Origin of the sequence: Zhongshania aliphaticivorans, assembly GCF_902705875.1 — a bacterium.
Taxonomy (GTDB): Bacteria; Pseudomonadota; Gammaproteobacteria; order Pseudomonadales; family Spongiibacteraceae; genus Spongiibacter; species Spongiibacter aliphaticivorans_A.
Genome location: NZ_CACSIK010000004.1, coordinates 56191 through 113861 on the forward strand (window position 1 = coordinate 56191; position 57671 = coordinate 113861).

The 57671-nt window shown below is 47.0% G+C and carries 54 protein-coding genes (1 of these 54 running past the window's edge); 36 read left to right on the forward strand and 18 right to left on the reverse strand.

Annotated elements, in window-relative coordinates:
• The 8 genes from AELLOGFF_RS17150 to AELLOGFF_RS17185 all read left to right on the forward strand — a co-directional run.
• Positions 1-530, forward strand: partial view of a metallophosphoesterase gene (locus AELLOGFF_RS17150; protein WP_159270229.1) — the 3' portion only. The gene continues 277 nt to the left of window position 1, outside the view; only the last 530 of its 807 coding nucleotides appear in the window; its start codon lies beyond the left edge, outside the window; its stop codon occupies positions 528-530.
• Positions 527-1120, forward strand: coding sequence for a YqiA/YcfP family alpha/beta fold hydrolase (locus AELLOGFF_RS17155; protein WP_159270230.1), 594 nt, complete (start codon positions 527-529; stop codon positions 1118-1120). Before AELLOGFF_RS17150 ends, AELLOGFF_RS17155 begins: the two co-directional genes overlap by 4 nt.
• 97 nt (positions 1121-1217) lie before the next feature.
• A complete protein-coding gene (parE, locus tag AELLOGFF_RS17160) occupies positions 1218-3107 on the forward strand; it encodes a DNA topoisomerase IV subunit B (protein ID WP_159270231.1) in 1890 nt (629 codons plus the stop codon).
• Between the two features lie 141 nt (positions 3108-3248).
• Positions 3249-5123 (forward strand): hypothetical protein, encoded by a 1875-nt coding sequence (locus AELLOGFF_RS17165; RefSeq protein ID WP_159270232.1) that lies wholly within the window; start codon positions 3249-3251, stop codon positions 5121-5123.
• Between the two features lie 224 nt (positions 5124-5347).
• Positions 5348-5728: a VOC family protein gene (locus AELLOGFF_RS17170; protein ID WP_159270233.1), complete on the forward strand. Its 381-nt coding sequence runs from the start codon at positions 5348-5350 to the stop codon at positions 5726-5728.
• A 111-nt stretch (positions 5729-5839) separates the two neighbouring features.
• Positions 5840-6478 (forward strand): NAD(P)-dependent oxidoreductase, encoded by a 639-nt coding sequence (locus tag AELLOGFF_RS17175; RefSeq protein ID WP_159270234.1) that lies wholly within the window; start codon positions 5840-5842, stop codon positions 6476-6478.
• A 171-nt stretch (positions 6479-6649) separates the two neighbouring features.
• Complete coding sequence (locus AELLOGFF_RS17180) at positions 6650-7072, forward strand: c-type cytochrome (RefSeq protein WP_159270235.1); 423 nt, start codon at positions 6650-6652, stop codon at positions 7070-7072.
• 158 nt (positions 7073-7230) lie between these two features.
• Entirely contained in the window at positions 7231-8154 is a 924-nt protein-coding gene (locus AELLOGFF_RS17185) for a trypsin-like peptidase domain-containing protein (RefSeq protein WP_159270236.1), read from the forward strand.
• A gap of 13 nt (positions 8155-8167) precedes the next feature.
• Here the strand turns inward: AELLOGFF_RS17185 and rep are convergent, their stop codons facing one another.
• A complete protein-coding gene (gene rep / locus AELLOGFF_RS17190; protein WP_159270237.1) occupies positions 8168-10174 on the reverse strand; it encodes a DNA helicase Rep in 2007 nt (668 codons plus the stop codon).
• Positions 10175-10565: 391 nt separating this feature from the next.
• Between rep and AELLOGFF_RS17195 the strand changes: the two genes are divergently transcribed.
• On the forward strand, positions 10566-11843 hold the full coding sequence (locus AELLOGFF_RS17195) for a sulfotransferase family protein (RefSeq protein ID WP_159270238.1): 1278 nt from the start codon (positions 10566-10568) through the stop codon (positions 11841-11843).
• Positions 11843-12817, forward strand: coding sequence for a lysophospholipid acyltransferase family protein (locus AELLOGFF_RS17200; protein ID WP_159270239.1), 975 nt, complete (start codon positions 11843-11845; stop codon positions 12815-12817). Before AELLOGFF_RS17195 ends, AELLOGFF_RS17200 begins: the two co-directional genes overlap by 1 nt.
• A gap of 54 nt (positions 12818-12871) precedes the next feature.
• On the opposite strand, the gene AELLOGFF_RS17205 is transcribed toward AELLOGFF_RS17200, so the two are convergent.
• Complete coding sequence (locus AELLOGFF_RS17205) at positions 12872-14353, reverse strand: YifB family Mg chelatase-like AAA ATPase (protein ID WP_159270240.1); 1482 nt, start codon at positions 14351-14353, stop codon at positions 12872-12874.
• A gap of 49 nt (positions 14354-14402) precedes the next feature.
• Positions 14403-14666 (reverse strand): accessory factor UbiK family protein, encoded by a 264-nt coding sequence (locus tag AELLOGFF_RS17210; RefSeq protein ID WP_159270241.1) that lies wholly within the window; start codon positions 14664-14666, stop codon positions 14403-14405.
• A gap of 157 nt (positions 14667-14823) precedes the next feature.
• Between AELLOGFF_RS17210 and AELLOGFF_RS17215 the strand changes: the two genes are divergently transcribed.
• The 15 genes from AELLOGFF_RS17215 (at position 14824) to AELLOGFF_RS17285 (ending at position 26927) form a co-directional block, all read left to right on the forward strand.
• The gene (locus AELLOGFF_RS17215) at positions 14824-15897 is read left to right on the forward strand and encodes a hypothetical protein (RefSeq protein WP_159270242.1); all 1074 of its coding nucleotides are present in this window, start codon (positions 14824-14826) and stop codon (positions 15895-15897) included.
• A 260-nt stretch (positions 15898-16157) separates the two neighbouring features.
• Positions 16158-17060 (forward strand): urease accessory protein UreD, encoded by a 903-nt coding sequence (locus tag AELLOGFF_RS17220; RefSeq protein ID WP_159270243.1) that lies wholly within the window; start codon positions 16158-16160, stop codon positions 17058-17060.
• A 49-nt stretch (positions 17061-17109) separates the two neighbouring features.
• On the forward strand, positions 17110-17412 hold the full coding sequence (ureA, locus tag AELLOGFF_RS17225) for an urease subunit gamma (RefSeq protein WP_159270244.1): 303 nt from the start codon (positions 17110-17112) through the stop codon (positions 17410-17412).
• A 38-nt stretch (positions 17413-17450) separates the two neighbouring features.
• Positions 17451-17786 carry an urease subunit beta gene (locus tag AELLOGFF_RS17230; protein WP_159270245.1) on the forward strand — a complete coding sequence of 112 codons (336 nt, stop codon included), beginning with the start codon at positions 17451-17453 and terminating at the stop codon, positions 17784-17786.
• Positions 17783-19486 (forward strand): urease subunit alpha, encoded by a 1704-nt coding sequence (ureC, locus tag AELLOGFF_RS17235; RefSeq protein ID WP_159270246.1) that lies wholly within the window; start codon positions 17783-17785, stop codon positions 19484-19486. The genes AELLOGFF_RS17230 and ureC overlap by 4 nt, the downstream gene beginning before the upstream one ends.
• Positions 19487-19519: 33 nt before the next feature.
• The gene (gene ureE / locus AELLOGFF_RS17240) at positions 19520-19984 is read left to right on the forward strand and encodes an urease accessory protein UreE (RefSeq protein WP_159270247.1); all 465 of its coding nucleotides are present in this window, start codon (positions 19520-19522) and stop codon (positions 19982-19984) included.
• Positions 19977-20645 (forward strand): urease accessory protein UreF, encoded by a 669-nt coding sequence (locus AELLOGFF_RS17245; protein ID WP_159270348.1) that lies wholly within the window; start codon positions 19977-19979, stop codon positions 20643-20645. The genes ureE and AELLOGFF_RS17245 overlap by 8 nt, the downstream gene beginning before the upstream one ends.
• Before the next feature lie 45 nt (positions 20646-20690).
• The gene (gene ureG / locus AELLOGFF_RS17250; RefSeq protein ID WP_159270248.1) at positions 20691-21302 is read left to right on the forward strand and encodes an urease accessory protein UreG; all 612 of its coding nucleotides are present in this window, start codon (positions 20691-20693) and stop codon (positions 21300-21302) included.
• 29 nt (positions 21303-21331) lie between these two features.
• On the forward strand, positions 21332-21949 hold the full coding sequence (locus AELLOGFF_RS17255; protein WP_159270249.1) for a hypothetical protein: 618 nt from the start codon (positions 21332-21334) through the stop codon (positions 21947-21949).
• A gap of 174 nt (positions 21950-22123) precedes the next feature.
• Positions 22124-23029 (forward strand): hypothetical protein, encoded by a 906-nt coding sequence (locus AELLOGFF_RS17260; RefSeq protein WP_159270250.1) that lies wholly within the window; start codon positions 22124-22126, stop codon positions 23027-23029.
• Positions 23030-23512: 483 nt separating this feature from the next.
• Positions 23513-24163: a TorF family putative porin gene (locus AELLOGFF_RS17265; protein ID WP_159270251.1), complete on the forward strand. Its 651-nt coding sequence runs from the start codon at positions 23513-23515 to the stop codon at positions 24161-24163.
• A gap of 85 nt (positions 24164-24248) precedes the next feature.
• Complete coding sequence (gene glnK / locus AELLOGFF_RS17270) at positions 24249-24587, forward strand: P-II family nitrogen regulator (protein ID WP_159270252.1); 339 nt, start codon at positions 24249-24251, stop codon at positions 24585-24587.
• A gap of 70 nt (positions 24588-24657) precedes the next feature.
• Positions 24658-25902 (forward strand): ammonium transporter, encoded by a 1245-nt coding sequence (locus AELLOGFF_RS17275; protein ID WP_159270253.1) that lies wholly within the window; start codon positions 24658-24660, stop codon positions 25900-25902.
• Between the two features lie 284 nt (positions 25903-26186).
• The gene (glnK, locus tag AELLOGFF_RS17280; RefSeq protein WP_159270254.1) at positions 26187-26525 is read left to right on the forward strand and encodes a P-II family nitrogen regulator; all 339 of its coding nucleotides are present in this window, start codon (positions 26187-26189) and stop codon (positions 26523-26525) included.
• 198 nt (positions 26526-26723) lie between these two features.
• On the forward strand, positions 26724-26927 hold the full coding sequence (locus AELLOGFF_RS17285) for a hypothetical protein (protein WP_159270255.1): 204 nt from the start codon (positions 26724-26726) through the stop codon (positions 26925-26927).
• A 38-nt stretch (positions 26928-26965) separates the two neighbouring features.
• Here the strand turns inward: AELLOGFF_RS17285 and AELLOGFF_RS17290 are convergent, their stop codons facing one another.
• Complete coding sequence (locus AELLOGFF_RS17290) at positions 26966-27670, reverse strand: HAD family hydrolase (RefSeq protein WP_159270256.1); 705 nt, start codon at positions 27668-27670, stop codon at positions 26966-26968.
• Between the two features lie 239 nt (positions 27671-27909).
• Between AELLOGFF_RS17290 and AELLOGFF_RS17295 the strand changes: the two genes are divergently transcribed.
• The gene (locus AELLOGFF_RS17295; RefSeq protein WP_159270257.1) at positions 27910-29100 is read left to right on the forward strand and encodes an alpha/beta hydrolase family protein; all 1191 of its coding nucleotides are present in this window, start codon (positions 27910-27912) and stop codon (positions 29098-29100) included.
• A gap of 26 nt (positions 29101-29126) precedes the next feature.
• Here the strand turns inward: AELLOGFF_RS17295 and AELLOGFF_RS17300 are convergent, their stop codons facing one another.
• The 4 genes from AELLOGFF_RS17300 to lptM form a co-directional block, all read right to left on the reverse strand.
• On the reverse strand, positions 29127-29831 hold the full coding sequence (locus AELLOGFF_RS17300; RefSeq protein WP_159270258.1) for a DUF484 family protein: 705 nt from the start codon (positions 29829-29831) through the stop codon (positions 29127-29129).
• Between the two features lie 8 nt (positions 29832-29839).
• Entirely contained in the window at positions 29840-30670 is an 831-nt protein-coding gene (gene dapF / locus AELLOGFF_RS17305; protein WP_159270259.1) for a diaminopimelate epimerase, read from the reverse strand.
• Between the two features lie 96 nt (positions 30671-30766).
• Positions 30767-32014, reverse strand: coding sequence for a diaminopimelate decarboxylase (lysA, locus tag AELLOGFF_RS17310; protein WP_159270260.1), 1248 nt, complete (start codon positions 32012-32014; stop codon positions 30767-30769).
• Between the two features lie 5 nt (positions 32015-32019).
• On the reverse strand, positions 32020-32202 hold the full coding sequence (gene lptM / locus AELLOGFF_RS18250) for an LPS translocon maturation chaperone LptM (RefSeq protein ID WP_419183929.1): 183 nt from the start codon (positions 32200-32202) through the stop codon (positions 32020-32022).
• Between the two features lie 146 nt (positions 32203-32348).
• Between lptM and cyaY the strand changes: the two genes are divergently transcribed.
• A complete protein-coding gene (gene cyaY / locus AELLOGFF_RS17315) occupies positions 32349-32663 on the forward strand; it encodes an iron donor protein CyaY (protein WP_159270261.1) in 315 nt (104 codons plus the stop codon).
• A gap of 30 nt (positions 32664-32693) precedes the next feature.
• On the opposite strand, the gene AELLOGFF_RS17320 is transcribed toward cyaY, so the two are convergent.
• Positions 32694-35486, reverse strand: coding sequence for a class I adenylate cyclase (locus AELLOGFF_RS17320; RefSeq protein ID WP_159270262.1), 2793 nt, complete (start codon positions 35484-35486; stop codon positions 32694-32696).
• A 96-nt stretch (positions 35487-35582) separates the two neighbouring features.
• A complete protein-coding gene (locus AELLOGFF_RS17325; RefSeq protein WP_159270263.1) occupies positions 35583-37595 on the reverse strand; it encodes a hydantoinase/oxoprolinase family protein in 2013 nt (670 codons plus the stop codon).
• Between the two features lie 331 nt (positions 37596-37926).
• Between AELLOGFF_RS17325 and mutM the strand changes: the two genes are divergently transcribed.
• Positions 37927-38745, forward strand: a complete 819-nt coding sequence (gene mutM, locus AELLOGFF_RS17330; RefSeq protein WP_159270264.1) for a bifunctional DNA-formamidopyrimidine glycosylase/DNA-(apurinic or apyrimidinic site) lyase — start codon at positions 37927-37929, stop codon at positions 38743-38745.
• Between the two features lie 77 nt (positions 38746-38822).
• Here mutM and ggt read toward each other — a convergent pair whose 3' ends face one another.
• From ggt to AELLOGFF_RS17350, 4 genes are all read right to left on the reverse strand, one after another.
• Positions 38823-40577 carry a gamma-glutamyltransferase gene (gene ggt / locus AELLOGFF_RS17335; protein ID WP_159270265.1) on the reverse strand — a complete coding sequence of 585 codons (1755 nt, stop codon included), beginning with the start codon at positions 40575-40577 and terminating at the stop codon, positions 38823-38825.
• Between the two features lie 166 nt (positions 40578-40743).
• Complete coding sequence (gene yaaA / locus AELLOGFF_RS17340; protein WP_159270266.1) at positions 40744-41520, reverse strand: peroxide stress protein YaaA; 777 nt, start codon at positions 41518-41520, stop codon at positions 40744-40746.
• Positions 41521-41570: 50 nt separating this feature from the next.
• Positions 41571-42074, reverse strand: a complete 504-nt coding sequence (locus AELLOGFF_RS17345) for a DUF4265 domain-containing protein (protein WP_159270267.1) — start codon at positions 42072-42074, stop codon at positions 41571-41573.
• A 94-nt stretch (positions 42075-42168) separates the two neighbouring features.
• Positions 42169-42795: a hypothetical protein gene (locus AELLOGFF_RS17350; RefSeq protein ID WP_159270268.1), complete on the reverse strand. Its 627-nt coding sequence runs from the start codon at positions 42793-42795 to the stop codon at positions 42169-42171.
• Positions 42796-42866: 71 nt separating this feature from the next.
• On the opposite strand from AELLOGFF_RS17350, the gene AELLOGFF_RS17355 reads away from it, so the two are divergent.
• The 4 genes from AELLOGFF_RS17355 to AELLOGFF_RS17370 all read left to right on the forward strand — a co-directional run bounded on the left by AELLOGFF_RS17355 (position 42867) and on the right by AELLOGFF_RS17370 (position 46151).
• Positions 42867-43385, forward strand: a complete 519-nt coding sequence (locus tag AELLOGFF_RS17355) for a TRAP transporter small permease subunit (protein WP_159270269.1) — start codon at positions 42867-42869, stop codon at positions 43383-43385.
• Positions 43386-43401: 16 nt separating this feature from the next.
• On the forward strand, positions 43402-44748 hold the full coding sequence (locus AELLOGFF_RS17360) for a TRAP transporter large permease (RefSeq protein WP_159270349.1): 1347 nt from the start codon (positions 43402-43404) through the stop codon (positions 44746-44748).
• Positions 44749-44828: 80 nt separating this feature from the next.
• A complete protein-coding gene (locus AELLOGFF_RS17365; protein ID WP_159270270.1) occupies positions 44829-45218 on the forward strand; it encodes an acyl-CoA thioesterase in 390 nt (129 codons plus the stop codon).
• Positions 45219-45296: 78 nt separating this feature from the next.
• A complete protein-coding gene (locus AELLOGFF_RS17370; RefSeq protein ID WP_159270271.1) occupies positions 45297-46151 on the forward strand; it encodes an SDR family oxidoreductase in 855 nt (284 codons plus the stop codon).
• Positions 46152-46170: 19 nt separating this feature from the next.
• On the opposite strand, the gene AELLOGFF_RS17375 is transcribed toward AELLOGFF_RS17370, so the two are convergent.
• The 3 genes from AELLOGFF_RS17375 to AELLOGFF_RS17385 form a co-directional block, all read right to left on the reverse strand.
• Positions 46171-47307: a TRAP transporter substrate-binding protein gene (locus AELLOGFF_RS17375; protein ID WP_159270272.1), complete on the reverse strand. Its 1137-nt coding sequence runs from the start codon at positions 47305-47307 to the stop codon at positions 46171-46173.
• A 16-nt stretch (positions 47308-47323) separates the two neighbouring features.
• Entirely contained in the window at positions 47324-49495 is a 2172-nt protein-coding gene (gene uvrD, locus AELLOGFF_RS17380; RefSeq protein ID WP_159270273.1) for a DNA helicase II, read from the reverse strand.
• Positions 49496-49767: 272 nt separating this feature from the next.
• Positions 49768-51393 (reverse strand): hypothetical protein, encoded by a 1626-nt coding sequence (locus AELLOGFF_RS17385; protein ID WP_159270274.1) that lies wholly within the window; start codon positions 51391-51393, stop codon positions 49768-49770.
• Positions 51394-51552: 159 nt separating this feature from the next.
• On the opposite strand from AELLOGFF_RS17385, the gene AELLOGFF_RS17390 reads away from it, so the two are divergent.
• The 4 genes from AELLOGFF_RS17390 (at position 51553) to AELLOGFF_RS17405 (ending at position 54979) form a co-directional block, all read left to right on the forward strand.
• The gene (locus tag AELLOGFF_RS17390; protein ID WP_327785494.1) at positions 51553-52464 is read left to right on the forward strand and encodes an SIS domain-containing protein; all 912 of its coding nucleotides are present in this window, start codon (positions 51553-51555) and stop codon (positions 52462-52464) included.
• 451 nt (positions 52465-52915) lie between these two features.
• Entirely contained in the window at positions 52916-53833 is a 918-nt protein-coding gene (locus tag AELLOGFF_RS17395) for a response regulator receiver protein (RefSeq protein ID WP_159270275.1), read from the forward strand.
• Positions 53834-54076: 243 nt separating this feature from the next.
• Entirely contained in the window at positions 54077-54337 is a 261-nt protein-coding gene (locus tag AELLOGFF_RS17400) for a hypothetical protein (RefSeq protein WP_159270276.1), read from the forward strand.
• Between the two features lie 102 nt (positions 54338-54439).
• Positions 54440-54979, forward strand: coding sequence for a hypothetical protein (locus AELLOGFF_RS17405; protein WP_159270277.1), 540 nt, complete (start codon positions 54440-54442; stop codon positions 54977-54979).
• Positions 54980-55227: 248 nt separating this feature from the next.
• Here the strand turns inward: AELLOGFF_RS17405 and AELLOGFF_RS17410 are convergent, their stop codons facing one another.
• Positions 55228-57396, reverse strand: coding sequence for a molybdopterin-containing oxidoreductase family protein (locus AELLOGFF_RS17410; protein WP_159270278.1), 2169 nt, complete (start codon positions 57394-57396; stop codon positions 55228-55230).
• Positions 57397-57671 lie beyond the last annotated feature (275 nt).

The following is a 57671-nucleotide window of genomic DNA, read 5'->3' on the forward strand; positions in this document are numbered from 1 at the left end:
ACGATGCCGATCTCATGCTTAGCGTTGCTGGCGAAAAGCTAATGCCGTCAGAATTAGAGCTGGGTGGCTGGCGCTTGGGTTTTTTAAATTCTGCGGTGAAAAATGAAGTGGGTGGCTTGCTGGCGGCCGATCAACTTGAGGTGCTCAAGGGCATTGTGGCGTGCGAGCAACCAAGTTTAGTATTTTTGCATCATCATTTGCGGGCTCTTGGGTGTGCGTGGCTGGATGAGCAGCGAGTTGCCAATGCTGACGATGTGTTTGCTATTGCTGATGCAGGTCCGCAGCTGAAGGCCTTTGTTTCTGGGCATGTTCATCAACACTCTGAAATGGTATTTCAAAATAAAGGCTTGTTAACAACGCCGTCTACGTGCATTCAATTCGCTCCAGATAGTGATTCTTTTGCGCTTGATGACAGTAATCCCGGCTATCGAATATTTTGGTTGGCGGAAAATGGTCAATTTCAAACAAGAGTGTCGAGGGTAAAAGGTGTAACATTCACGGTCGACAATCTGGCAAGTGGTTACGAATGACAGCAGGGCTTATATATATTCACGGGTTTATCTCATCGCCTCAGTCTGTAAAAGCACAGCAGTTGGGGCAATATATTGCAGAGCAGTATCCTAGTATTCACTATATGGTGCCGTCCTTGTCGAATACGCCGGCAGCTGCGTTTCAGCAATTAGATCAATTAGTACAAGATTTTTTGCAGAATAATACCGGCCCCTTAGGGTTAGTTGGCAGCTCTATGGGGGGCTTTTTTGCCACGGCGTTGGCTGAGCGATATCGTCTCCCTGCGGTACTCATCAATCCAGCAGTGCAACCTCATACATTTGGTGAGCATTTTATTGGTGATCATCACAATCCGTATACGGGGGTGGATTTTAGTTTGGGGCTGCAAGATATTGCCGACCTAGAATCGCTACTGGTAAAACCCGATACTGGGCGTTATTGGCTGATGGTCCAAGAGCAGGATGAAACATTGGATTATCGCGATGCCGTAAAATTTTACAGTCGTAGCCAAATGACGGTGGAGCCCGGAGGTGATCATAGCTTCCAGCATTTTGAACGCCACTTGGCGGCTATAGTCACTTTTTTGCAGTTACATCCTACGGCTGGGTAGTTTGGTCAACAACACATATTATTGTTTCCATTCTTTGCTAAGCGTGGAAACGTAGATTAATTCGTCGATGCGGCAAAGCCGCTAACAATGGTTTTAGATGTCACAATATAATTCACAATCTATAGAAGTCCTGACCGGTTTAGAGCCGGTGCGCAAGCGTCCTGGTATGTATACCGATACCACTAGGCCTAATCATTTAGCTCAGGAAGTGATCGATAATAGTGTTGATGAAGCGCTGGCAGGTCACGCGAGCGAAATCGTTGTAACCTTGTTTGCCGATGGTTCGCTGGCCTGTTCTGATAATGGTCGCGGTATGCCGGTGGATATTCATCCTGAGCAAGGGCTGCCCGGCGTCGAAGTTATTTTGTCGACACTGCATGCCGGCGGTAAATTCTCTAATGATAACTACCAGTTTTCAGGTGGTTTGCATGGCGTTGGGGTGTCGGTAGTAAATGCGCTATCTAGCTCATTGGAAATTATCATTAAGCGAGACGGACAGGTTCATCAGATGTTTTTTGCTGATGGCGAGAAAAGCACTGAACTTGCAGTCATTGATAGTTGCGGCAAGCGTAATACCGGTACCTTTATACGGTTTACACCAAACCCTAAGTACTTTGATACGGCGAAATTCTCCGTTCGGCGTTTAAAACATGTATTGCGCGCCAAGGCGGTATTGTGCCCAGGATTGCGAGTAAGTTTTGTTGATGAAACGGGCACAGAAAGTGAAGAGTGGTATTACGAAGATGGCTTACGTGATTATTTAGCTACCCATACTCGTGAATACGACACCCTACCGGCAGAGCCCTTTATCGGCCATTTTAGTGGTCGTACTGAGGCCGTTGATTGGGCTGTGCAATGGTTGCCAGAAGGTGGTGAACCACTTGCTGAATCCTATGTGAATTTAATTCCTACCGCGCAAGGTGGTACCCACGTAAACGGTTTACGCAGCGGTTTGTTGGATGCAATGCGAGAATTTTGTGAATTTCGTAGCTTGATACCCCGTGGTGTAAAATTGGCGCCAGACGATATTTGGGATCGCTGCAGCTATGTATTGTCATCCAAATTGGCAGACCCGCAATTTTCAGGGCAAACTAAAGAGCGTCTCAGCTCTCGTGAAGCCTCAGCCTTTGTCGCCGGTGTTGCCAAAGATGCCTTTAGTCTTTGGTTAAATCAGCACACCGAAGATGCCGAAAAGCTGGCTGAGCTATGTATTAATAATGCTCAAACTCGGTTGCGTAAAGCTAAGAAAGTAGTGCGTAAAAAAGTATCAGCAGGGCCAGCATTGCCGGGAAAATTGGCGGATTGCTCAGGTGTCGATACCGAGCGAGCAGAATTGTTCTTAGTGGAAGGTGACTCGGCCGGCGGCTCTGCAAAACAAGCCCGCGACCGACAGTTTCAAGCTATCTTGCCACTGCGCGGTAAAATTCTGAATACTTGGGAAGTGGATGGCCAACAAATTTTGGCCTCGCAAGAGGTGCATGATATCTCTGTGGCAATGGGAATCGATCCAGAGTCCGATGATTTAAGTGGTCTGCGCTACGGCAAAATTTGTGTGCTAGCTGATGCAGACTCCGATGGTCTGCATATTGCCACTTTATTATGTGCGTTGTTTTTGCGTCATTTCCGCCCCCTAGTCGAGCAGGGTCACGTCTATATTGCCATGCCGCCACTATACCGTATAGATATTGGTAAAGACGTGCATTACGCCTTAGACAATGGTGAAAAACAGGGAATTCTTGATCGCTTAGAAGCCGAGAATAAACGCGGCAAAATATCGGTCACGCGCTTTAAGGGCTTGGGTGAAATGAATCCGCTGCAGCTGCGTGAAACGGTTATGGATCCTAATACACGGCGTTTGGTGCGTCTGGCCATAGAAGACGGTGATGAAACCGATGGTTTGATGGATATGCTCTTGTCAAAAAAACGCGCTTCAGATCGCAAAACATGGCTAGAGGCTAGTGGCGATGAGGCGGAAGTCTTATTATGATTGTAGCGTTAATTTTTGGTCTGTAAATTGCCAGATATCTTCAATTTGGCAATCATCGTTCTTAATACAGGGAAGTACAGTAAACCATATTGCTAATATTGAGGCAGGGGTTTGCCGTTGTGATTTACAAGGAGATTGGCAGTGGCTTTTGATTATGGCTCGATTGATCTAGGTCTAAAAAACCCCTTTAAATTGGAAGGCGCTGTGATTTTTGGGCGCAGTCTTTTACAAACCTTCATGGGCTTGTTTTTGCTGATTTCCGCCGCTGGCTTGGTTAATGACGATGCAATTGCTGGCTGGATATTGATGGTGTTTGGTGTTGGTGTTTTGGGTTGGGGTGTTGCGGGAATGGCGCGCGGCATTTATGCGGTACTGCGGTATTTTGTTGGTCGTAATCACCCTAGTTCGTTAGCTGTTAATCGGAGTAAATCAGAAGCTAGTACCGCTGCTGAAGAAGCGGCATTTGTGAATTACACCAGCGATGAGCTGGAAGAAATGCTTGTTGGTCGTAAAAATGGCACTTTTGTAGAGCCTAGGGGCTTTCTTGCTCGCAGCATTCATAGCATCTTGCCCAATCTTTTATTTATGCCCTACCCCATTCGAAATATGGCGCAGAATTTATTTGCCGCTTGGGTGAGTACTGTGATTTCTTTGCTGGCTTATGCGCTGGTTGCTTTTGTCACCTTGGCGGGGTTTGCGGGTGATGCTGGGCGACTTATTTTCCCCGTGTATTCTGCTTTGTTAATGTTTTTTGTTGTATACACCTGGTGGCAGGTTGGCCGACCCATTGTGCGCCGTGCAGAACGTAATATTGAGGCTCAAGGTGGTGGCGAGCTGGTAAAAGTGATTAGCTTATCCTTGATAGCACCAGTTATTTTTGGTGTTGCGATGTCGTGGCTAATTTCTTTGTTGGGTGTATCTAGTGCTGAAATTGATAGCTGGTTATCGGTAATACCTAGCTTACATGCTGTCTACTATTTAATAGCGGTACTGTTACTGGCTTTTGGTGTTAGCGCTTTGATCTTGTTGATGCTTCAAAAGCGACTTGATTTAGCTAACCCCGTAGTTGAAGTGTCGGAGCTACGTGAAAATTGGCAGGAATCTGTTCATCCTAATGAGATATTTATAAACCTCGATAATTTAGTCATGGCAAATCGTCGTTATAAGGAAGTGCCCAATCGTGTCTATCGAGAGCTGGATCCGGAATTGCGAGAGCACATAGATGGCAAAGGTGGCTTTAAGGGAGAAATGATCCAAGAAGTTCAGCCTAAGGTGAAGCCAATGGATTTGGGTCCGTTATTTGAGCAGCTACGTTTTGTGTCGCTTATTAGTGGTAATGCCTTGTTTGTTATTGCCACAATACTGACTTTGTTTTTAGCTTATCAATTGGTTGATATTTATGTCTTTGCTAAAGAGTTTGGTTTTACCGCGGCGCCGACGTCAACGGAAACTATTGCCTTATTAGATTTAGCCATGACTGGCATACATTTTTTGTTGGTGGGTATTGTGGTGAGGTCATTTGCACGTTTACTCACGAATAATGCGCATGTGTTTTTTGCTGAAATTCAGTTTGAATCTTTGCTGGTCTATTTTAAATGTGAAGGTACGTTTACTGAATCGAAAATATCAACAGGCACAGGGATTCACGACAGCACTCGATCAGAAAATACCTTGGTGCGTAGCAGCATTACACCTTGGGTCATTGTGTCGAAAATAGTATCCACGACGTTTGCCGCCACGGGCATGAAAAATTTAGAGCATCCTCGATATGTATTAGAAATGTACAAGGATGAGGATCAACTTCAAGATATTAAGCGCGATGTGGTGTCTTTTCTCAAAGACCGAGAGTCAATTGCTGCTATTACTAGTCAGCGGGATTTAGGTAATGCCTCTCAAATTTATCAGTTGAATCAACAAACTCGAGCTGCGCCGCCTGTGCATGGCGTTGAGAGTGATAGCGATGCAGCTGGCTATCTGAGAAAAGAAGATACGCTACAGAGTCCTGATAAGGATTGATATGGCGGAGGCAGCAATCATTTCTGTCTTGTGGTGTGTTTACGGTATCTAAATACAAAATGTAGAATGTTAATTGGGCGAGGCAAGGTATCACCGTGGTATTACAAAGCTGTACATTGCTTTAGCTAAATAGTGCTTAAGTAGATTGTGCCTTCGGGTACTGGTATTTCACAGCTAGGTGTAACACAGTTAGTGGAACTATAAATTCATAAGGAAAATAAAACATGTTTAGTCATATTATGGTCGGTGCAAATGATATTCAGGAATCAAAGAAATTCTATGATGCGATTTTAGGTGCATTGGGCTGTGAGCCGGGTGTTATTGATGAAAAAGGGCGTTGTTTCTATTTCACCGCCACAGGTATTTTTGCAATTACCAAGCCGATTGATGGCAATCCTGCAAGTAATGGCAATGGCAGTACGGTGGGGTTTGCGGCAAAAGATCCTGCAGAGGCCGATGCCTGGCATGCGGCAGGTTTAGCTAACGGCGGCGTAAGCTGTGAGGATGCACCGGGTATTCGTGAGAGTGGTCTTGGTAAATTGTATCTCGCGTATTTACGGGACCCGTCTGGCAATAAAGTTTGTGCTTTACACCGAGTTGAGTAGTATGAATTAATCACAAAAAAGGGCGAGGTGTTGTGATTCCACCCTCGCCCTTTTTATTTTGTGCATCGCGGTTTTTGTATCTATCACAATGTCATACAAGGATGGGTTGATATGAAAATAACTTTGTTTGGGGCTACTGGGGCAGTGGGTGGCGAATGCCTACGTCAATCCTTGGCGGCGGGACATGAAGTGACCGTTCTGGTCAGATCAGCAGCAAAACTACCGGAAGAGTTCCGTAACCGTATTACCGTTGTTGAAGGGGATGCGTTGAACGCCGATGATGTGTGGCGAGTTATTTTGGCTGATACAGAGGCAGTTTTGTTTGCTATTGGAGTAGATAAGCAGTCTTTGCCAAATCTTTGTACTGATGTGAGCCGGCATATTCTTGACGCATTGAGAACGGAAGAGGGTGTGCGTTTCATTTGGTGCGGAGGTGGTAGTACCTTTGTTGATGAGGATCAGATTACCATTGGCGCTCGTTTTGTACGGAAGTTTGCAGAAGTATTTATGAGTCTGCGACATCAAGATAAAGAACGACAATATCAATTGTTAAAACAGTATCCAGATGTGGAGTGGTATGGTGTGCGGCCGCTGCAAATGCGAAAAACCTCGATGCGAGGGCAATATCGCATGGGTTTTGATCCTTTTAATAGCTTTTCGGTAATCAGTTTTGCCGACTGTGCACACGCCATGTTGAGTATGTTGGAAGGTACTCGTTGGCGGCATAAAGCCCCCATTATCCAGTATTGATAGAAACGGCCTGTTATCCAGAGGCTATATTGGCTATTTTTAGTTGCTTAGCTGATATGCGGTCAAGGCTATTGGAGTAATAGCGCGCATGCCGTTATAATGCGCGCCAGATTATAATGCGGGGCTGCTAGGTCTTGTAAGTAAATGAGGACGTTATCGGTGAATAGTGTAATGTTTAAAAGATTGGTTGCCGCCTTTGGTTTGGTGATGGTGTGTGTATCCGCTTGGGCGTTGACAGATAAGCAAATTGCCGAAGTAGAAAGTCGTATTCAGCCAGCAGGTAAAGTGTGCTTGCAAGGCGATAATACCTGTGGCGCTGCGGTTGCTTCAGCCGGCGGTGCCGCGAAGTCAGGCGAAGAAGTGTACAAAAGTAGCTGCCAAGGTTGTCACGCAACTGGCGCAGGTGGCGCGCCTAAGCTGGGAGATGTGGCAGATTGGGGCAAACGTGCTGAAAAAGGTGTTGATACCCTGCACAAGCACGCGATTGAAGGTTTCAGTGATATTGGCATGATGCCCGCTAAAGGTTTATGTATGAGCTGTTCTGACGAAGAAGTTATGGCGGCGGTTGATTACATACTTGAGAATAGTAAGTAATCAGCACATACCTTAGAAAAAGCCGCGCACTGCGCGGTTTTTTTTCGTCTGAGGTTTTCAAATCCGTTAATGCTCCACTTTTTACCGGTTTAAGTGCTTGGGCTGCGCTGGAAACACCGCTACTCTGAAATCTACAAACTGTCAGTGGACGAGTTTTTATGAATCAGTGGTTGATTGTTGCGCTAGTGGTACTGCTTATTAGTGCTTGTGGTGGTTCGTCCAATGCAAACTCTGTCGATACTGATAGCAGTGGTATGAGTAATGATGAGCAACCAGCCACAGGATCCCCTAATAACGGTGAGTCTCAAGTGCCGGCGGTTTATGGGACACCGCTAGCGAGTCAAATACGCCCTGGGGTAGAGATTACTGCCGACGGCAGTGCCTGCACGGGTAATTTCATTTTTTCGCCAAATAACGAGACCTTTTATATTGGCGTGGCGGCACATTGCTTTAGTGCAGATACCAACGACGGTACCGACTCCTGTGAAACCAATAATTTACCGATTGGCTACAATCAAGTCATGATAGAAAATGCGACCCAGCCGGGCGAGATTGTCTATTCCAGTTGGCGAGCAATGCAAGAGGCAGGTGAAACTCCGGGCTCAGATGCCTGTGTTTACAATGATTTTGCCTTGGTGAAAATACACCAAGATGATATTGCCAACGTCCACCCTGCGGCTATCGCCTTCGGTGGACCGATATCTTTACATAGTGATTTGGCATCCGTAGGTGATAATGTTTACGCTTATGGGCGCTCCCCTTACCATATTGGCTTACGCGCGCTAGAGGCAAAAAGTGGTTCTATTTCAGCGATATTGGGCAGTGGTTGGGCCTATGAAATTAACACCGATAACGCGAGTATTCCCGGGGATAGTGGCGGCCCGATTTTCGGCCCCAATGGTGAGGCATTGGCAGTAACTAGCGTCTTGTCGGTAGGTTTAGGTGGCCTTAGCTTGGTTAATATTAGTAATGGCGTGGTAAATCTGGATAGGGCCTTACAGTATGCTATTGATGGTGGCTTTATTAATGCCAACACAGCATTAATAACCTGGCCTGATTTTTATCCTTCGGGCGACTTTTAATAGAGCGTGAAATTTAACCAAGCATATCGCGTAGACTGGCGAGAGTTTCTCCGCCGCGCTTTTGATTTTGTGCAGGATCGTTGTCGCCACGACCTTCCCATTCTAAGTCCTCCTGTGGCAGTTCAGCTAAAAATCGACTTGGATCACAGCTGGTAAACTCGCCAAAACTCTTGCGTTTGGCGCAGTAGCTCATGGTAAGAGTGCGCTGGGCGCGAGTAATACCCACATAACACAGCCGACGCTCTTCTTCGATCATACCGTCGTCTATACTATTTTGGTGAGGAAGAATGCCTTCTTCGAGACCAATCATAAAAACATGCGGGAACTCCAAGCCTTTGGCGGCATGAAGAGTCATTAGCTGCACTTGGTCATCGCTTTCTTTTTCGTCTTCCTGACGCTCCATTAAGTCACGTAGCACTAAGCGGCTTATTGCGCCTTCTATAGCATTTTCACTGTCGTCGTCTTTTATTGATTTCTCTAATGAATTAATCAATGTGTGAACATTGGCCATTCGTCGTTCTGCAATGGCAATGGAGGAGGCGTTTTGAATTAGCCAGTCTAGGTAATCGATATCATTCACTAGTTGCCGCACAGTGGCTACAGGGTCGCCTTCATAGCATTGTCGGCGCAGAGCATTTAGCCAAGCGGTAAATTCCCGAAGACGTAAAACCGCTGCCTCGGGTAAGTGTTGCCCCAGCCCTAATTCATCACAAGCGTCGTACATGCTCACTTCACGATCGGTGGCATAGCGGCCTAAACCTTCCAGTGTTGAGGTACCAATCTTGCGGCGGGGTATATTTACAATCCGTAAAAAGGCGTTGTCATCTCCCGGATTAATGATGAGGCGCAAATACGCCATGATGTCTTTGATCTCATTGCGCGCAAAAAACGACGTGCCCCCGCTGAGCTTATAAGGTATTTGGTGTACCTGTAGTTTTAATTCTAATAGGCGCGATTGATGGTTGCCGCGATATAAAACAGCGTAATTACCAAAACGTCCCTGAGTGCGGAGTTTGTGATCAAGAATCTCGGTTACGACACGTTCGCATTCGGCGTCGTCATTGCGACAGCGGATGATCCTAATCGGTTCGCCGTGGCCAAGCTCAGACCACAAGGCCTTATTCAAGTCATGGGGGTTGTTGGCAATAACGGTATTTGCCGCTTTGAGAATGCGGGCTGTAGAACGATAATTTTGTTCCAGTTTTACAACTTTTAGATGCGGGTAATCTTTGCCCAGCAATGCCAGGTTTTCAGGCTTTGCACCGCGCCAAGCGTAGATAGATTGATCGTCATCACCCACAACGGTGAGTCCGCCACGGTCGCCAACCAGTTGTTTCACCAAGTGGTATTGGGCGCCGTTGGTGTCTTGGTATTCGTCTACCAACATATAGCGTATTTTTTGCCGCCACTTTTCCAAAATAGCCGGTTGTTGCTGAAATAATAGCGCTGGCAGCATGATCAAATCATCAAAATCTAAGGCGTTATAGGCTTTTAAGGCGTTTTGATAGCGTAAATATGCCTGTGAGCACAGAATGTCGGCCGGCCCTTCTGCGCTGGCAATGGCTTGTTGCGGGGTAATGAATTCGTTTTTCCACTGCGAGATTCGGTGTTGAATTCGGTCGGCATTGTCGCTCTCAGCACCGTGGTCTTGCATGAGTAAATCGCGGATTAAAGCCTGAGCGTCTTGGCTGTCGAAAATCGAGAAGCCGGATTTATACTGCAATGCTTTGTATTCGCTGCGTAGAATAGTCATTCCCAAATTGTGGAAGGTCGACACCGTTAAGCCGCGAGCGGCTTTGCCTTTAACCAGTTGAGAGACGCGTTCTTTCATTTCGCGTGCGGCTTTATTGGTAAATGTTACCGCGGCAATGTGGCGTGCGGGCATGCCGCATTTTTCGATGAGGTAGGCCATTTTGCGAGTAATGACGCTGGTCTTACCACTACCCGCACCCGCCAATACCAATATGGGGCCATCGATATAAAGCACCGCTTCGCGTTGTCTGTCGTTGAGTTTGCTCACGCGATTGCCGTGTCCTGCGCCGAAGTTGAGAAGGCTGAACATTGTAGCAGTGGCAGAGGAAGGGAAGAACCGCATTGGTGGGTAAATAGTGGTGTTACCGAGTTAACGGTTTACGAAAGATATGCCTGTTAATATCCCCCTAATTGCCGTTAAAAAACTATATTGGTTTCTCAAGGTTATCTTAGACTTTGATAGCTGGGAGCACGTGCGGAAGAAATCTCCATTGATTTTTACCATAGCGGTTAACTGCCTACCTAGAGTGATGTGGGTATTCGATTTAGAAAACCCCCTCACCGTCTTGATCGCTAAGCTGTTTCAATTGGGTAGGCGGGATACAATTAATTTTATCTGTTGGGAAGTTTAGCCCTATGTTGACGAGAGAGTGTGATAAATGAACCAAAGTAAGTCGACAAAAAAACCTTGGGAAGAAGGGCCAAGTTTTGGGCTTTGGATTCATATTGCGAAATGGTGTCTTGGCAAGGCTCAGGCTTTGGGTTTGAACTACCCCAATTTCTCTGAGCAAGCGTTAATGGCGGCAGCGCGGAAGAAAACGGGTTTAGATGATTTTGGCGACCCTCGCTTTCTTGAACCCTTCCGTTTGCGCTTAGCCTACTTTAAAGATAATCAGCGTTTTAGTCCTTTAGGCAAAGTGGCTGCTTGGCAAATATTACTTAAGCCGTTGATCAATCGTTTGCGTATTCAGGATTTGCTGAAGCGCCATCCCGAAATTCGTGAGCAACGTATTGAGCGTCCGCTATTTGTAACGGCTTTTCCACGAACGGGAACCACGCTGCTGAGCCAGTTGTTGGCACTAGACCCTGCGGCGAGGCCTTTATTATTTTGGGAGACGATGCAGCCAACGCCTGATGAAGGCATTGTAGAGGGTGAACCTGATCCTCGAATCCCTCGCGCTAAGGCTGTGGTCGAGCAGTTGCGAGGCTTGATGCCGGCGCTCCGTAAGATCCATGATATTGATCCAACGGGACCGGAGGAGTGCGCGGGTTTGTTGGCCAATGCCTATATTCTGCCAATTTTTGAGGAAGATAATGATGAATATAAGCAGTGGATTGATAGTTTAAGTACCGAACAAGTTTGCGCTGCTTATGAAGAGTACAAGGAACAACTGCAGATTCTGCAATGGCAGCGAGGTGGTGGTCACTGGGTGCTAAAGAGCCCATTCCACTTAAATTGGTTAGATGCGTTATTAACCACATTTCCAGATGCTTGTGTGGTACAAACACATCGCGATCCAAAGCAGGTTCTGCCCTCTATCTGCAGTTTAGATGCAGTCATGCAGCAAGCGGCTTGTGATACGGTGGATTGCGCTGCGGTCGGTCGGCATTTGAATAGTCAGCTTGCGATCTCTTTGCAGCGAGGCATGGCGGCGCGACTTAATCATCCGGCGGAGCGGGTATTTGATGTCCAATACGCAGATTTATTGACTGACCCAGTGGCAGTAATACGTCGTATTTATTCGCACTTTGGATATTCATATTCTGACGTGATGGCAGAGAAGATCGCTGAATATCTTGCGACGAATCCGCAGAATAAACACGGGAGTCATAAATACCAGCTGGCTGATTTTGGTCTAGCTGCAGAAGATGTAGACCGATCCTTTGGTGATTATTGTCAGCGCTTTCAAATTCCGCTGGCAGTGCAGGATCAATAATGAGTAAAGCAGAGTTACCTGATAATCACAGCACGCCACCGCCACCGCCACCGCCACCCAAGCGTTTGCGCAAGTTTATGCTGCACCTTATTTATTGCTTAATTAAGCTGTTAGCAAAACTGCCTTTAGGTAAGCAGCTCGCAATTGGTCGTGGTTTGGCACTCATTTTATGGCCCTTGCTGGGGCAGCGTTTGCATGTGGCGCGGACAAACTTAGCACTTTGTTTTCCGGATATGAAAGAAACGGAGAGAGAGGCGTTGTTGCGACGTCATGTAGATGCTCTTGGTATGGGCTTTTTTGACTCTGCGGCGAGCTGGTTTAGTGAAGATGCGCTATTAAGTGATAAGTATCGGATCGAGGGCGCTGAACACCTAGACGCGGCAATAGCGCGAGGCAAGGGTGTCTTGTTACTCGGCGCGCATTTTACTACGCAAGAACTCAGCGTACGAATGTTGAGCTTTCACTATAAGGTGCATGGTGTTTATCGCCGCTATCCTGACCCGCTCCAAGAAGACATGGTTCTAAAGGCGAGATTACGGCATTTCGCTGATATGATTCCCAGCGATGATATGCGTAAGACCTTGAAATACCTGCGCCAAGGAAAGATCGTTTGGTATACGCCTGACCAAGACTTTGGTGAGTATGGCATGGACCACAGTGTTTTTTTACCGTTCTTTAGTATCCAGGCAGCCACAGTCACCGTGCCTGGTAGATTGGCGCAAAGTAGCGGTGCAGCGCTGGTGCCCTTTTTCTTTCGTCGAGAGGCGAATGGTCAATATTTATTGCGTATTCTGGCGCCGTTGGACGACCTTGCTGATGAGCCTGTTGAGGTGGCTAGAGAATTTAACGAATTATTGGAGCGGGAGGTCAAAGAAGCGCCTGAACAGTATCTTTGGGTTCATCAGCGTTTTAAAACACGTCCTGATCCATCTGAACCTTCGCCATATTCTTTAACTGAAGATAAACAGAATTAGTGTGAGTAATTTTAGCTAAGTTTGTTTTGGGGCTAATTGGTCAATGACCAGTAGCTAGATTTCGCCTCGATACAGCAAAGCCTCCCGTAAATGGCTTAGTGCTATATTTTCTGCCTTATCTAGATCGGCAATTGTTCGCGCAATTTTTACTAAACGATGATGAGCCCTAGCGCTAATCCCTAGCTTTTGCTCTGCGCGGAGCATGAATTGTTTGCTTGGCGTATCTAGTGCACAGAGCGTGGCCACCTCATCGGCACTGAGTCTGGCGTTTATGTTTGGGCTTCGTTGATACTGGCGGGCGCGGGCCGCGCATACCCTTTCTCTAACCGTGGCACTGGTTTCGGCTTGGCAGGATTGCTGCAATATTCCCGGTGGTAAGCGAGGGACTGTAATGCGTAAATCAATACGGTCGAGCAGCGGCCCAGATATTTTTCCACGATAACGTTGTATTTGGTCCGGCGTACAACGACAGTCCTTATTCTCGTCACCGTCATAACCGCAAGGGCAGGGGTTCATTGCCGCAATAAGCTGGAATTTAGCAGGAAATGTTAATTGTTTCGCTGCCCTAGAAATGACAACTTCACCCGATTCCATCGGCTCGCGCAGAACCTCTAACACTTTGCGAGGAAACTCAGATAATTCATCTAAAAATAAAATTCCATGATGCGCGAGCGAGATTTCACCGGGTCGGGGGTGGCTTCCACCGCCGACTAGCGCGGCCGCTGAAGCAGTGTGATGAGGTGAGCGAAATGGGCGGTGGAGCCGGAGTGCTTGGCCAGCAACAGATTGTACCGTGGCAATGTCCAGTCGCTCGGCTTCTGTTAAGGGCGGTAATATGCCGGGTAATCTATTTGCCAGCAGCGTTTTTCCGGTGCCTGGAGGGCCACTCAACAGTAAACTATGGCCTCCGGCCGCAGCAATCTCTAAGGCTCGCTTGGCGCCTACTTGGCCTCGTACTTCACTTAAGTCAGGGTATTTCTCTGAATCAATAGGCTCTTCGCTGGCGCGTGCGAATGGCAAGCTGTGTTGACCGTGTAAATGGGCGGCAACGGCCAGCAGTGAGTCAGCTTCTCGAACGCCGGTGTCGTCGACGATGGAGGCTAGCCCGGTATTGGCAGCGGGTAGAATTAAACAATGCCCGGCGATACTTGCTTGTACTGCAGCGGGAAGGGCGGCATCGACAGCACGTAATTCTCCGCTTAAACCCAGCTCACCAATCAATTCTAAGCTTTCAAGCGGTGCCGCAGGTACTTGGCCAGAGGCTAGTAAAATTCCAATTGCGATAGGTAGATCAAAGCGGCCCCCTTCTTTGGGTAGGTCGGCAGGTGCCAAATTGACGGTGATGCGACTGACTGGAAATTCAAAACGAGAATTGAGCAGGGCGGAGCGAACTCGGTCGCGGCTTTCCCGCACGGTAGCTTCTGGCAAACCGACAATATTGAAAGCAGGGAGTCCGCCAGATAAATGAACTTCAACGGTGACTAACGGGGCATTGATTCCCAATTTGGCACGGCTGTATACAGTAGCGAGAGGCATGTATCTTCATCCTTGAAGGTAGCATAGCGATTTATCTAATTGGACAAGCTCAGTGATTGTCGGTGGTTTGGCTTTCTAGTTGTTGGCTGAGTTCGGCTAATTGCTTTTCTAGGGCTTCCAGTTTACTGCGGGTGCGGTTGAGTACGGCAACCTGTGCGTCAAACTCATCACGCGACACCATATTTAAACGACTAAAGCCACCTTGCAATAAAACCTGCACCTTTTCTTCAATATCGTGCTGTATTTCAGGTCCATTATTTATTAACTTACTAGCTTGCTGTGCTAATTGAGCCATAAAATCGGGTTTTGTCATTGTGATGTCCTCAAGTATTGTTCAAGTGTAGCGTTATTAGCCCCTGTTGGCACCTCTACCATGGTTGCCGCTTACGTTGATTGTCACTTGTTTGTGGTAGTGTGTAATAGATTGGGTAAAATAGATTGAATCCACCTGTTTTTATGAGGAATTGTTAATGCCAAGCTTTTTTCAATATATTTTATTGGCGAGTATTTTAGGGCTCGTTTCTGGATGCATGAATACCCATGTTGCTAATAAAGAGCAAATTGAGTTTCGGGCGCAAGAGCAAGCGGGAAAATCGGATGCAACGCCAGAGGAAGCTATAGCGCAAGCTGAAAAGGCCTATGAAGCGGCGCTTGTTAATGATTTGGGTTTTTATGCCCCCTCTCACATGGAGCAAGCCAAAGTGAAGCTGGCCGAGGCAGTTAAGATAAGTAAGAAAATTGCTTTACCAGAGGATCGACTTGCTGCCATTAGCGCTGCCTTTGCGGCAAGTAAATTAATTGCAGATGCGTATGAAAATAAAAATACCGCACTAACACAGCTTAGTAAGGTGTTTGATCATCAGAAAGTGTTGTTGGAAATTAATGCAGACGCGGTTCATCCAAAACTGTATCGAAAGGCCGTTAACAAGCTAGAAGGCTTAATCCGGGACATTGAGGGTGGATTGCTTGCCGAGGTGAAAGACAATGAAGCCAAGGTATTAGGATATTTTGCGTATGTTGAGGTAGAGACCATGAAGGCAACCTACCTTAACAAAGCCATTGAAAAACTAGATGAGGCCGAATCAATAGATGCGGAAGACTTTGCTGAGGTGTCTTACGAAAAAGCAGAGGAGGCCATTGATTACGCGAGTGATTTTATTGAAAACAATTATCGTGATAGAGAAAACGTAAAGCGCTTAAGCCACAAAGCTTATACACAAGCTATGCGGGCTTATTATATTGCGGAAGAATCAGCAAAGATTGTTGAAATTGATGAAGAAGAAGCCGAGCAATATATTTTGTATGTAGAGTCTTTGCTACAGCGTATCAATGAAGAAGCGGGTGTCAGTGATATAGAGGCGATGCCGCTGCGCGAGCAATCCCGCAGTCTTGCTGAGGCGTTTAAGGCCGGTGCGACAAGTATTACAACTTCGGCGGTAGAGTCGGCAGTGGTGCCAAGTCAAACGTCAGTACCTGAAGCTCCTATTCAAGAAAACACACCGAGTCTATATGTGGAATTTGATGAAGAAGTAAGCGAAGAATAACAGCCAATATCCTATGCGCTGGGTGGAGCTGCTTGTCCCTCAGCGTCATTTTCACCCCCTCTAGCTCCCCTCTTTTTCACTTTCGGATTTTGCGCGCCCAAACTCGGTGCGGAGAAGCTTTGGTTTGAGAACTTATTTAGCGCAACTTCGTAAAAAACGCACAGCGATGGTACAGTTATTGCTGAATATTTAAGAATGTGAAGACGTGGTGATAAAAGTATTTCGCGTTAAATGTCGGTGTTTATCAATAAGGAATCGCTGTGACGGCCATAGCACCTGTAAGCTCTAGCTTGTCTGTCTCAAGCGTTGAGGCTACGCCTAGAAAATCTTGGTCGGCATCGATAGCTCTTGGTTTTCGCGCCGGGGTTAATCGCACTGATTTGGCGCGCTCTCTTCATAAGGGGCCGTTGCGGGTGCAGCGGCCATTTTATCCAGAGGGTGATTGCTGCCACGTATATCTCTTACACCCACCGGGCGGGATGGTGGCCGGTGATGTTTTGGAGGTGGATTTAGCTTTAGATGGCGGCGCACAGGCACTCCTTACCACGCCATCTGCAGGTAAGGTGTACCGAAGTGATTTGGTGAAAACTGTGCAAGCACAGGCCGTCACTGCACAACTTGCTGATGGCGCTTGTTTGGAGTGGCTTCCTCAGGAAACGATCATTTTTGAGGGTGCAGAGGCGGAGCTTTGTAATCAATTCTTTTTGCAAGGTGATGCCAAGCTATGTGCATGGGATATTGTGGTATTGGGTCGACGTGCAAGCGGTGAAAATTTTAAGCATGGTCGCTGCACTCAAAAAATAGAAATTAGTAGAAACGATAAGCTTGTATTTAAAGAGCGTACCGAATGGCTAGGTGGCAGCCGAATGTTGGATGCACCTTGGGGTATGAATGGCATGTCGGTTAGCGGCACCTTAGTGATGACGTTGCAGTGTGATCAACAACTGCTGGATGACTTACGCGAAGGCTTGGCGGACCTTGCAAGTGACAAAGCTTGGCAGCCGGCCGAGTGGGGCATATCACAGAAAAGAGAGATTTTTTTAGCACGTTATTTGGGCAATTCTCCGGAGCAGTGTCGCAAGGGTTTTGTTTGGCTGTGGTCACAATTGCGGCCGGTATTTAACGCTCGACCTGCATGTGCGCCACGAATTTGGAATACCTGAATACTAGTTCAGCGGTGATGAAATAGATTAAATACGGGATACGCAGACGATGGAATTGAGTCCGAGAGATAAAGATAAATTATTAATTTTTACTGCCGCGTTACTGGCAGAGCGTCGCAAGGCGAAAGGGTTGAAATTAAACTATCCCGAGGCCATTGCACTTATCTCCGCTGAAGTGATGGAGGGCGCGCGCGAGGGGCGCAGCGTTGCCGAGATGATGAGCGCAGGCCGTGAGGTATTGAGCCGAGATGATGTGATGGCAGGTGTTGCAGAGATGATCCATGAAGTGCAGGTGGAAGCAACGTTCCCCGATGGAACTAAGCTTGTTACCGTACATAACCCCATTGTTTAACGAATTTAGCAGCTCACGGTTGCATGAACGGAGGCACCATGATTCCAGGTGAAGTGCACGTCGTACAGGGTAGTATTGTGCTTAACGAAGGGCGAGCAACATTGATTATTGACGTTGCCAATAGTGGTGATAGACCGATTCAAGTGGGATCACATTATCATTTCTTTGAGGCGAATCTGGCCTTGGTGTTTGACCGTGAAGCGAGTCGTGGATTTCGTTTAAATATTGCGGCGGGTACGGCGGTTCGGTTTGAGCCTGGTCAAAGCCGAGAGGTAGAGTTGGTTGCCTTGGCGGGCAAACGGGAAGTGTATGGTTTTCGTGGCGATGTCATGGGGGCTTTAGATGGGGCTAGCGATACAGGAGTAAGCTCGTGACCAGCATTGATCGCCGCGCGTATGCGGATATGTATGGCCCCACGGTGGGTGATAAGGTTCGGCTTGCTGATACCGAGCTTTGGATAGAAGTTGAAAAAGACTTCACCAGCTATGGCGAAGAGGTAAAGTTTGGTGGTGGTAAAGTCATCCGAGACGGTATGGGGCAAGGCCAATTAGGTAGTGAATTTACTCCTGATACCGTGATTACCAATGCATTGATATTGGATCACTGGGGCGTGGTGAAGGCCGATGTCGCCATCACGGCGGGTAGAATAACGGCCATTGGTAAAGCCGGTAACCCCGATATTCAGCCAGATATCGACATTATTATTGGCCCTTGTACCGAAGTGATTGCCGGAGAGGGACAAATTTTAACAGCGGGTGCCATTGACGCTCATATTCATTTTATTTGTCCTCAACAAATTGAAGAAGCATTGATGAGCGGTGTAACCACCATGCTGGGTGGTGGAACGGGCCCTGCTACGGGGACGAATGCGACAACGTGTACTCCGGGTGCGTGGCATATCGGCACTATGCTGCAAGCGGCTGAAAGTTTTCCAATGAATTTAGGCTTTTTAGGCAAGGGCAATGCAAGTTTGCCTGGGGCTTTGGAGGAGCAACTGCAAGCGGGGGCAATGGGGCTGAAGCTCCATGAGGATTGGGGTACCACGCCAGCGTCAATTGATTGCTGTTTGAGTGTGGCGGAAAAGTACGATGTGCAAGTGGCTATTCATACCGACACGCTCAATGAGTCGGGTTTTGTAGAAGACACCTTAGATGCATTTAAAGGCCGAACAATTCATACCTACCACACTGAAGGGGCCGGTGGTGGGCATGCTCCTGACATAATTAAGGCGTGTGGCTCGGCAAATGTGTTGCCATCGTCTACAAATCCAACTCGTCCCTATACGGTCAATACGGTAGATGAGCATTTGGACATGTTGATGGTCTGCCATCATCTGGACCCTAATATTCCAGAAGACGTTGCTTTCGCCGATTCTAGAATCCGAAAAGAGACCATTGCCGCTGAAGATATTCTTCACGACTTAGGGGCGTTTTCTATGATTTCGTCCGACTCTCAGGCCATGGGGCGAGTGGGCGAAGTGGTGTGTAGAACATGGCAGACGGCACATAAAATGAAAATGCAGCGAGGTCCGCTTGCTGAAGATAGCAACGGAAGTGATAACTTCCGAGCGCGTCGTTATATTGCTAAATACACAATCAACCCCGCTATTGCGCATGGAATTTCACATGAGGTGGGTTCAATTGAAGTGGGTAAATTGGCGGATTTAGTACTGTGGAAACCCGCTTTTTTTGGCATTAAGCCATCAATGATTATCAAAGGTGGGGCCATTGCGGCAGCGCCGATGGGCGATCCCAACGCGTCAATTCCAACGCCGCAACCGGTACATTACCGGATGATGTTTGGTGCATTTGGCAAGGCGTGTGTGAAGACCTCTGTGAGTTTTGTCAGTCAGGCAGCGATTACAGCTGATATAGCCTCTTCGCTGGGCTTGGACAGGCCGTTAGTCGCAGTAAAAAACTGCAGGAACGTGACCAAGGCGGATATGGTGTTAAACAATTATCAGCCGGTAATGGATGTAGATCCCGATACTTATGAAGTGCGCGCTGATGGCCAATTGCTGATCTGCGAGCCGGCGAATGAGTTGCCACTGGCTCAGTTGTATTGTTTGTTTTGATGCAGTGTTACAAGAATTAACAAGGAACCGATGATGTTGGAGTGTTACGAACTGGGTGGGGGCTGTAGTGAGATCCGCTTGGTGTTGAATTATCAGGAGCGTCAACGTAGTCGCTTTCGAGCAAAAACCCTATGCGGTCAAGATGTAGCGTGGTTTGTTGAGCGGGGGAAAGTGTTAGCTGATGGTGAAGTTTTAATTGCGAAAAGTGGTGAGAAAATTCTTGTTGTTGCCGCAGAAGAGACGGTATCAGAAGTGCGTAGTAATGATCCATTATTGTTGGCCAAGGCAGCGTATCATTTAGGCAATCGGCATGTTCCATTGCAAATTGAAGCTGAAGAGTTGCGTTACCAGCATGACCATGTGTTAGACGATATGGTAAGAGGCCTAGGCCTGACGGTGTTAGTTACCGATAAAACGTTCCACCCAGAAAATGGGGCTTATCATAGCAGTACCGGCGCGCACTCCCATAGTCATTCACATGACCATCATCATGGCTAGGCCGCTGTTACATCTTATGCAGTTGGTAAGTCCGGCCTTACCTGTCGGCGCTTATGCGTATTCCCAAGGTTTAGAATATGCCGTGGAGCGAGGCTGGGTTCACGATATGAATAGCGCGGTGGATTGGCTTGGCGAGGTTTTAAATCACAGCGTTGGTGGTTTAGATTTACCCGTGCTGCTGCGCTTATTAAAAGCTTGGCGACAAGGTGACTGGCAAGCAGTGCAAGATTGGAATGACACTTTGCAGGCAGCTCGGGAGACGCGGGAGTTACTGCTGGAAGATGTGCAGATGGGTGAGGCTCTATTGCGCTTATTGGTTTCATTAGAATTACCGTCAGCGCAGCGGTGGCCTCAACAGAAGTCGATTAGTTTCGCCACCGGTTTTGCGATGGCAGCGCATCACTTTGATATAAATGATGATGACGCTTTAAGCGGGTTTGCTTGGAGTTGGCTAGAAAATCAGGTCGCTGCAGCGATTAAATTAGTTCCGTTTGGGCAGACCGATGGTCAGCGTCTACTAATGACGTTAATGCCTTGTATAGAGACAACGGTTGCAGAGGCTTGTGTGCGTGAAGATCATGATATTGGTGCCGGTTTGCCGGGCTTGGCGGTGGTGTCTATGCAGCATGAAACGCAGTATTCAAGATTGTTTCGTTCATAAAATTTATAAGCTCGGTGTGAGTTTGAGAGTAGTGGAGTTAACGGTATGAAGAAGCCTGCATTGCGGCTTGGAATTGGTGGGCCTGTTGGCTCAGGTAAAACGGCGTTAGTCAAAACCTTGTGCGCTGAATTGCGCGAGAGGTTTGATATTGCAGTAATAACAAATGATATTTATACCCGCGAAGATGCTGAGTTTTTGTTGCGTCATGAGGTGTTGTCGCAGGATCGAATCCTTGGTGTAGAAACTGGGGGCTGTCCGCATACCGCCATTCGCGAAGATGCCTCGATGAACCTCTCTGCGGTTGCAGAATTAAGTGGGCGTTTTCCTGAACTTGAACTCATTATGATAGAGAGCGGGGGTGACAATTTAGCCGCTACGTTTAGCCCTGAGTTATCTGACCTTACCATTTATGTTATTGACGTGTCGGCCGGCGATAAAATACCCCGTAAAGGTGGCCCCGGGATTACGCGGTCAGATTTATTAGTGATTAATAAAATTGATTTGGCTCCGCTAGTAGGTGCAGATCTCGGTGTAATGGATAGGGATGCAAAGAAAATGCGGGGTGATAAACCCTTTATTTTTAGTAATTTAAAAGACGGAAGTGGGGTGGGTGATATCGTTAGCTTTATTGTTGAGCAGGGTATGCTTGGACGTTAATGCCGAAAATGTGAAAGGAGTGCTAACTGATGGCTGACTCGGCGTCTTTATTAAGTATTTTATTATTTGGTTTTTCTGCAGGGGTTTTACACGCGTTTGATGCAGACCACCTTGCTGCAGTAAGTGGTATTGGTGGACGGAGTGGAGGGCGCTACAGTTTTCGTTTTGCATTGCATTGGGGCTTTGGTCACGGTTTAGCCGTCATTGTAATTGCCACCTTGGTATTAGTGGCCGGTGCAGCGATACCTACCCAATTTAGTGCTTTTGCTGAATCGCTGGTTGCGTGGATGTTAATTGCTATTGGGTGTATGACCTTTATGCATTTGTGGCGGCAGCATCAGCAGAGCGTTGAGAGGCCTCCCCGCAACTATAACGCCTTACTGGTGGGCCTTGTGCATGGCAGCGCAGGGTCAGCGCCCTTGCTCGCGGTAATTCCTGCGGCGGGAATGGCAAGCCCCGAGTTAGGAATGCTACATATATTGCTTTTTAATATTGGTTTGATTTTAGCTATGGCGGGCGTGGGTGCTGCTTTAAGACGTGGTTTGTCTGCGGCAGGTCATTACCATCGGACTTTGCAACTTTCTATGCAATCAGCATTAGGGATCTTTGCCACTGGTTTTGGTGTTTTTCTTCTCATGTCACAGTAAGCTCAAATAAGCGTACTTAGCGGTAGTTACTATGATCTTATTCACTGTTGTGTGAAAAGATTATGGTGACGGTTAGAACTTAGTGACGTGCCAAAATAAGATATAAAGGCGTTTATCCTCAGTCTATACTACTAAGTCGTTTTCCCTCTAAATATACCCTTTAAGGATTTACTCATGAAATACCTTGCCGTTATTGTGCTAGCACTGACACCGCTGGCTGGGCTGGCTGCCAATCTAACGATACCTGCTGGAAAAAAATATGTTGTGGGTATTGATCAGCAAGAATTAGTGCTCGATGAGCTGCGCATTGGTGATAACGCAATCATTACTTTTTCGTCTGGAGTGAGTGGGTGGCGTGTGCAAGCGCGGCACGCGTTTATTGGCGATGGGGTTGTTATTGATGGCAGTGGTGCAAATGGTGTGGCGGGTGAGATTGGTCGAGAGGCATCGGCTTGTTCAAACGGTGAACCGGGGGGAAATGGCGGCGATGGTGGTGATGGCCTGGCGATTCGTTTACAGCTCGGTTTAGAGGCGCTTGGTCAAATTCAAATATTGTCGAATGGTGGACGTGGCGGTGATGGTGGTGCAGGGAGTGATGGAAGCGATGTAAGTGATGCCTGCAAAGAGGCAGTTGGTGGTGAAGGTGGAAATGGTGGTAGTGGTGGCGAAGGTGGCCGCGGTGGTGATATCGCCTTGCTGTATAAAGTGTTAAGTAAGGGGAGCTCTATTGGCGACATTACTAAGCTAGTGCGCATAAGTAGTGAAGGTGGTGACGGGGGTGGTGGTGGAAATGCAGGCTCGGGTGGTGAGGGTAGTGAAGGTTACTATGTCAATAAAAGAACCCTGACGGGTAATCGTAAGTGGATGCCCGGTGGAGCGAGTGGGCTGGCAGGTAGCCCTGGCTCTGCAGGTTCTGCAGGCCACCCTGGCAGGATGTTACTTGATGAGCTGATATTGTCGGCTGAGCAGCCGAAAAGGGTAGAGGGCCCTTCGACAGCTACTCTAATTCAGTTGCAGCGCCAAGTTGAAAGTTTACGAATCCGAGTTGAACAATTAGAGGCTGCGCAAGTGGCACAGTAATGTTGCATATTTGTATTGATGAAGGGGTGCCAGAGGGCGCCCCTTTTTTATTTGAGGACCAATAACACAGCGTTCGCAGGAATATAGTGCATTGGCACTTATTTGGTGCGTGCTATTGCGCTCTTGGGTTGTCGGTTGTGATGGATCGCTGTTTTTTGTCATTAAGTAATTGTTTTTTATGTATTTTTTGTTGTTTTTGGAATATAAATAATGATGCTTAATTGCATGGGGCACAACAGTTGTGCGTAAATTTAATGCGTGCAACCGAGCAGTTTTATAAAAATGCGCTATATTTGAGCGTGTCTGCTCGTTGACGATGGGGTGTGGAATACATCTACAACAATATTGATTTTAGATATTTTCGCTTTATTGCTCTAACTTGTTGTTTTTATTGAATAATATTAAGGTTGGCATTGAAAATGCTATAACTCGGGCAGGAATGTGCTTGATCACTTTCTTATACCTTAGTGGAGACTAAAAGACATGAAAACAATGAAAACCTTAATCGCTGCAAGTGTTGCAGCTGCTTCAATGACAATGATCGCTGCTCCAGCTTCAGCTGAGTTAAGTGCAAGTGCAAGCGTTGCTAGCATGTACTTATGGCGTGGTTTTGATCTCAGTAACGGCGCTCCTGCTGTTTCCGGTGATCTGACTTACAGTACTGGTGGTTTTTATGCTGGTATTTGGGGTTCTAGCGGTGATGACAGTGCAGGTCAAGAGGTTGATTATTATGCTGGCTTCGCTACCGAAGTGGGTGGCGTTAGCATTGATCTAAGTGTTTGGAACTATGTGTACCCAGGTTCTTCAGCTGGCTTTGTAGATAATGGTGATACATACCTAGATTTAAGTGAAGTTATTTTAGGCTTAGGTTTTGGTGGTGTTAGCTTCACTATTTATGACAATGTTGCAGGCGCTTCTAGTTACAATTACTACACGCTTGGCTATGGCGTAGGTAGCTTGTCCTTCACGTTAGGTGGTACTGATAGCGATAATGAAGATTCAAACTACAGCCATTTTGACGTTTCTTATGCATACAACGATAGCTTGAGCTTCACTTTCAGCCAGATGATTGATGAAGACAATGATGATGATCTGAAATTCGTTGTTTCTTACAGCTTACCAATCAGCATGTAAAACTCGGCCGGCGACAGTGTTGTCGCCGGCTTTTTCTTAACTTAATCCTAATGTGTGGTAAACGCACATTGACAGGAGATATCCGATGAAATTGATTACGGCTGTTATTAAGCCATTCAAACTCGATGATGTGCGCGAAGCGCTATCTGACATCGGCGTACAGGGCATAACTGTCACCGAAGTAAAAGGTTTTGGTCGTCAGAAAGGTCACACTGAGCTGTATCGGGGTGCTGAGTATGTTGTTGATTTTTTACCTAAGGTGAAGATTGAAGTCGCTGTCGCTGATGGTTCAGTAGAACCAACCATCGAAGCAATTAGTAAATCTGCAAATACTGGCAAAATTGGCGATGGCAAAATTTTTGTCACGGCACTTGAGCAAGTTATTCGTATTCGTACTGGTGAAACTGGCGAAGAAGCCATCTAGTAACACCGTTGCGATAAATATTAATTCATTTAATTAAAAGATTATTCTCTTTCCCTTTGGAGGGCATGTGATGGAAGACATCATACAGGTCAAGTACGCCCTGGACACATTTTACTTCCTAGTGATGGGTGCGTTCGTAATGTGGATGGCGGCAGGTTTTGCCATGCTCGAATCTGGTTTGGTTCGTGCAAAAAACACCACTGAAATTTTAACCAAAAACATCGCGCTGTTCGCGGTAGCTTGTACCATGTACTTGTTTTGTGGCTACACAATCATGTACGGCGGTTCAGAAGGCGGCATTTTGCCGGATGCATGGTTCGGTAACTCAATTGCCGATGCGTCTGTTGAAGAAGTATTGGCTTCTAACGGCGACACATATTACTCAGGTTCATCTGACTTCTTCTTCCAAGTGGTATTCGTAGCAACAGCTATGTCTATCGTGTCGGGTGCAGTAGCAGAACGTATGAAACTGTGGGCATTCTTAGCCTTTGCAGTAGTTATGACTGGCGTTATCTACCCGCTACAAGGTTCTTGGAGCTGGGGCGGCGGTTTCTTATCAGAAGCAGGTTTCTCTGACTTTGCAGGTTCAGGCATTGTACACATGTGTGGTGCATCGGCTGCATTGGCGGGTGTATTGTTACTTGGCGCTCGTAAAGGAAAATACGGCGAGAATGGTCAAGTTAACGCGATTCCTGGTGCAAACCTACCAATGGCAACATTGGGTACCTTCATCCTATGGATGGGTTGGTTTGGCTTTAACGGTGGTTCAGAGCTTATGGTCTCTAACATCGACGAAGCTAATGCGACTGCACAGGTGTTTGTTAATACAAATGCGGCTGCAAGTGGCGGTTTGATTGCAGCGATGATTGTTGCTCGCATACTGTTCGGCAAAACGGATTTGACCATGGTTCTTAACGGTGCTTTGGCTGGTCTGGTTGCGATTACTGCTGATCCATTATCTCCTAGCCCAGTAGTATCTACGCTTATCGGTGCTATCGGTGGTGTATTGGTTGTCTTCGCTATCCTTGGCTTGGATAAACTCAAAATTGATGATCCAGTTGGTGCCATCTCTGTTCACGGTGTAGTTGGTCTTTGGGGTGTAATGGCAGTGCCATTCAACAACAGCGACGCAACTTTCGGTAATCAGATATACGGTGCTTTCGTAATCTTTGCTTGGACCTTTGTGGCCAGCCTAGTGATCTGGGGTATCTTGAAAGTAGTTATGGGCTTACGTGTTTCAGACGAGGAAGAGTACGAAGGTGTCGACCTCTCTGAATGTGGCATGGAAGCTTATCCGGAATTCACCAACAAGTAGGTCTCCCCCGTTTGGTGATTTTATAGGGCGCTCTTGGAGCGCCCTTTTTTGTATGGAACAAGGGCAATTCCTTTGATATTGAACTAAAGTAACGATGGCCTTGCCAAACGCTTATAGCCTGAGATAACGTAGGCATAGGTCATTTTTGTTGCTTAATTCCATGGCTCGTTATTGTGGTGCTAGATTTAACGAGAGGCTGATTCTCACTGTCTCTGCAATCATGAATCACCTCAGCTTATGATATTAACTAGACATTTTATTAATTATAAAAGGAAGGGTCGGCTATGAAATTAGTCAGTGCGGTAATCAAGCCGTTTAAATTAGATGATGTCCGTGCAGCTTTGTCAGAAATTGGTGTGCAAGGTGTGACAGTGACAGAGGTGAAGGGTTTTGGCCGTCAAAAAGGTCATACCGAATTGTACCGCGGAGCGGAATATGTGGTGGATTTTTTACCAAAAGTGAAGCTGGAGATTGCTGTTGCTGACGAGCTACTGGATAAGGTTATTGATACCGTGGCAAAAGCAGCAAATACCGGCAAGATTGGTGATGGCAAAATTTTTGTTACGCCGCTTGAGCAAGTTATTCGTATCCGCACCGGCGAAACGGGCGAAGAAGCAATATAGCGATAATAGCGTTATTTGATAAAAGGCGGCTGATGGCCGCCTTTTTTAGTTGTAGTGCACATAATTCTTAGTCAAAAATGGACTGCTGCTAACTCTTTAAATAACGAAAAAGCCTAGTGATGCCCTTGCCAAATAGCGATCTAAGGCAGTATAAATTACCTCGCAAATGCAATTTTTTTGTTTCTGGGAGGTGGTCTTATGGGGTCGCATAATCGCAGTGCAGATAGTCAGATTGTAAGTACGCATGGGAAGGTGTTGTCATCGACAATACATGACCGGATGCGGGAGCAGTTAGCAAAAGATGTTGATGCTTTTCTTGCCCACGGCGGACAAATAAAGCATTTAGAGTCACATTTACGCAGTAACCATTCTGATGCTGATACGGAGTTGGATAGCTACTAAGAAGCTAGCCCCGTCGCATTAATACACCTATCAGGCAGCTAGCGAATGCGTAGCTGCTCTATCTTTTTTGGCAATTCTAGCCAATCAGTAAAGTGATCGTCAGCAAGAGTATGAGGGGCAGGAGAATCGGCTTTCAGGCAGGCTTGAATAGTAAGCAAGCCTGCTGATTTTGCCCCAGTAATATCATCAATTATGTTATCCCCAATATGTATTGCCTCTTCGGGTGAGCAAGAAGCAATGCTCAAGGCCTTTAAAAAGAGTGCAGGATCAGGCTTTGCAGCATTAAGTTGTTCTGCTTTGTAGCTGGCAGTAAAGTACTGGCTAACAGCTTGTAGACCTAAATCCGCATTGCCATTGGTCAAACTAATCAGCATGTAATGCTTGCTGAGCTCTTCAATTATTTTTTCACAGTGTGGAAATAAGGTGATTTTTTGCCTTGCTTCAATGAAGATGCTGAATGCTTTTTGAGCAATGTCATCGCTTTGTGATGAGTAACCGCTGATTTTCAAGGCGTCGCTAAGACTAGCTAACCGCCATCGTGATACTTGGTGTTTTAGTTCGGGGTAGCGAGTTAAGTACGCTAAACGATGTGATCTAAGTGCCTCAGGACTGAACCGGGCGGTTAAAGCCGGTGCGACATCGTTTAAATAGGTATAGAAGGTGACTTCAGCCCTTTGAATGACGGGGTCGCTCAGCCATAGCGTGTCGTCTAAATCAAAACACAATAATTTAATGCTTTTCATGTGTCAGTGCTTACCGTTAATGGGTCGGGAGGGGTAAATATATCTACGTTAAGGGTGATGAATTGAGCAGCGTTTGCATGACATAGTATAAGTTTTACTAGCATCAAAGGCATAGCAAGCCAAAAATATGGATATGCTTATAATGTTTGTGAGGAAAATATGGTACAACAATAAGCTACAATGATCCGAGCAAACATCGGTGAAATACTAATAATACTAAATAGTTTGAGACTTAATGCATGACACAAACGGCGTTGCAACCGGTGAAAAAATCACCACCTTGGTGGACAAGTTTACCTGAAGATTTTTATTGCCAATCAGATGGTACGGAGCTCGATAGCGAATACCCCGTAAAAGTGTATGGCACCGCGATGGTGGACAGGGTTATGCGCACAGGTTTATCAATGATGATTTCGGCGAGTCTGATGCCGCAAATGCTGAAGCGTGGCGGCTTGGAGCGAGAGCGAGAGTGGATGGATTTCTACTCAAATCTCGCCGAGCAACAAGATGTAGACAAAGTCTTTATACCACCGCCAACGGTGAGTATCAGCGAGCATAAAATGGGTAGATTGGCGTATAAACCTAAAGATATTCCCACAGTGGAATTACGTTTTGAAAGCCCTTTTGAACCCTTAAACCCAGAAATTAGCGATCAATTTTTAAGTTACAGCCGTAATAGAACCGCGAGAGCCCAGTATTGGTCGCACCCATCTGGGCCTAGGCCAACGCTAATCTTTGTGCATGGGGTGGTCGAGAGTGCCTATGTATTTAATAGTTTATTTTTCTCATTGCGTTCATTTTATGACAGTGGCTACGATATTGTCTTGATGACACAGCCTTTTCATGGTGATCGTGCCGAACGAGGCCACCCATTTAGTGGCTATGGTTTATTTTCTGGTGGGTTTTCGCAGCTGAATGAAGGTATGTTACAGGCGGTGACAGACCTCCGTGTATTAGTGAATTACTTGTTTGATCGCGGTGCACCCCATGTGGGGATTAGTGGATTAAGCCTTGGTGGTTACCTAAGTTCCGTGATGGCGGTAGTGGAGCCACGGCTAGCATTTTGTATACCAAATTCACCCTTGGTCTCGCCAATCGATACAGTGCGGGATTGGATGCCAATAGGGCATTTAATGGATGTTATTAGCAAGCGAAGCGGTTTGAGTCCTTTGGATTTACGACGAGGCTTGGCCATTCATAGCCCCTTAAGTTATCAGCCTAAGTTAGACCCCGATAAGGTTATGATTATAGGGGGGGCTGGAGACCGCTTTACCCCTCCGCGATTTGTGCGTTTATTACACGCCCATTGGCCGGAATCCCATTTGCACTGGTTTCCAGGGAACCATCTTGTTCATTTGGGGCAGGGTGAATATTTAACATTAATGCGTCACTTTATGGACAGCCACTGTCAAAGTATCAGTTATTCGTGAGTGCTAAGGACGCTGTAGTGGCCGTGTTAAATAAACGGCCCCTTCATCAATTTTGGTAGCGTGCGATTGACGACCTCGGCAATATATTCCAGAAATAGTGTACCCATGCTGGATTTAAAATGTTGAGGGTCTTTACTGGCGATAGCAATGACACCATCAATACTACCCGGCTCGATGGGCATCAAGGCGGCGGAACCAATATGGTCTGCGTGTTTGCCAAACAAAAAACTCAATTCCTCGGCCCGCAATACACCACATACTGCTTTTTTACTTCGTAGCAAGCTACCAATTTGCTGTTGTGCTTGTTCTGGGTTTACAACCCGTAGTGAGTTTCCGCCCACCCGTTTTGGGTCGGCAAACAGAATGAGGCTGGCGTAATCAATATCATCGAAGTCGCTAACTAAATACCTGCAAAGGGTATTGCTGAACTCTTCCGCGCGGCGTGCTTCTATTAACGATAAGATCAATGATTTGCTACGGTCAAATAGCATGTCATTGCGCTGGGCATTGTCGAGCATACTACTAATACGTCCGCGCATATCCATATTGCGTTCTCGCAACACTTCAACTTGCCGTTCTAGCAAGCTGACAGCCTTACCGGTTTTGTGGGTGATTTTAAGCTCGGTAAGCAGATCTTCGTTATTAAGAAAGAATCCGGGGTGGTTGCGAAGGTAGCGGGCGACTTCGCTCTCACTGGGGAGTCCGTCATTTTTCGGGCTGTTACTTTCCACAGGGCATCCTATATTTGTATCTGGCCTTCAAAAACCGTCGTGGCGGGCCCAGTCATAATAACGGGCTGTCCGGGCCCTTGCCAGCGAATACTCAGACTGCCACCTGGAAGGTGAGCAGTAACAGTTGCATTGAGTTTACCCTGGACAATACCACTGACAACCGCCGCGCAAGCACCTGTGCCACAGGCGAGTGTCTCTCCAACACCACGTTCGAATACTCTTAGGCGAATTGTGTCACGGTCGACAATGTGCATAAACCCAACGTTTACTCGCTGAGGAAAGCGTGGGTGACTTTCAGTAATAGGCCCAACCTGTTCGACGGGGGCTGAGTCGACATCATCTACCGGTAAGATGACATGGGGATTACCCATGGAAACGGCGCCGACTTGCCACCTACTGCCGTTAATATCTAGCGCATAATCAGGGGCTTGGAGTTCGGCCGTGAAGGGGATACGCTTGGGATCTAATATAGGTTCACCCATATCAACTCGAACGTGTCGATTCTCCGTCACCTCAAGTTCAATAATGCCGGCGAGGGTTTCTACTTTGATTTTTTGCTTGCCGGTGAGTCGCTTCTCACGAACAAAGCGCGCAAAGCAGCGTGCGCCGTTGCCGCATTGTTCTACCTCGCTACCTTCCGCGTTGTAAATACGATAGCGAAAATCAACGTCTGGCTGGCTAGGAATCTCAACGGTAAGAACTTGATCGCAGCCAATGCCAAAATGCCTATCAGCTATTTTGCGAATATGGTGCGGTTTGAGCTTGAAACGCTGGGTGATGAGGTCGATAACGACAAAATCATTTCCCAGGCCATGCATTTTGGTAAAGCGTAACTGCATCGTATAACCCTATGTTGCGCCTCACCGATGGCGCTAATTAACGATGCGGGCGCGGTGCCTGTCTATCAGTACGGAGCGGTATTTGATAACGCTCGTCTAGGGCAACACAGTCTCGCCACGCATCAAGTCGGTGACAGTTTCACGGGCACGAACGAGGTGGTATTGGTCTCCGTCTACCATGACCTCAGCCGCACGTCCTCGGCTATTGTAATTGGAACTCATGGTAAATCCATAGGCACCGCTCGATGCTAGTGCAAGTAAATCGCCCTCTTGTATACAAAGTTCGCGATCTTTAGCCAGAAAGTCACCTGTTTCACACACTGGACCAACAAAATCATAGTGTCGTAAAACACCGTCTTGACGGGGTTGTACAGGGAGAAGGTCCATCCACGCGTCATACAAAGACGGCCGGATCATGTCATTCATGGCCGCATCAATGATGGCGAAATTTTTATGATCATTCAGCTTTAAATATTCTACTTTGGTCAGTAAAACACCCGCATTTGCAGCAATTGAGCGGCCGGGCTCAAACATAAGTGTTACTTTGCGGTTTCCAAGTTTTTCTCTTATAGCCTGAATATAGTCGGCTGTTACGGGAGCTGTTTCATCGCGATAACGAACACCGAGCCCACCACCTAAGTCGAGGTGTGAGATGGTGATATCCATGCTAGCCAATGTATCTACCAGAGAAAGTACGCGATCTAGTGCGTCTATAAATGGGCTGGTATCTATTAATTGTGAGCCTATGTGACAGTCAACTCCCTTGATATTAATATTCGCCAAGGATGCGGCGCGGCGGTAAACCTCCGGCGCGCGCTCAATATCAATACCAAATTTATTATCCCTTAGCCCTGTTGATATATAAGGGTGGGTCTTAGCATCCACATCGGGATTGACCCGTAAAGAAATAGGCGCAATCACATTCATGCTTGCGGCGACACCATTCAAGCGTTCTAACTCGGCTTCTGACTCCACATTAAAACAGTGAATACCAACTTCAAGCGCGCGCTGCATTTCGGCAGCGGTTTTACCAACGCCAGAAAAAACAATGCGATCTGGCTGTCCACCGGCACTTAAAACACGCTCTAACTCTCCTGTGGAGACAATATCAAATCCCGCACCTAGGCGAGCTAAGACATTGAGGACAGCGATATTAGAATTAGCTTTTACGGCATAGCACACCAAATGATCCTGGCCGGTTAACGCCTCGGTATATTCGGTAAAACGCTGCTCCAGATAAGCGCGAGAATAAACGTAGCAGGGGCTACCAAAATCCGTTGCAATAGCGCTCAATGGTACTGATTCGGCGTAAAGTTCGCCGTTTTTGTAATGAAAAGGGGACATATAGACTACTCTGCAGGCCGTGTGGTTGCTGTATTGTTGGTATTTACATTGGGCGTGGTAGTGTTTGCACTGGGCTGGGTTTGGTCCGCCGCGCTAGTATTCTCACTGGGTAATACCAGAGGGCCAGTTTGACCGCATGCGCTTAATAATAGAGCACAGCACAAAGCAGAAGTGCGAATAGCGACCATAACATTGCCTCAAAATTAACTAAGTCGCGCATTATACCTAGCTAGAAGGCTTTAGCCCAATGGCTGTGCTTCTACTGCAGATTGGCTCTAGGCTTAGTATACTGGGGCGACAATTTTTATCGCAAGCCAAGAACCGGACACAAAAAATGAATGAGGTCGAATTTAACGACAATGTCGATGAGTTGTTTACCGTCATTGAAGACGCAATTGACGATTTGGATGCAGATGTTGATTGTGAAATTAGCGGTGGGGTACTTACCTTGCAATGCCCCGATGGGAGTGTATTAATTTTTAGTCGGCAAACAGCGACTAAAGAACTGTGGTTAGCCGCACGCTCTGGCGGATTCCATTACACCTGGCAAAATAATGAGTGGTATTGCGGACGTACTGAACAAACGCTAAAAACGATGTTAGAGACCATTAGCCGTGATCAAATTGGCGAGGTACTGGTCATTGATTAAGTATTTGGGCGGTAAAAGCTGTGTTAGGCTTTAGCAAGCTAACACCGAGGTATTTAGTATTTCTTCTATATGTTGTTTGTAACGCATATAAACGCAGGTTTGCTGAGGGGGCATGATACTGAGGTTTATTTTATTAAGCCGGTAGTATTCGGGTTTATCACTCAGTAATTGTAGTTGTTCGGCTAGCTCATTAAATAATTCTTGTCCTGCTTGTGCGTAGCGAAACAGCTGATCGTTACATCGCATATCAAATACTAGACGCCCTGTTTCTTGATTTTGGGCAATGGCTTCTAACTCAAGGCCAGTGACTGGAGCGGGATATTGGCTACCTCTGTTGGCTTCGGTAAATTCAGGTCTTGCTTCTCCTTGCCACTTGTCATTTTTCTGGTGTAATTCAAAAACGTGTAATTGATGGTTACTTTGTTGTTCTTTTTGGCATTCATACAAAAAAGCTAATAGCGGCACAATAAGAGCTTCGGTTGTGGTGAATGCGGTGGTGCTGAAATGTAATGAGCCACGTTCGTCGCGTACAAATATATCCGCACTTTTGCCTCTGATGTGAAAAAACACATAGCAGTCGGGCTTCTTGGCAATACGAATAATACTGGCGAGCGCGGTGTTGGGTGCACAGTAGCGATCCATAATAATGGGGCTGTATTCTGTTTGGCCGCGCCCCAAGCATTGAATAAAAGTAGGATAGTTCTTGGCGTGTATACTTTGCAGTTCGTCATTTTGCGTTTGCAAAATATGGAAGCCACTGCTTAGTTTTATCAGTAAGCGATTATTGGCAGGTTTGGTGTAAAAAGCACGAAATAGCAGTCGTGGAAGGTGCCGAGTGCGATTGCGTAATTTGTCATCGGGATCGTTAAAATACAGTGCATGGATAGTGGGTGGCAGGCTTGCCCTTGATGCCGCAACCATAAGTTGTTGATACGTTCTAAAGGCACTTAATAAAGTGTCTGGACCATTGAACGCAATCGAAGATACCTCGCCCCAGCTATTAATACCTATCATTTCGATCTGATTGATAGGGTAGTTGGTGTTCTGGCTGCTTAGGCCGGCAGCACCCAAGGCATTTTGGGCATATTGCCCTAAGTTAATATAAAAGATTAGTGTTTCAGGTACTTTTGGTCGGTTGAATGCTTCGTGCTTATCAGGGTTTGCAGCGTATGGATGGCGGGGAAGGTACTGGCTTAAATGCTTAGCTAAGCGTCGTAAGTCAGTTTCGGTTACACCGTCTTGTCGCCCGTTTAGGCGAAGGCGAGTGTATTCGTTAATAAGCCCATTACAAAAACACCAGCAAAGCAGACCGCTAAGATGGTCGTGTTCTTGCAATATAGCATCTGTTTCAAAGTCGTGGCGGGCACTGGTGCTCACCGCCCAACGTCGTTGGCTGCCAAAGCCGGAAGCATGGAAAAACAATTGTTCTTCCGTTAGGTCAGGTGCAATGCCGGGGTTAAGACATTCTATTTTATAAGGTTTGCGCTCAAATGCGGCATAGAGTTTGCGACCCAGCAATGTCATTTCCTGAGACTTGATCAGAGCCGGTCGTTTACTGCGTTGGGCAAAATCTTGTAAAAAACGGTAACTATTGGTTAGCTCGGCAACAAGAAAGCGGTGCTCCTCGCGGACTCGCCGAAGTTTCCAGCGGCTGCGAGTATCCATGTTCAATAATTGTTCTGGTTGCCATTGCCACTGTTTGATTAAGGTTTGTAAAAGTTGCTGACGCCATGTTGGGTTGCTATTGCTTAGCTGTGATAGACGAATACCCACCTTAAAATAGAAGGCACGACGTATCAGCTCTAAGCGATCAAACTCTTGACGCTCGTTTAAGTATTCGGCCAAGCGGTGATAGACCATAACGTAGGGGTCTAAGGTGTCTGGGTTGGTATTCCCATGATAAATAGCTTGCTTAAGGCTCACGCTGAGCGGTAGCACTTTGGGGAAGTCTCTGGCATAGGCCTCTGTCAGTAGCAGTTTTAATACGGCTTTGTAAGGAGAGCTTATTGCCTTATATAACTGCCATACTCCAGCGCCAATAAATTCACCTGCGGGGATATCAGAAACACCGCCAAAATCGATAGACTCATTGGGGCCGACAAAGCCTTGTGCGTGCAAGAGGGCGGTGTATTCTTGGTAGTTTACTTCTTCCTCTGGCGGCACCAACCACCATATTGGATAGCGTCCAGCAACAAGCAAAGCGCTACGATAGAACTCGTCAAGCAATAAAAAATGTTGGCTGGTACCGGCCGATTCGGCACTGAGATCATCGCGTTGGCCGCGCCGAAATTGATCGTTGTTCATAAGGAAAAAATGAATATCTAAGCCCAAGCCTTTTGCCCACTCAGAAATTGCACCCGCTTTGTGATAAAGCATTTTTAGATCTGCTTCATCGATGTTGGCATTGTGACAAAGCCAAACATCTAGATCTGAATTTTCAGCTTGGGCTACCGTGCCACAGGAACCCATAAGGAAAACACTATGGATTTGTGGCGGCGCCTGTTCTTCGGGTTGGTAGTCTAGACTGCGTGCAATATTCTGGCGTACTCGATTTAGCGTCAGGGTATCGGGTTGGTAGCCATCAATTCCGCACGGCACACTTAGGCTGTTATAGCCAGGTAAAATAGGGTGGTTTATATGGATTAGCAGCGGCAGTAAGTCTAAAAATATTTGTTGCCTGGGTAGTAGTGCTGTTCGTGTGCGGATTAAGCGCTCGCGATTAAGTGTTAAGAAGCGGTCACGAATTAAGGCTAGTCCATCGTGGGTCATGCCGCGATCGAACAAAGGGTTGTGAGCTTCTTTATTTAAAGGCGTGTCCGCCATATTTTATAATCTCTTTCGATATAACGAAAATCCTACCTTAACGGTAATCATCCACACTTGTCATGTTCGGAATAGCCGCAATGCGCACTACGTTCTTTACTTTTTGCGTAGTAATAAATGACCTTGTTGGTCAACTTGAGCTTGCCATGTTTTTGTTAGCCATAACGTTGCGACGGTATCACTAATTAAGGCGGGTCCGGTAACTATTTGGTTAATAGTGAGTTGCGCGCGTTCATAGTGAGGCACTTGGTATTTTTCAGTTAGACCGGCGTCGGTAGCGACGATGACAGTTTCTATCCCCTTTGCTTGTGCGGCGGGGCCTTGCTTGACCTTTGGAAGCGTAATAGAGAGGGTATCTGCTCGTAAGGCTTGGCGGATATTAACAAGTTGTACGGGTAATGCGAGCTCGTGGCCGTAGCGTTCACGGTGGGCGCGGTGGAATGCGTATTCAAGCGCTGTTAGGTCGTCTTGCCAGTTAATATTAAGGGTGTAGGATTGGCCTATATAACAAAGGTCTACGCTGGAATGAGCGCTAATTTGGCTTAAATGAACCCCCTCGTCGAGTAATTCTTGTCGGCCTGTCTCTGCGAGTTCGCTTAAGGCTTGGTGTAACTTTTTGGTATCTGTTTGTTTTAAGCCGATATTTATCGTACGAGAAAGTTGCCGTTCCCTAGGTGCTAACAGCATGCCTAATGCAGAGAATACCCCAGCGTAATTAGGCACAATTATTTCAGGGCAATGTAAGATGTCGGCCAGCGCACATATATGGAGACCTCCTGCGCCGCCAAAACAGCAAAGACTAAAATCTTCAGGGTCGTGGCCACGCTGTACTGAAATTACCCGTAAAGCGCGGACCATGTGCTCATTGGCAATATCAATAATTCCTTCTGCAGTGTGTTCAATACTAATACCTAAGGTGGTGGCTAGCTCGCCAATGGCCTTGCGAGCAGCGTTGGTGTCGAGCTGCATAGCACCACCAAGACGGGTGCTGGCTGGAAGTCGCCCTAGGACCACATTGGCATCGGTGACGGTAGCTTGGGTTCCTCCCTTGCTATAGCAGGCAGGACCGGGGGCAGCGCCGGCCGATTCAGGGCCAACGCGCAACATACCACCATCGTCTAAGTAGGCAATGGAACCGCCCCCAGCGCCAATAGTATGCATATCTACCATCGGCACAGCCACGGGGTATGGCCCTATCTTGCCCTCGCTGGTGAGCTTGATGTCGCCATTGATTAAGGCAACATCGCTAGAGGTTCCTCCCATATCAAAGGTCATCAGCTTAGGGCGTTGCAAGGTTTGGCTAAGGTGCTTGGCCGCGGCTAAGCCCCCTGCAGGGCCGGACAGCAATAAATTAACGGCGCGCTGCGAGGCATTATCGGCATTGGTAGTGCCACCGGAAGATTGCATAACCGATATGGGTGTAGATTTTAAGGACACCTGTAAATTCTTTAAATAACGTGAGACTTTAGGGCCAAGCCAAGCATTTAACCAGGTTGCCATTCCTCGCTCATACTCTTTGTACTCAGGTAAAACTAATGATGAACGCGAGATAAAAAGATCGTCGGATAGGTGTTTAGCGATAGTTTCTTCAACGCTGGGATCGAGAAAAGAAAATAACAAGTTTATCGCTACCGACTCGGGTTTTAGTACGCTCAGAGAATGATTGAGATTACTTAAGTCTTCAGCCGTTAATGGTTCAATCATGCTGCCATCAGCGGCTATGCGACCACCAACTTCTAGGCACAGTGTCGGTGGTACCGGAGTAATTTTGGCGGGAGGGCTTAAGTCGTAAAGTGAGTCTCTAGTTTGGCGACCGATAGTTAACATATCAGCAAAGCCACGATTGGTAATAAAGACGGTTTTTGCGCCCTTCCCTTCTAGTGCAGCGTTAGTTGCGACGGTTGAGCCATGTACTACCACAAGGCCGCCATCGGTAATTAAGTCTACTAAGCCAAGTTCCGCAATGCCGGTCAAAATGGCGAGTTCGGGGTTGGCAGGCGTGGACGGGCACTTGAAACAGCGTATTTCCTGATCTCTGAATAACACAAAATCGGTAAAGGTGCCGCCGGTATCTACACCGAGATAAGCAAGGGGAGCTGAAAGAGACATGACAAACTCGTATAAGGATCTAGTGCTATTGTCGCTATCACGGTGTTATTTGTCACCGGCTTGATCAGGTATTGCGGCTACATTTTAACAACACCTTGTGCTCGCTAAGAAATGGCAGTGTTTATTGGGCGCTTTACAGAGCCTAGCAAGGCTAAGTTTCTGGGCATGAGAGCGGATTTTGCGGGGCTTTGTTGAAGGGAGAGCGCTTTCGCTCACTGTAGTTTGGTTGCGGGCAGCTGGTGTGCCCAATATCCTTTATTAAATAGCTACTCTGCATACGTCTTGCGCTGAGATACAATTCTACCAAGAACATTGCCTGATAGAGATCACCGTGCCTGAATTACCTGAAGTCGAGACAGTAAAACGTGGAATAGCCCCACACTTAGTGAAGCGCCGTTTCCGTAGTGTGACCATACGAGATCATCGCTTACGCTGGCCGGTCGACCCTAATTTGAGTCATTACTTGGTGGGGCAAGAGGTACTTAATATTGAGCGACGTGCAAAATACGTTCTAGTGCGCCTGCTTAAAGGGTATTTGGTGATTCATCTCGGCATGTCAGGTCGTTTGTACTTTGTCAGTGCCGATACACCCGTTGCTAAGCATGACCACTTAGATTGGGAGTTAGATAATGGGCAGATATTACGCTATACCGACCCCCGTCGTTTTGGTGCAGTTATTTGGATTGATGGTGACGATGTATCAACCCATAAGTTGTTCGCGGCGTTGGGCCCCGAGCCCTTGGATGATGTCTTTAATGCGGACTACTTATTCAAGCGGTCGCGAAAACGCAAAGTGCCCATCAAGAGTTTTATAATGGATGCCCATGTTGTGGTTGGGGTTGGCAATATTTATGCAAATGAAGCCCTATTTATGGCGGGCATTTTACCAACACGAGAAGCGGGCAGTGTCAGTCTTGCTCGTTATATTCGCTTGGTTGATGCAGTAAAAAAAGTGTTAGCACAAGCGATTACGCAAGGGGGGACAACCCTAAAGGACTTTGTTGGCGGGGATGGAAAGCCGGGCTATTTTAAGCAAGAGCTGCAAGTGTATGGGCGGGGTGGAGAGGCTTGCCCTATTTGCCGTAAATCCCTTAAGGAAATGAAAATAGCTCAGCGAACCACGGTATTTTGTAAAAGCTGTCAGCGATGAAAAGTAGCTGCCCTTACTCGGTTATAAATCCCCGCCAAGTTTTGACGGGAATGACAGCAGTGAATGCGTAATAGGCCTTAATATCCATTAGCCTGACCTTCTCGGCGAGGGTCTGCGGCGCCTTCTAAGGCTTGGTTTTTAATTAATATCCCATGAAGTCCACTGGTTTGATCTCGCTCGGTAAAGTGATGGCCACGCTGAGTTAACTGGGCTTTTATTTCTGGCTCAAATCGGCCTGATTCTAATTCTGTGGTATTACCCATGGCAATAACGTGGCCAGCACTGATAGCCGACGCAATATTTTCGCTGTCGGCAAGAATGCGATACACGCTGCCGGCGACATAATCGATAATTCTGGCTCCACCGGGAGAGCCAATCGCGAGCAGTGGCTGATCATTTTTAAAAACAATAATAGGAGACATAGACGAGCGTGGTCGTTTACCCGCTTGAATACGGTTTGCGATTTTACTGCCGTCAGCATTGCTGGGAATAAAAGAAAAGTCGGTGAGCTGATTGTTCAGTAAAAAGCCATCAACAAAAACCCGTGAGCCGAAAGCAGTTTCTATGCTGCTGGTCATGCTGAGTACATTGCCATTGGCGTCAACAATACTGAAATGGCTAGTGGAAGGAAGTTCTGGTGAAGTACTGGTTTTACGCTTGGGCGAGTCAGGTGGGCTGCCAGCGGCAAAGGATTGAGTGCGCTTCTTGTGGTCAATAAGACCTGCCCTTTGGCGTAAATAGCTTGTTTCAACAAGCCCCTGAGTGGGTACATCAACAAAGTCAGGGTCGGCAATGTAGGTATTCCGATCTGCAAACGCTAGGCGTGAAGCTTCAATAAATGTGTGCACAAAATCTGCCTCTGTGCGCAGAGGATGATTTTCCTTGGTCGCTTCTAATAATTTTAAAATCGCGATAACGGTAGTACCCCCAGAGGAGGGTGGCGGTGCACCGCAGACGGTATACTCAAGAAACGATGAGCACACAGGCTGTCTTTGTTTGGCTTGATAGTTCGCCAAATCTGAAAAGCTAAGTGCACCGCTGCGGTTTTTGTCGGACTTCACGGCCTTTACGATGTGTTTTGCAATATCTCCCCGATAGAAGGTCTCAGCGCCTTGAGACGCGATGCTCTGTAAGGCAGCCGCGTAAGCAGGATTTTTTAGCACCGTTCCAATGGCTTTTGGCTGGCCGTCAGGGGAAAAGAAATAAGCACTAATTGCAGGATTAACGGCGACTTTAGGCATGCGAACTAGCAATGTGTATAGACGAGGGGAAATTGTGAAGCCCTCATTAGCAAGGGAAATTGCCGGCGTAAATAAATCTGCCCAGGGCAATTTACCGAACTTATTGTGTGCGGCTTCTAACATGGCGAGTACACCTGGCACGCCAACAGAATGACCGCCGATAACGGCGTCAAAGAAGCGCATTGGCTTGCCGTTGTCTTGTAAAAAATAGTGTTCATCAACGGTTTGAGGTGCAGTTTCTCTGCCGTCCCAACTACTCAGGTGTTTATGTTTTGCATCCCAGTAAAGCATAAAGGCACCGCCGCCAATTCCTGACGATTGTGGCTCGACTAAACCCAGTACAAGTTGCGCCGCGATACCTGCGTCAATGGCTGAGCCACCGGCGCGCAAAATCTTTTCAGCGGCAGCGCTGGCGTGGGGGTTGGCGGTTACCGCCATAGCTGATTTGGCATGCAGAATCGCAGATTGCTTAAAGCCACTCGCCGCTTCGGGAACAATAACTGGGTCGCTGGCATGGGAAAAAGAGATGAGTGAGCTCAATAATGCTAGCGCGGCTAAATGATATGATTTTGTTATCAAAGACAGGGGCATGGAAAAAATCACAGAAATAGAATATCGGTGAGCTTGCCATGCTCGGAGGGAAAGTGCAAAGCTGAAGATTTCAGTGTGTTTAATCAAGTAAAGAACGATCAGTTAGGGGTTTAGGCTGACTGATCGTGGCGGATTAGATTGTAAGGTTACGGAAAACTTTCGTTTGCTAAACCGGCGCATCCCGTAAAAACACCCATTCACGGGCAGTGGATTGCTCAGCGCTATAATAATAGCCTTCACGGTCAAAGGCTTTCAGTTGTTCAACTTCAGTGATCCGGTTCTGGATAATATACGCGGCCATTAAGCCTCGGGCTTTTTTTGCATAAAAACTGATTATTTTATATTTGTCATTTTTATAATCTTTAAATATTGGGGTAATAATATCGGCGTTAAGCGCCTTGGTTTTAACCGCGCTAAAATACTCATTAGAGGCGAGGTTAATGACAACTTGAGAATGTATTTGGCTCAATTGCTTGTTAAGTGCCTTGGTAATGCTTGTGTCCCAAAATTCGTATAAATTCTTGCCGTCTTTGTTGGCAAATCGAGTACCCATTTCTAGACGGTAAGCCTGGATTAAGTCTAATGGACGTAGCAAGCCATATAGGCCAGATAAAATCCGCAAGTGCTGTTGGGCAAAGGCAAAATCGTCATCATTAAAGCTATCAGCATTAAGGCCGGTGTAAACGTCTCCACGAAAAGCCAGAACCGCTGCTTTGGAGTTCTTTTTAGTAAAGGGCTGGGACCAATTCATAAAGCGTTGGTGGTTTAATTCGCCCAGTTTGGGGCTTATTTTCATGAGATTGGAAATATCGTCAGGGCTAAGCGCTTGTAGTTGCGAAATAAGTGTTTGCGAGCGCCCTAGGAAATCACCCTGAGTAAATTTTTCAGTGTGTGAGGGTGTTTCAAAATCCAGTGTTTTTGCGGGTGAGATAAGGAGTAACATAACCTGCCTTGTTTAGGCCACAAGCGTGGCAAAATAGTTGGGGACGGATATTAAGCTTGAAGTAGCGATTGCCACCAATTTAGTGGTTCACCGCTTTCCGGGTCATAGACATTACCGTAGATCCAACTTGCTGATTCGCCATTAATCCATTTGCTTAATAACTGCTCTATGGCGCTAAAACTTACGCCAAAATGAATGCTGTAGACCAAGGCGCGCTCGGTTTTTACATCTAGGCACCCTCCCAGTTTTTCAATTTCTGCTGTCAGCTGCATTTCTAGTGATTCATTTGGCTCGCGAAAAAAGACCCGAATACATAAGTTGCCACTGCGTTCGACGACAATAAAGCGGCCACGGGAATCTGAGCTTAGGTTTATGCTGTCTAAGGCTGCAATGCCACGGACAAATAAAGGTGATTTTAGCAGACGATAATCGCCCTCATTCTTTAGTGGCGTGGCCAGCACTTTTTCAAAAATGGGCTGATTATTAACTGGATGGGTGCCGGCGTATAATTCTAAAAGGGTTTCTTGGTCGGCAAAAGGTGCGTTGTCTGTCATAGCTCTACTGTATTCATTACTAGGGATCGTTGGTGGCTTATGATACCGATTTTAGTGGCTTACCGCACGATAACGATGCCTTAGCGTATGACGGTTAATTGGGAAATTGAATGCCTAGCGGTGGCGGAGTATAAAAAGCGTCGGGTTGCGCTCGTTTGTTAATACTCAGTAATTTCAAACCGCCCTCTATCTGGAGTACGCCGCTATCAGCAAGATCTTGAAAGGATTTTTCGAGGCTGAGTAAGCGTTCGCCCCGTTCATTTTTCATGGCGCCGGCAAAGCGCCGAAAGAACAGGCGAAGCCCCTTACTTGCTTCTTTAACACTGGGGTTGTCGGTGAGAACAGCGAGGAATGTAGAGCGGGCATCACTGGCGGTGTAAACTCGACCCTTTATGCCCGCCACGTCACTGAATTTATTGGTGAGGATCAGGCTTACTGTGCTGGGGTGGGGTATGGCAGGGGCTTGTGAGCCTTGTAAGTCATTGATCATTCGACCAATATCGTCTACGTTCATGACAATACGGCCACCACCTTGATTGAGAACAATAATGGCTTGATCGCCGTTAATAATCGAATAACCGAGCTGGCCGCGATCGACGCGAATATGTTGGTCGTCACGATAGCTTAAAGTGAGGGTTTCTTTGCCAATCTTATAGTGGGCGACGATATCTGCCTGCACGGTGCAGGTAAAACTGAGAAAGGCGATAATAATAAACCGCATGATGTCTCCTTGGCATCTGAGCCCACAGAATAGCTATAATATGCAGCTAAATTTAGGGATAACCATAAATAGTGAAGCAGTGTGTTTGTTTGATAGATAGTTTTACTGAGCGGTTTGGACGCCTTTTGGCTTGGTTAATTCCGCTAATGATGCTTGGCACTGCCGCAGTGGTCATTATGCGTTACGGCTTTGATCAGGGCATGACCGCGCTACAAGAATCAGTGAGTTACTTACATGGCACGGTTTTTATGCTGGGCGCCGCTTATACTTTAAAGCACGGTGGTCATGTGCGGGTAGATATTTTTTATAGCCGTTTTTCAGTACGTAATAAAGCATGGATAGATAGTATTGGTAGCATTGTATTTTTGTTACCCCTCTGTGGGCTTATCTTAATTACTAGCTGGGATTTCACTGTAAATGCTTGGTTGATACGTGAAACCTCGGTAGAGCCAGGGGGCCTGCCATTTGTTTATGCATTGAAATCACTACTGCCGTTGATGGCCGTTAATCTTGGCTTACAAGGTGTAGCAGAAATACTGCGTAATTTGATAGTACTGATGGGCACGGAGGCTGAACAAGGTGCTAATTGAGCTGCTGCCCTTACTGATGTTCGTCATGATTTGTGTGGTGTTAATGCTGGGTTATCCGGTGGCATTTAGCTTGGCTGGCACCGCCATGCTTTTTGCTGGGATTGGTATTAGCCTTGGCCACTTTGATGCTTCTTTCTTGTCAGCGTTACCTAGCCGCTTATACGGCACGATTACCAACGTTACCTTGGTTGCGGTGCCATTATTTGTACTCATGGGCGTGCTGCTGGAAAAGAGTCGAATTGCTGAAGAATTGCTGGGCAATATGGCGGCCCTTTTTGGGCGAAGACGAGGGGGCTTAGGTTTTTCAGTTATATTGGTGGGGATGTTACTTGCGGCAAGCACGGGGATTGTTGGGGCTACTGTCGTCACCATGGGCTTAATGTCATTGCCCACCATGCTTAAGCGAGGTTATGACCCGAGTGTAGCTACCGGGACAATCTGTGCAACGGGTACGCTTGGGCAGATAATTCCACCGTCAATTGCTCTGGTGCTCTTGGGTGACACCTTATCGAGTGCTTATCAGCAGGCTCAGTTAGATTTAGGCGTATTTAGCCCCAAGACTTTATCGGTGGGTGACCTCTTCATTGGTGCGCTAGTTCCGGGTTTAATGCTGGTGTGCCTGTATCTGCTTTATATGGCCTTTGTCGCTTTTGCTCAGCCGGAGAGAGCGCCGCCAGCGACGGACCTTGAAGCGCCATCAATGGCGTCAATATTAAAAGGTTTACTACCACCGGTTGCATTAATTCTTACTGTGCTAGGTTCTATTTTGGTGGGGGCGGCAACGCCAACTGAAGCGGCGGGAGTGGGTGCTTTAGGTGCGGCAGTGATGGCGGCAATTAAAGGCCAACTCGGTGTTGGCCGAATGGGGGAGGTTGCTAGGGAAACACTTAAAGTCACCTGCATGGTATTTATGATTTTGGTGGGCGCGGCGGTTTTTTCTTTGGTGTTTCGTGGGTTTGGCGGTGACGACCTAATTCAAGAATTTTTTGCTGAACTTCCGGGTGGTGTTATCACGGCCACGTTTATTGTGATGATAGTCATCTTTCTGCTGGGTTTTATACTCGATTTTATAGAAATTACGTTTGTTGTCGTGCCGATTGTCGGTCCAATATTGTTGGCGATGGGCGTAGACCCCATATGGCTGGGTATTATGATTGCGCTAAATTTACAGACCTCATTTTTAACGCCACCATTTGGTTTTTCGCTATTTTATTTGCGTGGAGTTGCACCGCCATCGGTCACAACGGCAGAAATATATCGCGGCGTGGCGCCGTATATTGCACTGCAATTGCTCATGTTGGCGTTGCTGGCATGTTGGCCTTCGCTGGCAACGTGGTTGCCGGCTTTTGTTCGCGGTCAATAAAGTAAGAGAGACATTGACAATACATCTGCGCACACGTTAACTGTGCACTTTTAATAAATTCTATAAAGAGATTATGTATTATGCGTGATATCGACGACACGCCAAAACCAACAGGTTTACTTGCATTACAAACAGTTGCAATGCCTGCGGATACCAACCCTAGTGGTGATATTTTTGGTGGTTGGTTAATGTCGCAAATGGACCTTGCCGGCAGTATTACTGCTTCGCGTCGTGCGGGTGGCAGAGTCGCTACCGTAGCGGTGGATGCCATGGCATTTATGACCCCCGTTAGGGTTGGCGCTGTTGTGAGCTGTTATACCGAAATTTTAGATGTTGGCCGCAGCTCTATTCGTGTTCGTGTTGAGGTTTGGATTACCAGTTTACAACAAGATGAACCTGCTAAAGTAACAGAAGGAGAGTTCGTTTTTGTTGCTATAGATGGCAATGGCCGCACACGTATAGTCGATTAATTAAGGTGTTAATGTAGAAACAAGAAACACGCTCTAACAAGTAAGACAGATTAAAGCTAACGACAACGGAGAATAATAATGTCGATGCTTAATAAGGTTTGTTTAATTACTGGCGCAACTAGTGGTATTGGTAGGGCAACGGCGTTGGCGCTTGCAGAGCAAGGTGCCGAATTGTTTGTAGTGTGTCGCAATGCGAGCAAGGGTGAGTCGTTGTTGAAGGAAATCAGTCAACAATATCCCCAGTGTTTTGTCACTTTATTGCTTGGAGACTTAGGGTGTTTAGCTGATATCCGCAAAGTGGCGCAGCAATTTATTGATACTGGTAAACCTCTGCACTTATTGTTGAATAATGCGGGGGTGGTAAACCCTCGTCGAAAGCAAAGTCGTGATGGCATAGAGGAGACGTTTGCGGTTAACCACTTAGCGTATTTTTTACTGACTGAATTATTATTAGATGTTTTGTTGCGGAGTGCGCCAGCGCGTATTGTCAGTGTGGCATCGGAAGCTTACACCTTTGTTAAGGGTGTCCAGTTCGATGATATTGAGTTTTCCACCACGGCTTATAAAACATTTAAAGTGTATGGCCATTCAAAGTTGTGCAATATTTTATGGACACGGCAGTTGGCTAAAAAATTAGAGGGTAGCGGCGTTACCGCAAACTGTGTTCATCCCGGTGCAGTTAATACTAGCTTAGGGCAGCAGGAACATATACTGATCGGAAAAGTTATTGCGGTGTTGATGAAACCCTTTTTTCGCAGTCCTGCGGCGGGCGCGGCAACGTCGATCTTTGTCGCCACATCGCCCACACTCGACAACGTCAGTGGCGAATATTTTTCTAATAGTAAGCCCAAGGGTATCAGGCCTTGGGCCACAGATGATCAAGCTGCAGAGCGACTTTGGCAAGTGAGCAAGGACTACACCCAGCGTGCTTGATTGACTAACGCTGCTGTACTTATAGGTCTCGGGAATTTATATACGACTGTTCTGAGATATGGTGATAATCCGTGGCGCCATCCATAAACTTTTTCCAGCTTGTATACACCTTTTTGGTCATAGGGTCGTTATTGCCAAGCTCTTTTAAATACTCATCAGATACTTTATGCAGCCCCCGAATAACATCATCGGGGAGTTTGCGCAGCTCCACTTGATGGACATCTACCAGCTCGCGTAAGGCGGCATTGTTGCGCGCGGTGTACTCATCTAGCATATCTGCATTGGCGTAACGGGCTGCCGTTTCGACTATGGCTTTAAGGTCTTCTGGTAAGGCTTCAAATGCCTGTTTGTTAATGATGAGCTCTAGGGTTGAGCCGGGTTCGTGCCAACCTGGATAGTAATAATATTTGGCGACTTCATGAAAGCCAAAAGCGAGATCATTATACGGCGCGACCCATTCCGTTGCGTCGATTACACCCGTTTGTAGCGAGGTATAAAGTTCACCGCCGGGCAGGGTAACGGAGGTGCCCCCAAGTCGATTCCACACCTCGCCACCAGAGCCGGGAATGCGCATTTTTAGGCCTTTAACATCTTCTAGCGAATTGATCTCTTTATTAAACCAGCCCGCCATTTGCACGCCGGTATTACCACCGGCCATGGGGATTAAATTAAAAGGGGCATAAGCTTCACGCCATAATTCTAATCCGCCGCCGTGATATAACCAGCCGTTCATCTCCTGGGCATTCATGCCAAAAGGTACTGCGGTAAAAAAGATCGAGGAGGGTAGCTTACCTTTCCAGTAGTAAGCGGCACCGTGCCCAGCTTGCGCGCTACCGGTAGATACGGCATCAAAAACCCCCAGTGCGGGGACGAGTTCGCCAGCGCCATACACTTTAATTAACAGCCGGCCTTCGCTCATTTTATTAACCATTGTGGCGAATTTCTCAGGTGCAGTACCTAGACCGGGAAACCCTTTGGGCCAGGTGGTGACAAGCTTCCAATGAAAAACTTGTCGATCTGCTGTGTTGTGAACCTGCTGTAAGGTGCTGTGGTCTTTGCTGCGTTCACCCACGTACAGCCAGCTCATGGCTACCAGTGCGGCGATGAGTATTAATATGAGTAGCGGGGTGTAATTGGCTTTATTAGCCTGATTCATTGTTATTATTCCTATCTTACAAAACCTGTAAATTAGCGTATTGCAGTACCAGCCATTTATTGCCTTCGTCTTCGAAATTCACCTGTACGCGTGCGCTGGCGCCCTGGCCTTCAAAGCTAATAACGGTGCCAGCACCAAAAATACTGTGTAAAACCTGCTGGCCTAAGCCAAACCCGATAGAGGCCGCTTCTGCTTGCTGTGAATTAGTGGTGCTTTGCGCATAACTACTGGGTCGCGTTACCGTATTGTTAATACGGACTTCATCAATTAGCTCATTGGGTATTTCACGCACAAAACGAGATAGGCTGTTAAAGCTTTCTTGGCCATGTAAGCGTCGAGACTCAGCATAACTTAAGTATAATTTTTGCTCTGCTCTTGTTATACCAACGTAAGCTAGGCGACGTTCTTCTTCAAGCCTTTCTGGGTCTTCCATCGACATTTTGTGAGGAAAGAGATTTTCTTCTGTACCCACAATAAAAACAGCGGGGAATTCGAGCCCTTTGGCAGAGTGAAGCGTCATTAATTGCACGCTGTCTTCATGCTCATCTGCTTGTTGGTCACCCGCATCGAGTGCGGCCTGATCGAGAAAGGCGCGGAGCGGTTCGGCGTCTTCGTCTTCTGGGGTATAGCTACGTGCAGCAGTAATTAACTCCTGCAGGTTTTCGATACGGGCTTGGGCTTTTTCACCTTTTTCTTTTTCGTGAAATGGAATTAAACCCGAGCGATCAATGGTCAGGCTAACTTGCTCGTCCAGGGTTAAATCTTGGCACTGGGCGGCAAGTTCTTCTATCAGCGACAGGAAGCTTCGCAGAGCGTTACCGGCGCGGGCCGGTAACAGGCCATTTTCAATGATGGCGATAGCGGAGCGCCACAGAGAAAGTTGGTGTTGGCGGGCATACTCGCGGAGTGTTTCCACTGTGCGATTGCCAATACCCCGTGTCGGGGTGTTAATAACTCGCTCAATGGCCGTGTCGTCATCTCGTAATGCGACGATACGCAGGTAGGCAAGCGCGTTTTTAATTTCTAAGCGATCGTAAAAACGTTGGCCGCCGTAGATACGATATGGCGTTCCGGCGCGAATTAAGAATTCTTCCAGTACGCGAGATTGGGCATTGCTGCGATAAAGTACGCCAATATCGCTGCGACGGTAATCATCGCGGAGCAAGTCACTGATTCGATCGGTGACAAAGCGGGCTTCATCTTGTTCATTAAAGGCCGCAAATAAGGCGATTTTGTCGCCGTCGTTACCCTTGGTCCACAACTCCTTACCAAGCCTTTGACTGTTATTGGCAATTAGTGCGTTAGCCGCTTTAAGAATAGTGCCGGTAGAGCGATAGTTCTGCTCCAGCCGTACTATCTGGGTGTTATTGATGTCTTTAGAAAACTGTTGGATGTTTTCAATGCGGGCGCCGCGCCAGCCGTAAATAGATTGGTCATCGTCACCAACAGCGGTCATTGCCATGCCCTTGCTGGTGAGTAAGCGCAGCCATGCGTATTGTACGGCATTGGTATCTTGAAACTCGTCGACTAAAACGTGCTTAAAGCGTTGCTGGTAATGATCGAGAATCGCAGGATTGTCGCGCCACAACTCCAGCGCCCGTAAGAGCAGCTCGGCAAAGTCGATAACACCTTGTTGCTGGCAAACTTCTTCGTAGCGACGGTAGACCTTGAGCATGGTGCTTAAGTGGTGATCGCCACCAAAGTCATCAATATGGGCAGAGCGTCGTCCTTCGTCCTTATGGCCATTGATAAAATACTGAGATTGGCGGGGTGGCCAACGGGCGTCGTCTAGCTCTAATTCGCGATGGATGCGCTTGAGCTGACGAAGTTGATCGTCGCTGTCCAGTATTTGGAAGTTATCGGGCAGCCCGGCTTCGCGGGCGTGAGCCTTGAGCAAGCGATGGGCCAAACCGTGAAAGGTGCCAACCCACATGCCGTGGTTTAAATTACCGCCGAGCAGGGCTTCGATTCGGCCGCGCATTTCCCGTGCGGCCTTATTGGTAAAGGTTACCGCCAGAATGCTGTAGGTAGATAGGCCTTCGACCTTAATCTTCCACGCTATACGGTGAACCAGTACTCGAGTTTTGCCACTACCCGCACCCGCTAGTACTAGCGTGCCGGTGCTATCGGCGGTTACAGCATCACGCTGCGCGTCATTGAGATCATCAAGAATATAAGATACGTCCATGGCGGCATATTCTACTGGGAATCATTGGCGCTGGCACCGCTAAAATGTGATTAGTGGTAAGTGAGCGTAAAGATTGGCAATACACGCTGCTTTGGAGGGGGATACTGGATGGGTATAACGATGGCGGTATGGCCGAATATGTGAAAAAAAACGCTAGAACCCTGTATTGCATAACAGGATTTCTAGCGTAAATGGAGCGGTTTATCTTTGCAAAGCTATTGTTGCTACCCTACTAGGGTCACAGAGTTTGGCTCATTGCTGAATAATAGGTGCTATTTTATGAACTCTTTATTGATAATGCGGGTAAAGCTAGCCTCAACGAGGACGTCGGCATAGTCGTCTTGGTCTGCTGGGCTTTTGCTATCGATTAAAACACTGTTTTCCGTGCCTTGAACCGGTGCGAAATTGAGGTACCAGATGTCACCGAATTCGTCGGTTTCGGTGTAAGTCAAAGTGCCTGCTGAGTTGAGCTCCCAAACCAGAGTGGTAACGTCATCTTCTTCAAAGGTCACGGTTCCCGTGCCATCGGCGTTAAGCTGAACGCTGAAGTTTTCAATACCTTCGACGTCATTATAGGCCGGTGAGGTAGTTGTGACCCGCCAATTGCCGACTAAACCTGCCTCGTCAAAGCGGGTTTCACGATGGGCTAGGATATCGCCTAAGTTTTCGCCATTGCCAACGAGCGTCGTTGTGAACTGGCCGATGCGGGTAAATGAGTATTCGTCGCCCTCGCCTATATCTTCAGAGCTCAGGTCGCCCCATCGCTCCACAATAAAGGTATTTGTATTTTCATCAAGGTGGTCTTTATTGTATAAACCGCCATCGCCATCAGTATCAACGTTTGCGCTGGCCGTATAGTCTTCACCGCTGATCGCAAACGTGCCGAATTCACCGGATAAGGCCTGTGCGGGTTCGTCGTAATTATCGTAGTCTTCAAGATTATTGGTGTGTGCAATGACGTATTCTGTGTCAGACAAGAACGTCAGAATATTGAGGTTGTCGCTTTCCGCCTCATAGAGCTTCCAAGCACCCTGTAATGCACCGGGGAGGTTTTTAACACGGGAAAAGGTAACGGTCTCACCGGCATCGTCAGTAAAGCCGAGTGTTAGCTCGTCGCCCGCTAAGCTTGCAGATGATACCGAGCTTCCCTCATCGTAAAGGCCGCCTGAGTTATCGGACTGCTCAATTAGGTCTGTGCTGAATGCACCGGTCTCAATATCCCAAGTGTAAGTACCATATTCGACTGACCCTGCGACTTGGTCACCGTCGTCAGTATGCTCATGAATAATGACGTATTCGTTTCCTTCAATGAACGTCAGTATATTGCGTTTACCGTTGCCTTCACTGTACAGCCAGCTGCCGAGAAGTTGTGATTCTTGTGCAGCTAGGAAATGCGCCTCAGCTTGCGCTTCGCTAATCAATGTAATGCCATCGCCGATAGTATCGAGTATCGCCTGTGCTTTGCTGTCAAAGTCAGCGTCACTGAGGCTTAAGTTGCTACCACTAAAGGCATTTTCAGCTTCCAGCGAGATTTCAATACCGTTGTCTGGGTTGTTGTCAGCGTCTAAAGATTGCAGCAGCTGCAAAATATTTGTGCGAACATCGCTGTCACCCTGGGCGAGCTCTGTTGGGGTGATTTGCTGTGATGCGCTAGTGCTAGGAAGCTGAAGGTCACCTATAGAAAATACGATCGACTCGCCGTCTATATAGTTAAATTCACCGAGGACGTTGGTTAAGCCCTGTACGCTGTCGGTTTGGTATGCAATGCCACTGACTGGGCTATCGGTGAAAATACCCGTTAAGGTGCTGCCGCCGCCAGAGCCGCCGCCACTACCGCCTCCGCCGCCACAGGCGCTTAAAATAATGGCAGAGCTTAAATAGAGTAGTTTTGTCTTCATTTACATCACCAAAGAGTCATTTTAATTGTGAATATTCTATTGAGGCTGCAAATGCAGCTATGTAGGAATAGTAAAAGGTATTATTCATGGCCGCCTCCCCAATATTGGGGAGTTGTTCTGAATGTTTTTTAATTGCTCTGCTGATCAACGGATGGGGGCTTGCTGCGTTACAATGGCGGCGGTGATATTAATAACAACCAGTCGGCGGACCATAAAGTGAGCCCCAGAAATATAATTCGCGCAATTGAAACCAATAGAGAGCAAATGCGGCGCTCTGAGCGCAAGGTTGCGGACTATATATTGGCGAATCGCAAAGAAGTGATTCACATGCGGATTGTCGATCTAGCGCAAGAGGCGCATGTTAGCGAACCAACGGTGGTCCGTTTTTGCCGAGCGGTTGGCTGCGACGGCTTTCAGAACTTTAAGGTGGCCTTGGCGCAGCATATTGCCCACAGCCCAGAATATGAAGAGTTTAGCTTTGGCGACGAAGATTCCGCTCGGCAATATACCTTTAAAGTGTTTGACTCCACCATGGAAGCTCTCAAAAAAGTAAGGGACAGCATTGATGTTGCCGCAATAGAGCAGGCTGTTGAATTGCTCAGTAATGCGCGTCGGGTTGAGTTTTACGGCTTTGGTGCCTCGGCTGCGGTAGCGACAGATGCGCAACACAGCTTATTTCGGCTACAAATGTCAGCGAGTGTTTACTCTGACCCCCATGTGCAGGCGATGTCGGCCATGTCATTAAGCCAGCAAGATGTGGTGGTGGTTATTTCTCAGTCAGGTCGAACCAAAGCGCTCTTAGACGCCATTGCCTTGGCTAAACGAAATGGCGCGCCGGTCGTCGCGCTAGCGCCTAGCGGCTCACCAGTAGCAATGGCGGCTGATCTTGCTGTGTATATTGATGTCGATGCTGATGCCGGAGATTATACGCCTCTGCCATCTCGCCTTGCTCACATGGCTGTTTTGGATATTCTTGCAGTGGGAATATCGCGCAGTAAAGCCGGTGTTCGTGAGCATTTGAAGACCATCGAAAAAGGGCTGCAAGTTCTGCGTACCGACCTTAAATCATAATTAGGGCTTGTCGATTTATCCATAACTTGGCCGCGAGCCAACCCATAATTTTGGCCTGTAACGTCCCAAAGCGGACGTGTTCGTCAGCGGCTAAACCGTCACCTTAGCGGGCAATCAGAAAGCCAAGTTCTCCGGCAGGACAAGCCGTTCACGCCAGCGACGAGCATGTTCAGTAGAAGCGGGCTCACTAATTCCGTAGATCGTAGTCTAAGTTGTTGATTTATTGAGTTATGGGTTTATGCTCAGGAGAAGGGATTTCAGAAAAAATAGAGGGAGCGAGTCTTGCTAACATCGATAACCAATTCCAAGAAATACATTCAAGCCATTGGTATAACTGGGTTTTTTGATGCCGTTCTAAATTTGATCCCCGAGATAGGGAGCCAAAGTGATATAAGGCCCCAGTCTTCATAGTAAAACTGTTATGTGATGCCGAGCTTCAAGGAGAATTGATTTGAAGTTAGCCGACGAAATCATAGAAATTCTGAGTTCTACTGATGGTGTTTTAACTGAAGCACTTATCAAGACCAAAGTCCTATTGCATAAAATCGGACACAAGGAATTGGTGGCGTGGGTAAATAAAGAGCTGAACGGATATGAGGGTGAAGACCAGCTCCCCGACTATAGGATAGTTCATGCGCAAGTATTGGTCTCTGCGACAAATGGTGCGTATGACGTAAATTCACATCCCGTTCCTATGGGCCATATTGATAAAAAGTATAGGGATTCTTGGGAGAGGAGAAGAACAACCCATTCTTTAGCCGTTATAGAAAATATTCTCAACTCAAGCACTGGAGATACGCTCCAAGTTCAAATCCCAATGGAGGCGAACGGGATGCTCGGCAAAGGTTTGGCAAATGGGTATATGGTTCAAAGGGCTTGGTCTGAAATTCCAGTTGCTGGAATGGCAAATATCCTCATGCAAGTACGGTCGAGATTGCTAGATTTTATTCTTGAGTTGAGCTCGGAATTTTCCGAGGCAAATTCTGATGAAGAAGTAAAAAAAGTGGCCGCCAACTTCGATGCATCAAATCTATTTAATAACGCAATATTCGGTGATAACGCAACGATTGTACTTGGCTCAGAAAATAACGCGAATATATCAAATGTGTTACTAAAAAACGATTTCGAGGGTCTCTCGGAGACACTTAAAACTCACGGCGTTTCAGATGGTGATGTTGCTTCGTTAAAGGAAGCAATTAATAGTGATTCAAGCCAAGTGGTTTCTTCAAAGAATGAGTTTGGCCCTGCAGTAAGGTCGTGGATGCAAAGCATGATGTCAAAAGCGATAGATGCAAGTTGGCAAATTGAGCTAGGTGTTGCTGGTAGCCTCTTGGCTACTGCATTAAATCACTATTATGGGTTGCTGTAGTCACATAACAAAGTGTTGTTGTCGCAGCGCAAAATGCAACGCTGCTGGGACGCCTTCGCTCGCGCTCTGGCGACCCAAAACACGGCGTTAGCAGTCAAGGAGTTAGAATTGAGTAATAGAGACTTTTTTAACATTACGGCCTTAGAGATTTTTCACCGTTGTTCTAATGAGTTTCCGGTGGAAGCTTCATTTACCGCGTAAGAAGTAGCGGACTTAGTAACGGGCTATTTTAATGTCGAGCAAATGGACATTAAAAAGTTGGAAGATATAGTTTGGGAAACAACCAGTTGGTTAGTTTCAGAAGGGTTTCTTCGCGATGTCGCTTCCAATGATCAATACATGTCTGTTGTTCTAACTCAAAAAGGGCTTAATGCAACAAATTCTGTCCCAAGTGTTATATCAGGAAAAAAATCATTCAACGAAGTTTTTGTTACTGGTTTATCTAACTTAAATCAAAATGTCGCAGCAGGCTTAATGGTTGAGTTTTTTAAAAATGGCAGCTAAAAAACATCATGGTGGGAATTTCATTCGCTGGCCTTTGGCCAAAAGCGCTCCTAAAATCCCCTTATGTTAAGCGTTAGGCTTCATGCAAGGATTTAATCAAATATGGAAAAAGTAGATCTTTATAAGCAATCAATAGGCAAGTTTATCTTCACTGAGTTCATAGTCTTCCTATCTCAGGTAGCTGTATTTTTTTCTGTCGCTGTTTTTACGTCCAATTTTTTAAGTTCTGAAGAGAAATTAGTCAGATTCTCTGAGCAAAAAATAAATGACGGTACTTTAGGAGAGCTAGGGCTTAACTTTGTCGCAATTCTTTTGGTAATTGGTTTCTTTTCAGCAATTGGCAGGGTCTTTGATAACAAATATGTAGAGTCCTACATAAACGAAATATTGTGTGAAATGCCAAAAACAATATATGTATTTGGCTCCAGTGCTACAGGAGTCATGGCAGCTATATCACTATTTATACACTTAAATCCGAATTCTAATTCTTCAGCGCAGGCACAAGGGTTTGCCGTAATGACTCTATTCTTTGCAATTATGATGTTTATATATGGCTGCGCATTTAGCTATGCGTTTAAACGAAAATCGCACATAAAATCATTGTCTAACAATTCAATCCAGCCGACCGCTGGCGTCGGCTGATTGAGGCGTTGAGGCTGTAGAATTACTCCTCTCACCGTCCGTTCGATGGATTGCTTCCTTCAATTTACCTTGGCAACTGTCCGCTCATTTACCTATGCAGTCGTCTATGACACACGACAAAAGCACTTTACTATAAGTTGGTCGTGCGCCATTTTTACCATAAGGTGTCTTAAGCGGACACTTTATAGGTGATTCGGCAGGCTAAGACTATTGCTACTTATTTTTAATCACAACCATCAGTTTTGTACTTAGGCGATGCTAGTCGCCTCAATCTTGACTTGCGTACCATTTAATCTTGGCACCCGCGATAAGGGGTCTACATCTTTATTTGATACCAAAATATTTCGGTTTACGCCGCCGTTGTAGGTCCCTTTTCCCGTTTTTGGATTAAAGGTGCGATAGCCCCAGCCGTGCTGCATGACGGCAACACCGGGGCGTACACTGTCAGATAAAGTGACTTTTGCGACGAGGTGATTGGTCGCTGAGCTTACGGTGACCTCTTGGCCATCGTTAACGCTAAAGCGTTCACCATCGAGGCGGTTAATTTCGATGCTACCCCCCGTTAGTTCGCGTTCCTTCATGCCTTCCATGCTGGTTTCCACAGACCAGGAATTCATCATTTTCATTTTTCGCAGGCCAATAAGCTGTAAGGGATACTCACTGGTGTCGGGCGGGGATTGTGTTAATCGTTCCGCTAGGGTGTTTATAAAGGCAGTCGGGGCCAGATTGACCTTGCCGTTTGCGGTGGTGAGTTTATTGAATAGCGTGCCGAAATTGGGCCTTGTTGATAGCTCACCCAAGCCATGTTCTGCGTTTTTGATATCCTTCCATTTGAACATGCCTCCCGATTTAATCAGCGGTCGGGATAGCCACAGTGGCGAGAATCCGTGGTGTTTATTTCCCGTAAGTTTGGCCAGTTTTATGCTGGCTTTAACAATGGGGTTTAGCCATTTTTTACCCATAATAAAGGGGGCGTTCATCGCCATGGCAAGATCACGTAAGAACTCCCATTCGTAGCGCATACCGTCAGGCAGGTTTACCGCAGCCCGAGTAAATTGGGCGCGTGGCGCAGGGCTTAGTGACTGTAATAAGGGGTTAATATCGTTTCGCTCTAGGAAGTGATCACCGGGAATAAGCCAGTCTGCATGGCGATGACTTTCGCGTTGAAATTGGTCAATGACAACAAGGCAGTCGAGTTGCGCAAGCGCGGCATCAAGCTTGTCGCCATCTGGGCCAGACACGACGGGGTTACCGCTATTCATAATAAGCGCGCGAATTTGGCCTATTCCGGGGGTGGTGATCTCGTCGGGAAGTTCAGCAAGACTGTGGGAGCCGGCGATGTTTTTGGTGCCACGTAGGCGGCTGATCGCCTCTGATTTGGGAAAGAGGGTGTCACCAGCGTCGAGAAAATCGAGCACGCCTGAACAGTAGTAAATACCGCCCTCGGTCTCTACTCGGTTGGTGATCAGGTTTAACACTTGTACTAACCACAGTCCCAATACACCGTTGCGGCCCAGGCTGACTCCGGTGCGACCAACAGCCATAGCGCGTGGTGCTTTGGCAAATTGTTCGGCAATACGGTTTATGGTGTCCAAGGAAATGTCACAGCGGAGGCTGAGATCGTTTAAATCTGCTTTTTGGGCGAGAGCCTTTATGGCGCCCAAGCCATCGAGCTTTTCAGGCTTAGATGTCTTATCCCAGCCATTGTCGAAGATAATCTTGATCATGGCCAATAGCAGTGCCCAATCAGATTCTGGCAGCGGGGTGATATGTTGGTTAGCTTTGGCCGCACATTCGGTGGTACGTGGGTCGACTACAACGACTTCGGCACCGGCTTTTTGTCGCGCAAGTACCCGCTTCCAGCCGTCGGGTGAATAGCTGATCCAGCACATACCACTCACTTGAGGGTTAGTGCCTATGAGCAGAAAGTAGTCGCAATAATCGATATCTGTTTGCAGGCCTACCCAAGGATTACCGTAGAGGTTTTCAGACACAACATGAAGGGCATTTTGGTCTATGGAGCCAACCCAGAACCGGTTTTCGGTGCCAATTGCATCAAGAAGCATGGTTTGAAATAAGGCGCTGCCAAAATTAAAGCCATTGGGGTTGCCGGTATAGCTGCCCAGTGCGTTGGCACCGTACTCGGCGGTAATTGCGCCAAAACGAGCGCTAATGTCGGCAATGGCCTCTTCGTAACTTGTTTCTACATACCGGTCGCCTATACGCTTCATTGGCGAGGTAATACGCTTGGGGTGGGTTAATGCGAGGTGGGATTTGGCCCCTTTAATACAATAATCTCGCCAGCTAAAGGCGTTATCTTTATCGGGCTCTATTTTAATGACCTGATTTTGCTCAGTACTTACCTTTAAGCCGCAGGCCTGCTCACAGATACCACATACGGTGTAACTGGTATTCATACACGTCTCCGACAGCATTATTGTTATTCGTCGTGATGTTCACGTTTGTCTATCTTAATGGCTTGCAAAATAGTGTCAACAGGAAATAGTTTCTTGTTTGTCTTTTTTGGCGGGGATGTTTTTGATGTATGAGGCTGGTACTAAGAGGGTTTTATTGATCAATCTAGGGGTAAAACAGTATGTTTTACTGCAATATGGTGGCAGTAAACTAGCTGGATTACTTGTACGAAGGTGGCGATGTCGCGTATCTTTTTTGGTCATATTAGGGCAATTAA

Bases quoted from the DNA above. Each gene is read 5' to 3' on its own strand.
- AELLOGFF_RS17155 (WP_159270230.1), top strand. From the start codon at position 527: ATGACAGCAGGGCTTATATATATTCACGGGTTTATCTCATCGCCTCAG.
- parE (WP_159270231.1), top strand. From the start codon at position 1,218: ATGTCACAATATAATTCACAATCTATAGAAGTCCTGACCGGTTTAGAG.
- AELLOGFF_RS17170 (WP_159270233.1), top strand. From the start codon at position 5,348: ATGTTTAGTCATATTATGGTCGGTGCAAATGATATTCAGGAATCAAAG.
- AELLOGFF_RS17175 (WP_159270234.1), top strand. From the start codon at position 5,840: ATGAAAATAACTTTGTTTGGGGCTACTGGGGCAGTGGGTGGCGAATGC.
- AELLOGFF_RS17180 (WP_159270235.1), top strand. From the start codon at position 6,650: ATGTTTAAAAGATTGGTTGCCGCCTTTGGTTTGGTGATGGTGTGTGTA.
- AELLOGFF_RS17185 (WP_159270236.1), top strand. From the start codon at position 7,231: ATGAATCAGTGGTTGATTGTTGCGCTAGTGGTACTGCTTATTAGTGCT.
- AELLOGFF_RS17195 (WP_159270238.1), top strand. From the start codon at position 10,566: ATGAACCAAAGTAAGTCGACAAAAAAACCTTGGGAAGAAGGGCCAAGT.
- AELLOGFF_RS17200 (WP_159270239.1), top strand. From the start codon at position 11,843: ATGAGTAAAGCAGAGTTACCTGATAATCACAGCACGCCACCGCCACCG.
- AELLOGFF_RS17205 (WP_159270240.1), bottom strand. From the start codon at position 14,353: ATGCCTCTCGCTACTGTATACAGCCGTGCCAAATTGGGAATCAATGCC.
- AELLOGFF_RS17210 (WP_159270241.1), bottom strand. From the start codon at position 14,666: ATGACAAAACCCGATTTTATGGCTCAATTAGCACAGCAAGCTAGTAAG.
- AELLOGFF_RS17215 (WP_159270242.1), top strand. From the start codon at position 14,824: ATGCCAAGCTTTTTTCAATATATTTTATTGGCGAGTATTTTAGGGCTC.
- ureA (WP_159270244.1), top strand. From the start codon at position 17,110: ATGGAATTGAGTCCGAGAGATAAAGATAAATTATTAATTTTTACTGCC.
- AELLOGFF_RS17230 (WP_159270245.1), top strand. From the start codon at position 17,451: ATGATTCCAGGTGAAGTGCACGTCGTACAGGGTAGTATTGTGCTTAAC.
- ureE (WP_159270247.1), top strand. From the start codon at position 19,520: ATGTTGGAGTGTTACGAACTGGGTGGGGGCTGTAGTGAGATCCGCTTG.
- AELLOGFF_RS17245 (WP_159270348.1), top strand. From the start codon at position 19,977: ATGGCTAGGCCGCTGTTACATCTTATGCAGTTGGTAAGTCCGGCCTTA.
- ureG (WP_159270248.1), top strand. From the start codon at position 20,691: ATGAAGAAGCCTGCATTGCGGCTTGGAATTGGTGGGCCTGTTGGCTCA.
- AELLOGFF_RS17255 (WP_159270249.1), top strand. From the start codon at position 21,332: ATGGCTGACTCGGCGTCTTTATTAAGTATTTTATTATTTGGTTTTTCT.
- AELLOGFF_RS17260 (WP_159270250.1), top strand. From the start codon at position 22,124: ATGAAATACCTTGCCGTTATTGTGCTAGCACTGACACCGCTGGCTGGG.
- AELLOGFF_RS17265 (WP_159270251.1), top strand. From the start codon at position 23,513: ATGAAAACAATGAAAACCTTAATCGCTGCAAGTGTTGCAGCTGCTTCA.
- glnK (WP_159270252.1), top strand. From the start codon at position 24,249: ATGAAATTGATTACGGCTGTTATTAAGCCATTCAAACTCGATGATGTG.
- AELLOGFF_RS17275 (WP_159270253.1), top strand. From the start codon at position 24,658: ATGGAAGACATCATACAGGTCAAGTACGCCCTGGACACATTTTACTTC.
- glnK (WP_159270254.1), top strand. From the start codon at position 26,187: ATGAAATTAGTCAGTGCGGTAATCAAGCCGTTTAAATTAGATGATGTC.
- AELLOGFF_RS17285 (WP_159270255.1), top strand. From the start codon at position 26,724: ATGGGGTCGCATAATCGCAGTGCAGATAGTCAGATTGTAAGTACGCAT.
- AELLOGFF_RS17290 (WP_159270256.1), bottom strand. From the start codon at position 27,670: ATGAAAAGCATTAAATTATTGTGTTTTGATTTAGACGACACGCTATGG.
- AELLOGFF_RS17295 (WP_159270257.1), top strand. From the start codon at position 27,910: ATGACACAAACGGCGTTGCAACCGGTGAAAAAATCACCACCTTGGTGG.
- dapF (WP_159270259.1), bottom strand. From the start codon at position 30,670: ATGCAGTTACGCTTTACCAAAATGCATGGCCTGGGAAATGATTTTGTC.
- lysA (WP_159270260.1), bottom strand. From the start codon at position 32,014: ATGTCCCCTTTTCATTACAAAAACGGCGAACTTTACGCCGAATCAGTA.
- lptM (WP_419183929.1), bottom strand. From the start codon at position 32,202: ATGGTCGCTATTCGCACTTCTGCTTTGTGCTGTGCTCTATTATTAAGC.
- cyaY (WP_159270261.1), top strand. From the start codon at position 32,349: ATGAATGAGGTCGAATTTAACGACAATGTCGATGAGTTGTTTACCGTC.
- AELLOGFF_RS17320 (WP_159270262.1), bottom strand. From the start codon at position 35,486: ATGGCGGACACGCCTTTAAATAAAGAAGCTCACAACCCTTTGTTCGAT.
- AELLOGFF_RS17325 (WP_159270263.1), bottom strand. From the start codon at position 37,595: ATGTCTCTTTCAGCTCCCCTTGCTTATCTCGGTGTAGATACCGGCGGC.
- ggt (WP_159270265.1), bottom strand. From the start codon at position 40,577: ATGCCCCTGTCTTTGATAACAAAATCATATCATTTAGCCGCGCTAGCA.
- yaaA (WP_159270266.1), bottom strand. From the start codon at position 41,520: ATGTTACTCCTTATCTCACCCGCAAAAACACTGGATTTTGAAACACCC.
- AELLOGFF_RS17345 (WP_159270267.1), bottom strand. From the start codon at position 42,074: ATGACAGACAACGCACCTTTTGCCGACCAAGAAACCCTTTTAGAATTA.
- AELLOGFF_RS17350 (WP_159270268.1), bottom strand. From the start codon at position 42,795: ATGCGGTTTATTATTATCGCCTTTCTCAGTTTTACCTGCACCGTGCAG.
- AELLOGFF_RS17360 (WP_159270349.1), top strand. From the start codon at position 43,402: ATGTTCGTCATGATTTGTGTGGTGTTAATGCTGGGTTATCCGGTGGCA.
- AELLOGFF_RS17365 (WP_159270270.1), top strand. From the start codon at position 44,829: ATGCGTGATATCGACGACACGCCAAAACCAACAGGTTTACTTGCATTA.
- AELLOGFF_RS17370 (WP_159270271.1), top strand. From the start codon at position 45,297: ATGTCGATGCTTAATAAGGTTTGTTTAATTACTGGCGCAACTAGTGGT.
- AELLOGFF_RS17375 (WP_159270272.1), bottom strand. From the start codon at position 47,307: ATGAATCAGGCTAATAAAGCCAATTACACCCCGCTACTCATATTAATA.
- uvrD (WP_159270273.1), bottom strand. From the start codon at position 49,495: ATGGACGTATCTTATATTCTTGATGATCTCAATGACGCGCAGCGTGAT.
- AELLOGFF_RS17385 (WP_159270274.1), bottom strand. From the start codon at position 51,393: ATGAAGACAAAACTACTCTATTTAAGCTCTGCCATTATTTTAAGCGCC.
- AELLOGFF_RS17400 (WP_159270276.1), top strand. From the start codon at position 54,077: ATGGACATTAAAAAGTTGGAAGATATAGTTTGGGAAACAACCAGTTGG.
- AELLOGFF_RS17405 (WP_159270277.1), top strand. From the start codon at position 54,440: ATGGAAAAAGTAGATCTTTATAAGCAATCAATAGGCAAGTTTATCTTC.
- AELLOGFF_RS17410 (WP_159270278.1), bottom strand. From the start codon at position 57,396: ATGAATACCAGTTACACCGTATGTGGTATCTGTGAGCAGGCCTGCGGC.